The 57,671-nt window shown below is 53.9% G+C and carries 51 protein-coding genes and 1 other RNA gene (1 of these 52 only partly in view); 34 read left to right on the top strand and 18 right to left on the bottom strand.

The features are described 5' to 3' along the window. The first annotated feature begins 62 nt into the window (after positions 1 to 62). A complete protein-coding gene (locus NTE_RS06330; protein ID WP_148700249.1) occupies positions 63 to 1,868 on the top strand; it encodes a thiamine pyrophosphate-dependent enzyme in 1,806 nt (601 codons plus the stop codon). Positions 1,869 to 1,927: 59 nt separating this feature from the next. Next, complete coding sequence (locus NTE_RS06335) at positions 1,928 to 2,674, top strand: VIT1/CCC1 transporter family protein (protein ID WP_148700250.1); 747 nt, start codon at positions 1,928 to 1,930, stop codon at positions 2,672 to 2,674. A 41-nt stretch (positions 2,675 to 2,715) separates the two neighbouring features. Here the strand turns inward: NTE_RS06335 and NTE_RS06340 are convergent, their stop codons facing one another. After that, positions 2,716 to 4,386: a helix-turn-helix domain-containing protein gene (locus tag NTE_RS06340; RefSeq protein WP_148700251.1), complete on the bottom strand. Its 1,671-nt coding sequence runs from the start codon at positions 4,384 to 4,386 to the stop codon at positions 2,716 to 2,718. Between the two features lie 169 nt (positions 4,387 to 4,555). Here NTE_RS06340 and NTE_RS06345 point away from each other — a divergent pair, with 169 nt between their 5' ends. Beyond that, positions 4,556 to 5,242: a matrixin family metalloprotease gene (locus NTE_RS06345; RefSeq protein WP_226987257.1), complete on the top strand. Its 687-nt coding sequence runs from the start codon at positions 4,556 to 4,558 to the stop codon at positions 5,240 to 5,242. A 9-nt stretch (positions 5,243 to 5,251) separates the two neighbouring features. On the opposite strand, the gene NTE_RS06350 is transcribed toward NTE_RS06345, so the two are convergent. The 5 genes from NTE_RS06350 to NTE_RS06370 form a co-directional block, all read right to left on the bottom strand. Further along, positions 5,252 to 6,367: a DUF11 domain-containing protein gene (locus NTE_RS06350; RefSeq protein ID WP_148700253.1), complete on the bottom strand. Its 1,116-nt coding sequence runs from the start codon at positions 6,365 to 6,367 to the stop codon at positions 5,252 to 5,254. Positions 6,368 to 6,411: 44 nt separating this feature from the next. After that, the gene (locus NTE_RS06355; RefSeq protein ID WP_148700254.1) at positions 6,412 to 7,212 is read right to left on the bottom strand and encodes a V4R domain-containing protein; all 801 of its coding nucleotides are present in this window, start codon (positions 7,210 to 7,212) and stop codon (positions 6,412 to 6,414) included. 105 nt (positions 7,213 to 7,317) lie between these two features. Next, positions 7,318 to 7,524, bottom strand: coding sequence for a hypothetical protein (locus NTE_RS06360; protein WP_148700255.1), 207 nt, complete (start codon positions 7,522 to 7,524; stop codon positions 7,318 to 7,320). Between the two features lie 104 nt (positions 7,525 to 7,628). Then, positions 7,629 to 8,195 carry a hypothetical protein gene (locus NTE_RS06365; protein WP_148700256.1) on the bottom strand — a complete coding sequence of 189 codons (567 nt, stop codon included), beginning with the start codon at positions 8,193 to 8,195 and terminating at the stop codon, positions 7,629 to 7,631. A gap of 116 nt (positions 8,196 to 8,311) precedes the next feature. Beyond that, the gene (locus NTE_RS06370; RefSeq protein WP_148700257.1) at positions 8,312 to 8,761 is read right to left on the bottom strand and encodes a hypothetical protein; all 450 of its coding nucleotides are present in this window, start codon (positions 8,759 to 8,761) and stop codon (positions 8,312 to 8,314) included. A gap of 108 nt (positions 8,762 to 8,869) precedes the next feature. On the opposite strand from NTE_RS06370, the gene NTE_RS06375 reads away from it, so the two are divergent. The 9 genes from NTE_RS06375 (at position 8,870) to NTE_RS06415 (ending at position 30,704) form a co-directional block, all read left to right on the top strand. Next, positions 8,870 to 9,460 carry a hypothetical protein gene (locus tag NTE_RS06375; protein ID WP_148700258.1) on the top strand — a complete coding sequence of 197 codons (591 nt, stop codon included), beginning with the start codon at positions 8,870 to 8,872 and terminating at the stop codon, positions 9,458 to 9,460. Between the two features lie 271 nt (positions 9,461 to 9,731). Then, a complete protein-coding gene (locus tag NTE_RS06380) occupies positions 9,732 to 13,448 on the top strand; it encodes a PKD domain-containing protein (RefSeq protein WP_158385195.1) in 3,717 nt (1,238 codons plus the stop codon). 147 nt (positions 13,449 to 13,595) lie between these two features. After that, entirely contained in the window at positions 13,596 to 15,515 is a 1,920-nt protein-coding gene (locus NTE_RS06385) for a PKD domain-containing protein (protein ID WP_158385197.1), read from the top strand. 185 nt (positions 15,516 to 15,700) lie between these two features. Then, the gene (locus NTE_RS06390) at positions 15,701 to 25,366 is read left to right on the top strand and encodes a hypothetical protein (RefSeq protein ID WP_148700261.1); all 9,666 of its coding nucleotides are present in this window, start codon (positions 15,701 to 15,703) and stop codon (positions 25,364 to 25,366) included. Between the two features lie 146 nt (positions 25,367 to 25,512). Beyond that, positions 25,513 to 26,034 carry a hypothetical protein gene (locus tag NTE_RS06395; RefSeq protein ID WP_158385199.1) on the top strand — a complete coding sequence of 174 codons (522 nt, stop codon included), beginning with the start codon at positions 25,513 to 25,515 and terminating at the stop codon, positions 26,032 to 26,034. Between the two features lie 51 nt (positions 26,035 to 26,085). After that, positions 26,086 to 27,855: a sensor histidine kinase gene (locus NTE_RS06400; protein ID WP_148700263.1), complete on the top strand. Its 1,770-nt coding sequence runs from the start codon at positions 26,086 to 26,088 to the stop codon at positions 27,853 to 27,855. Positions 27,856 to 28,097: 242 nt separating this feature from the next. Then, positions 28,098 to 28,394: a NitrOD5 domain-containing protein gene (locus tag NTE_RS06405; RefSeq protein WP_148700264.1), complete on the top strand. Its 297-nt coding sequence runs from the start codon at positions 28,098 to 28,100 to the stop codon at positions 28,392 to 28,394. After that, positions 28,391 to 29,374 (top strand): TackOD1 domain-containing metal-binding protein, encoded by a 984-nt coding sequence (locus NTE_RS06410; RefSeq protein ID WP_148700265.1) that lies wholly within the window; start codon positions 28,391 to 28,393, stop codon positions 29,372 to 29,374. Before NTE_RS06405 ends, NTE_RS06410 begins: the two co-directional genes overlap by 4 nt. A 25-nt stretch (positions 29,375 to 29,399) precedes the next feature. Then, entirely contained in the window at positions 29,400 to 30,704 is a 1,305-nt protein-coding gene (locus NTE_RS06415) for a glycosyltransferase (RefSeq protein WP_148700266.1), read from the top strand. Between the two features lie 114 nt (positions 30,705 to 30,818). Here the strand turns inward: NTE_RS06415 and NTE_RS06420 are convergent, their stop codons facing one another. After that, positions 30,819 to 31,514 (bottom strand): response regulator, encoded by a 696-nt coding sequence (locus tag NTE_RS06420; protein ID WP_158385201.1) that lies wholly within the window; start codon positions 31,512 to 31,514, stop codon positions 30,819 to 30,821. A gap of 224 nt (positions 31,515 to 31,738) precedes the next feature. Here NTE_RS06420 and NTE_RS06425 point away from each other — a divergent pair, with 224 nt between their 5' ends. The 3 genes from NTE_RS06425 to NTE_RS06435 all read left to right on the top strand — a co-directional run bounded on the left by NTE_RS06425 (position 31,739) and on the right by NTE_RS06435 (position 34,963). Continuing rightward, positions 31,739 to 33,397, top strand: a complete 1,659-nt coding sequence (locus NTE_RS06425) for an FAD-dependent thymidylate synthase (protein ID WP_148700268.1) — start codon at positions 31,739 to 31,741, stop codon at positions 33,395 to 33,397. 89 nt (positions 33,398 to 33,486) lie between these two features. Continuing rightward, positions 33,487 to 33,951: a hypothetical protein gene (locus NTE_RS06430; protein WP_148700269.1), complete on the top strand. Its 465-nt coding sequence runs from the start codon at positions 33,487 to 33,489 to the stop codon at positions 33,949 to 33,951. A 178-nt stretch (positions 33,952 to 34,129) separates the two neighbouring features. After that, on the top strand, positions 34,130 to 34,963 hold the full coding sequence (locus NTE_RS06435; protein ID WP_148700270.1) for a CdvA-like protein: 834 nt from the start codon (positions 34,130 to 34,132) through the stop codon (positions 34,961 to 34,963). A gap of 95 nt (positions 34,964 to 35,058) precedes the next feature. On the opposite strand, the gene NTE_RS06440 is transcribed toward NTE_RS06435, so the two are convergent. Next, the gene (locus NTE_RS06440) at positions 35,059 to 36,588 is read right to left on the bottom strand and encodes a cytochrome c oxidase subunit I (protein WP_148700271.1); all 1,530 of its coding nucleotides are present in this window, start codon (positions 36,586 to 36,588) and stop codon (positions 35,059 to 35,061) included. Positions 36,589 to 36,904: 316 nt separating this feature from the next. Here NTE_RS06440 and NTE_RS06445 point away from each other — a divergent pair, with 316 nt between their 5' ends. Further along, entirely contained in the window at positions 36,905 to 37,426 is a 522-nt protein-coding gene (locus NTE_RS06445; RefSeq protein ID WP_148700272.1) for a hypothetical protein, read from the top strand. Positions 37,427 to 37,481: 55 nt separating this feature from the next. Continuing rightward, the gene (locus NTE_RS06450; protein ID WP_148700273.1) at positions 37,482 to 38,405 is read left to right on the top strand and encodes a flavin reductase family protein; all 924 of its coding nucleotides are present in this window, start codon (positions 37,482 to 37,484) and stop codon (positions 38,403 to 38,405) included. Here NTE_RS06450 and NTE_RS06455 read toward each other — a convergent pair. After that, positions 38,388 to 39,746, bottom strand: a complete 1,359-nt coding sequence (locus tag NTE_RS06455; RefSeq protein WP_148700274.1) for an aspartate aminotransferase family protein — start codon at positions 39,744 to 39,746, stop codon at positions 38,388 to 38,390. The genes NTE_RS06450 and NTE_RS06455 overlap by 18 nt on opposite strands. A gap of 97 nt (positions 39,747 to 39,843) precedes the next feature. On the opposite strand from NTE_RS06455, the gene NTE_RS16445 reads away from it, so the two are divergent. Next, positions 39,844 to 40,005, top strand: a complete 162-nt coding sequence (locus tag NTE_RS16445; protein WP_158385203.1) for a hypothetical protein — start codon at positions 39,844 to 39,846, stop codon at positions 40,003 to 40,005. On the opposite strand, the gene NTE_RS06460 is transcribed toward NTE_RS16445, so the two are convergent. Beyond that, on the bottom strand, positions 40,002 to 40,223 hold the full coding sequence (locus NTE_RS06460; protein WP_148700275.1) for a hypothetical protein: 222 nt from the start codon (positions 40,221 to 40,223) through the stop codon (positions 40,002 to 40,004). The two genes, NTE_RS16445 and NTE_RS06460, sit on opposite strands and share 4 nt — an antisense overlap. Positions 40,224 to 40,377: 154 nt before the next feature. Between NTE_RS06460 and NTE_RS06465 the strand changes: the two genes are divergently transcribed. Further along, positions 40,378 to 41,046: a hypothetical protein gene (locus tag NTE_RS06465; protein WP_148700276.1), complete on the top strand. Its 669-nt coding sequence runs from the start codon at positions 40,378 to 40,380 to the stop codon at positions 41,044 to 41,046. Here NTE_RS06465 and NTE_RS06470 read toward each other — a convergent pair. Continuing rightward, positions 41,043 to 42,353: a DEAD/DEAH box helicase gene (locus tag NTE_RS06470; RefSeq protein ID WP_226987214.1), complete on the bottom strand. Its 1,311-nt coding sequence runs from the start codon at positions 42,351 to 42,353 to the stop codon at positions 41,043 to 41,045. The genes NTE_RS06465 and NTE_RS06470 overlap by 4 nt on opposite strands. A gap of 64 nt (positions 42,354 to 42,417) precedes the next feature. On the opposite strand from NTE_RS06470, the gene NTE_RS06475 reads away from it, so the two are divergent. From NTE_RS06475 to NTE_RS06500, 7 genes are all read left to right on the top strand, one after another. Continuing rightward, the gene (locus NTE_RS06475) at positions 42,418 to 42,924 is read left to right on the top strand and encodes a DUF367 family protein (RefSeq protein WP_148700278.1); all 507 of its coding nucleotides are present in this window, start codon (positions 42,418 to 42,420) and stop codon (positions 42,922 to 42,924) included. Between the two features lie 21 nt (positions 42,925 to 42,945). Further along, an RNA gene (gene rnpB / locus NTE_RS06480) (RNase P RNA component) lies at positions 42,946 to 43,225 on the top strand. 72 nt (positions 43,226 to 43,297) lie between these two features. Then, positions 43,298 to 43,621 (top strand): hypothetical protein, encoded by a 324-nt coding sequence (locus tag NTE_RS06485; protein ID WP_148700279.1) that lies wholly within the window; start codon positions 43,298 to 43,300, stop codon positions 43,619 to 43,621. Between the two features lie 68 nt (positions 43,622 to 43,689). Next, positions 43,690 to 43,860: a hypothetical protein gene (locus NTE_RS16450; RefSeq protein WP_158385207.1), complete on the top strand. Its 171-nt coding sequence runs from the start codon at positions 43,690 to 43,692 to the stop codon at positions 43,858 to 43,860. Between the two features lie 44 nt (positions 43,861 to 43,904). Continuing rightward, positions 43,905 to 44,285 carry a hypothetical protein gene (locus NTE_RS06490; RefSeq protein WP_148700280.1) on the top strand — a complete coding sequence of 127 codons (381 nt, stop codon included), beginning with the start codon at positions 43,905 to 43,907 and terminating at the stop codon, positions 44,283 to 44,285. A gap of 48 nt (positions 44,286 to 44,333) precedes the next feature. After that, a complete protein-coding gene (locus NTE_RS06495; protein WP_148700281.1) occupies positions 44,334 to 45,296 on the top strand; it encodes an NOL1/NOP2/sun family putative RNA methylase in 963 nt (320 codons plus the stop codon). Positions 45,297 to 45,301: 5 nt separating this feature from the next. Next, positions 45,302 to 45,928: a PUA domain-containing protein gene (locus NTE_RS06500; protein WP_148700282.1), complete on the top strand. Its 627-nt coding sequence runs from the start codon at positions 45,302 to 45,304 to the stop codon at positions 45,926 to 45,928. Here the strand turns inward: NTE_RS06500 and NTE_RS16455 are convergent. Together NTE_RS16455 and NTE_RS06505 are read right to left on the bottom strand one after the other, a co-directional pair. Beyond that, on the bottom strand, positions 45,925 to 46,080 hold the full coding sequence (locus NTE_RS16455) for a hypothetical protein (RefSeq protein WP_158385209.1): 156 nt from the start codon (positions 46,078 to 46,080) through the stop codon (positions 45,925 to 45,927). The genes NTE_RS06500 and NTE_RS16455 overlap by 4 nt on opposite strands. Positions 46,081 to 46,195: 115 nt before the next feature. Continuing rightward, positions 46,196 to 47,281, bottom strand: coding sequence for a hypothetical protein (locus NTE_RS06505; protein ID WP_148700283.1), 1,086 nt, complete (start codon positions 47,279 to 47,281; stop codon positions 46,196 to 46,198). Positions 47,282 to 47,398: 117 nt separating this feature from the next. On the opposite strand from NTE_RS06505, the gene cofD reads away from it, so the two are divergent. Then, the gene (cofD, locus tag NTE_RS06510; protein ID WP_148700284.1) at positions 47,399 to 48,388 is read left to right on the top strand and encodes a 2-phospho-L-lactate transferase; all 990 of its coding nucleotides are present in this window, start codon (positions 47,399 to 47,401) and stop codon (positions 48,386 to 48,388) included. Position 48,389: 1 nt separating this feature from the next. Further along, positions 48,390 to 49,073, top strand: coding sequence for a 2-phospho-L-lactate guanylyltransferase (cofC, locus tag NTE_RS06515; protein ID WP_158385211.1), 684 nt, complete (start codon positions 48,390 to 48,392; stop codon positions 49,071 to 49,073). Here cofC and NTE_RS06520 read toward each other — a convergent pair. Further along, positions 49,065 to 49,400, bottom strand: a complete 336-nt coding sequence (locus tag NTE_RS06520; RefSeq protein WP_148700286.1) for a hypothetical protein — start codon at positions 49,398 to 49,400, stop codon at positions 49,065 to 49,067. The two genes, cofC and NTE_RS06520, sit on opposite strands and share 9 nt — an antisense overlap. Positions 49,401 to 49,489: 89 nt before the next feature. Here NTE_RS06520 and NTE_RS06525 point away from each other — a divergent pair, with 89 nt between their 5' ends. Continuing rightward, positions 49,490 to 50,146 carry a restriction endonuclease gene (locus tag NTE_RS06525; protein WP_148700287.1) on the top strand — a complete coding sequence of 219 codons (657 nt, stop codon included), beginning with the start codon at positions 49,490 to 49,492 and terminating at the stop codon, positions 50,144 to 50,146. Here NTE_RS06525 and NTE_RS06530 read toward each other — a convergent pair. From NTE_RS06530 to NTE_RS06540, 3 genes are read right to left on the bottom strand one after another with little or no spacing between them, the layout of a single operon-like run. Beyond that, a complete protein-coding gene (locus NTE_RS06530) occupies positions 50,121 to 51,917 on the bottom strand; it encodes a DUF2070 family protein (protein WP_148700288.1) in 1,797 nt (598 codons plus the stop codon). The two genes, NTE_RS06525 and NTE_RS06530, sit on opposite strands and share 26 nt — an antisense overlap. 12 nt (positions 51,918 to 51,929) lie before the next feature. After that, positions 51,930 to 52,100, bottom strand: a complete 171-nt coding sequence (locus NTE_RS06535; protein ID WP_148700289.1) for a preprotein translocase subunit Sec61beta — start codon at positions 52,098 to 52,100, stop codon at positions 51,930 to 51,932. A 44-nt stretch (positions 52,101 to 52,144) separates the two neighbouring features. Then, entirely contained in the window at positions 52,145 to 52,528 is a 384-nt protein-coding gene (locus tag NTE_RS06540; protein WP_148700290.1) for an Sjogren's syndrome/scleroderma autoantigen 1 family protein, read from the bottom strand. 325 nt (positions 52,529 to 52,853) lie between these two features. On the opposite strand from NTE_RS06540, the gene yciH reads away from it, so the two are divergent. Genes yciH through NTE_RS06555 form a run of 3 tightly spaced genes read left to right on the top strand, consistent with a single transcriptional unit; the run spans position 52,854 to position 55,592 of the window. Then, positions 52,854 to 53,162 (top strand): translation initiation factor, encoded by a 309-nt coding sequence (yciH, locus tag NTE_RS06545; RefSeq protein WP_075053575.1) that lies wholly within the window; start codon positions 52,854 to 52,856, stop codon positions 53,160 to 53,162. Between the two features lie 53 nt (positions 53,163 to 53,215). Continuing rightward, the gene (locus NTE_RS06550) at positions 53,216 to 55,120 is read left to right on the top strand and encodes a CHASE domain-containing sensor histidine kinase (protein WP_148700291.1); all 1,905 of its coding nucleotides are present in this window, start codon (positions 53,216 to 53,218) and stop codon (positions 55,118 to 55,120) included. 40 nt (positions 55,121 to 55,160) lie between these two features. Then, positions 55,161 to 55,592, top strand: coding sequence for a hypothetical protein (locus NTE_RS06555; RefSeq protein ID WP_148700292.1), 432 nt, complete (start codon positions 55,161 to 55,163; stop codon positions 55,590 to 55,592). Here the strand turns inward: NTE_RS06555 and NTE_RS06560 are convergent. Next, positions 55,582 to 56,478 (bottom strand): transcription initiation factor IIB, encoded by an 897-nt coding sequence (locus NTE_RS06560; protein ID WP_075055910.1) that lies wholly within the window; start codon positions 56,476 to 56,478, stop codon positions 55,582 to 55,584. The two genes, NTE_RS06555 and NTE_RS06560, sit on opposite strands and share 11 nt — an antisense overlap. A 409-nt stretch (positions 56,479 to 56,887) precedes the next feature. On the opposite strand from NTE_RS06560, the gene NTE_RS06565 reads away from it, so the two are divergent. Both NTE_RS06565 and rpiA read left to right on the top strand, forming a co-directional pair. After that, on the top strand, positions 56,888 to 57,217 hold the full coding sequence (locus NTE_RS06565) for a hypothetical protein (RefSeq protein ID WP_148700293.1): 330 nt from the start codon (positions 56,888 to 56,890) through the stop codon (positions 57,215 to 57,217). Positions 57,218 to 57,264: 47 nt separating this feature from the next. Then, positions 57,265 to 57,671 carry the 5' portion of a ribose 5-phosphate isomerase A gene (rpiA, locus tag NTE_RS06570; RefSeq protein ID WP_226987216.1) on the top strand. Its footprint extends 283 nt past the window's final position, so only the first 407 of its 690 coding nucleotides appear in the window; its start codon is at positions 57,265 to 57,267; its stop codon lies beyond the right edge, outside the window.

Raw genomic sequence — 57,671 nt, forward strand, 5'->3', positions numbered from 1 at the left:
ACTGGTTAATACCCAAAGAACGCGACGTGTAACCTTATTGGCTAGAAAAGCAATACAATTCCATGAAGACTGCAGACATTGTCGCTGAAGCGTTGATGGACTGGGGCGTAGATGTCATCTTTGGGCTGCCGGGCGACGGCATTAACGGTTTCATCGAGGCTTTGAGGAGGCGGGCCAGCAAGATCCGGTTCGTCCTTGTCCGGCATGAAGAATCTGCCGCTTTCATGGCCTGCGCATACGCAAAATACACGGGCAAGCTAGGCGCCTGCGTGGCCACTTCTGGCCCGGGGGCGGTGCACCTCCTGACAGGGCTTTACGATGCCAAGGCCGATGGCGCGCCGGTCATCGCAATCACTGGCAGGACATACTCTGACATGATGGGGTCAAACTACCAGCAGGACGTCGACCTGCTTGCGCTTTTTTCAGACGTGTCTGTCTACAACAACATGATAAACAGCCCCGAGCATGCCGAGATGGCAGTCGACATTGCGTGCAGGACCGCACTTGCCAAAAAAGGCGTCAGCCACCTTACCATCCCGATAGACGTGCAGGAAAGGGAGCTGCGCGGCATGTATTCCCGGCACAAGGTGGCCGGCCACACTTCTGACGCGCTTGTGGCCTATGCGATGCCCGATCCAAAGCTTCTAGAAAAAGCGGCAGAGATACTGAACGCCGGCCGCAGGGTCGTCATGCTGGTGGGGCAGGGCGCACTTGACGCCACCGACGAGGTTATAGCCGTGGCAGAAAGGCTGGGCGCACCCATAGTCAAGGCGCTCCTTGGCAAAGCGGTTGTTCCTGACGACCACCCGCTCTGCACCGGCGGCATCGGCCTGCTTGGCACCTCTCCATCGTCTGATGCGATGGCAGAAGCAGACACGCTCCTGATGGTGGGGACCTCGTTTCCGTACATCGACTATTTGCCCAAGCCGGGGCAGGCCCGGGGAGTGCAGATAGACCTATTTGCAGAGAAAATAGGGCTGCGCTATCCCGTCGAAGTTGGACTGGTCGGGGACTCTAGACTTGCGCTGTCGGCCCTGCTCCCGCTCTTGAAGGAAAAGAGCCACGACTTTGCCCGCTCAAAGCAGGCAGCGATGAAAGAGTGGAACAACCTCTTGCGGGAGCGCAGCAGCCGCATAGAGATGCCGATGAAGCCGCAGTTCATCGCCCGGATAATCTCTGAAGAGCTGCAGGACAACGCCATACTTTCTGTCGACAGCGGGACCAACACAATCTGGGCCGCGCAGTACATCGACCTGAGAAAGGGGATGAAGTTCTCGCTTTCCGGCACCCTTGCGACTATGGCGTGCGCGCTCCCGTACGCAATAGCCGCGCAGATAGCGTACCCCGAGCGTCAGTCTGTTGCCTTTGTCGGCGACGGCGGCTTTACGATGCTGATGGGCGAGTTTGCGACAGCGGTGAAATACCAGCTGCCTATCAAGGTGGTGATAATAAAGAACAACTCGCTTGGCATGATCCGGTGGGAGCAGCTGGCCTTCCTTGGAAACCCGGAATTTGGAGTGGAATTTGCGCCAATAGACTTTGCCAAGTTTGCCGAGGCGTGCGGGGCCAAGGGATACTCTATATCCGACCCGCGCGACGCAAGGTCCCTCGTTCAGGAAGCAATGTCGCAGGACGGGCCGGCGATAATCGAAGCGCTGGTGGACCCGTTTGAGCCCCCGATGCCTCCAAAGGTCGACCTTGACTTTGTCAGCAACATGGCCGAGTCGTTTGCAAGAGGCCAGCCGCACGCCCGGAGGATTGGGCTGACGATATTCCGCGACCAGGTGCACGAGGCGCTAAGAAAAGTGCACTCGCATAATGACAACAACAATGATGATGGCGGCAGTAGCAACAAAACACAACAATAGCAGGCTATCTCCGACACGGAGTTAATAGGCTGGTAACGACAATCCGTATACGCGAAAAAATGGCTGAGCGAGTCACTCACGTTGAACCTCACATCAAGGAAAGCAACTACATACGGGACCTCGTGTTTGGGTTTGGCGACGGGGTAAACACGTCGCTGGGCATAGTGGCCGGCGTGGGAGGTGCCATCATATCTGCAGACGTGGTCATCCTTGCCGCGCTGATAGGGATGTTCACCGGCGCAAAGGCAATGGCGGTCCAGAATTACCTCGCCGTAAAATCCCAGCGGGAGATACTAGAGTCAGAGATTAAACGCGAAGAACACGAAATAGAGACCGTGCCTGAACTGGAAAGAGAAGAGGTAGAAGACATTTACCGCGAAAAAGGATTCGAGGGCGAGGAGCTGAACAGGGTTGTCAGCAAGATAACCTCAAACAAGGACGTCTGGCTCAAGACCATGCTTACAGAAGAGCTTGGGCTCAACCTGGAAATCCTGGGCAACCCGCTGAAAGGCGCGCTGGTGATGTTTGGCTCTTTTCTGCTGGGCGGGATTCTCCCGATCCTTCCTTACTTTGCGGTCAAGGCCGGCTTGATGTCCCCGATTGCCGCCATCGTGATAGCCATAGTCATAAGCGTGGCTTCATCGTTCATCGTTGGCGCGCTAAAGGGGCGCATGGCAAAGAAAAGCTGGATAAAAGGCGGCATAGAGATGGCCGGGCTTGGCACTGGCATCGCGCTTGTCGGCTATGGAATTGGAGCGGAACTGGCAAAGGCAGGAATTGTAAGCGTCCCTCCTGCGGGGGGATGATGACGACGGCGGCTGCAACTGCTTAAAGCGCATACGCCATATTAGTAACGCCTTTCTATCTCGTGGAACACAAGTTCTGCCAGCCTGTCAGGGTCGCCTGCCTGGACTATGTGCAGTCCCACTGCCCTTGCAAGTTTTGCCACCGGACCATCGTTCTCTCCTCCCTGATTGCTGGCCTGCAGCATGCCAATCACGAGATCGATGGGCTCGCAGTCAAGGAGCTTTATCTTGGACTCCATGAGCCTTGTGCCCGTGGATTCCGGGTCCGAGTACGCAAGAAACGACACTGCTATCCTGCCGCCTCCTCCTTCTGCCTTTGTGCTTGGCGAAATGATATCGAACTTGTGGAGCACTCCGGATTTTCCCAGTATCTTGTTTCCAAGCACGATCTCGATCCCGTGGTCCTGCATCATCGCCCTGACGGCGCCGGCGCACCTGTTAAGCAATATTGATTGCTGCAGGGTTTCAAGCTCCAGTGTGTATTCGCGCGAGTCAAGCCAGATGTCTGCGACGATGTTGTGCATGAACGACACCATCCCTGCAAGGTTGGTGCGTATGTTTATGTCCGGCCTCTTGCTGCCCTGCGCCCTTGCAGCGTTTGAAAAAAGCATTTCCTTGCCGTCGGCTATCATCACCTGCACGTCTGTCTGAAACGCCGATATGCGAAAGTCTATCGTGCCGTGCAGCTTTCTTACAATGTCTGCCTCTTCAGAGCTTGGCGCAGAAAGGACGCGCACCTTTACTCCCCTGCTTGCAAGCGACTTTAATACTTCAAGCACCGCCGGCGTGCTAAACGTCGGATGGAGGTTAAAGCCGATGTACAGTTCTGACTTGGCCGAGGTCAAAAGCGCCATCATGTTGCTTGTGTATTCCTTTTCGTCCGTGATTATCCTAAACGACTCGGCCGGCTTGCCCGTCTTGAGCGCAGTGGCAATCGCGCCAAGCTCTATTCCAGAGTGGAACTCGTTGGTTGCTATTGACTGCATCGCCGACGCAAACGACTGCGAGTACGTCCACAGCGCCACTTCCTCTTCTGCCCCGCCTGCGGCCACCGTTATGAGTGCCTCCTCTTCGTCCTTGAGCACCATCCTCATCTTGGACTCCGCCCTGTGGCGTACCTCTGCAAACCCATCGTGCTTTGCCACTATGTCAAGCGCCTGAAGGTCTGTCACTTCTGTCAAGATTTCCACTTTGACGCCCCTTGCTGCTGCAGCCGCAATTGCCTCGTACGCGCCAGAATAGTACATCTTGCCTAGGTCGCGCACCGACGTTATCATCGACATTTTCTTGCTTGCGTCCTTGGCAAGCCTTGTTACCGCGCGGTGGATCTCCTCGTTTCCCTGCAGGATGTTGAACTTGGCTCCGATCGCCTCTTCGGAAGGGACATAAAATTTTGTAAACTGCTCCAGTATCGAAGAGTACCTGCCCTCCGCAGCCCTGAGCTCGTCCTTGCGCCTGTCTATGAGCAGTTGCAGCGCCTTTTTTGGCTCAACGGCGATGAAGCTGACTGGCCTGCTCATGGAGGTCTCGACTATCCCTGCCTGCTTTAGCCTCTCTAGTATCCTGTACGTCGTGGTCCTGTTGATCTTTAGTGCAGATGAGAGCGAGCTGGCCCTTGCCTTGCCCAGCCTTGCAAGCCTCACGTACGCCTGGGCTTCCATTTCCTCAAGCCCAAACGCTTTCAGGTCTGCGACAAGAGGGTCTTCAGTCACGGCCGTAAATGGCCTTGGATTAATATAAAGTTGTTCGTACAAGTGAACAATTGACTGTTCGCAAAACTGAACATACTAGACAATATTAGTTTTCTCTTGCTTGACTGTGTTGTTGGCTGTATCATTGTCCTGCGTGCGGCTTTTTGTGGTAATTATCCCACTTTTGGTCATGCTGCCAGCGGCAGCGGCTGCCGCCGTTGTTACCGTGTCAACACCACCAAAAACCTACGAGAGCGTCGAGTTCCTCGAAGGGGTCGCAGAGCGCACAGCCGTGGAAGATGGCGGAGGGAGCCATTACACGATAGACACGAGGGCATTCTGGCTGGACAAGCCAAGCCTTGCGGTAGCTGTCGCCTCTTCTGACGGGGCAAGCGACGCGGCCGTCCAGAGCGTCAAGGATATGATATCCGGCAAAAACATAACAATGTTGTCTGGCCCATACTCGCAGTGGAATGACCTTCTTTCAGTGTTCCAGCAGGCGGCAGTCCCGCGCTTGTCGCTTGCAGATGAGGACGCAAGCGCAAACATCAAAGTGGTGCTGACAGACGCGGCGCAGCAAGACAACAAGCCGGGCAAGACCCGCCTCCTTGCAGACAAGGCCACAGGCGAGATCGTGCAGGCCGAAGTATACGTCTATTCTGCTGACAAGCTCTATGGGCAGGGTATGCTGGAGTACGTGGTAGCGCACGAGCTTGGCCATGCACTTGGATTGTCGCATTCGACGGATCCTAAAAGCATGATGTATCCTCTGATGGAAGTTGAGGATGGCCACGTGGTAAACCAGCTTGGATTGTGCGAGATAGAGGGAATCTCTGCGCTCTATCTTGAATCAAGAATTGGAAGCGAAAACTGTTAGATTTTGCGTCTACCCTGTTGTTGTGCCAGAGTCGCTACTGCTGCCAGAAGATGAGCTTCCTTCTCCACTACTACTATCGCCTGAGCTTGAGTCGCCTGTCGAACCTGAATCGCCCGAAGAGCCACTTCCTGCATCGCTAGAACCTGTGTCACTTGAAGAAGAGCCAGGCGAGCTTGTACTGCTCGAATCGCTTGAACCCGAGTCAGAGCCGGCAGTAGAATTGTTGTCACTTGAAGAAGGATTGCTACTGTCGCCCGAACTGCCGCTTGCTCCTTCACTTCCAGAGTTTTGTTGCTCACTGCCGGGCTGCGAGGTCTGTTCGCCAGGATTCTGCTGCTCTCCGCTGCTACTCTGACCGTTTGGTTGTTGTTCTGCCGCCGGCTGCTCACTCTGGTTTTCTTGTTGCGTGCTTGTCTGATTCTGAACTGGCTGCTGTTGTTGTTCTTGTTGCTCGCCAATGCTTTGCGCCGGCTGCTCAACTGTCGGTTGTTGCTGTTGTTGCGAAGGTGGTATCTCTACTACCTGCGGTGCTGTTACGAATACTGTTTCGGCATGGTTGTTGCCTGGGTTGACGTCCTTTGTTATCGAGGAAGCATCCGCCGTGATTATTGCCTGCTGGCCTATCTGCAAAGTCGTCGCGTCGATGGTTATCCGCGCCTCGCCGCCTGATTCGATTGTGCCAAGATAGCACTCGATTATGCCCCTGGCCTGATCCGTGCACTGGGCACCGTCGATATGGTTCACGCGGAACAACGACATCTGGTAATAGGTCGACAGCTTTACCCCTACTGCGCTGTCGGGCCCTGCGTTCCTTGCCACCAAGCTGATGAGCGTCTGGCCTGGCTGGCCGCCAGAAAGATCTATTGAAAGTGAGGTTTCCGAATTCTTGGTCACTGCTTGGCCTGCTGCCGATGGAGATGCGCCCTCTTGCTGTTGCTGCGTCTTTATGTCGTCGATCTGCGCCTGCAGCGAGTCCGTCTTTGTCTGGAGCTCTCCAATAGCCTCCCAGATCGCCCTGAACGGGTTGGTGGAAGAATCGTCGGCGAAGGCAAACGAGCCCTGTGATATGGTTGCGCCTATGACAAAAGCAAGCACAACAAAAGCTATAGGCTTGTTTACCTTCACGCCTGTACAATAGATTGCTTATTATTTAAATCTATCTTTAAATCTTAAGATGTCTTTGTCCCTACAAACAGGCAATGAGGCGCGCCGGTTGCCCTGCACGATGTCTCTGTGACCCGCCAGCTTCCGCCCATCGAGTGTGCGGCTGCGGCTGCCAGCGCGCCTGCCACAAAGTCGTCTACCGGCGCCTTTTCTGTCCCTCTCATCTCTTCTGCCAGGACAGAGTCGTACCAGGCAACTTCAATCGCGTTTTCATCCATCGCTATTATTTCAAACCTACCCCAGCCTTTTAGCTTCCACAGCAGCAGAAACGATTCGATAAAGTCGCTTTCTGTTTTTTTTGCCACGTCGTCGACCAGCTTGTTGACCTCGTTCGCATAGTCTTTGCCCCACTCGTAAAAGAACGCGTGCACTTCAGTGCCGATCACTGACTTTGTGTATTTGTACAGGTTTGACAGCATGCTGGTCGGCATGACCATGACTCGCTTGCCGTCTGCTTCAAAAAGCCTGTTGTTCTCTTCAAGGAGCGACACCGCATAGTCCTTGAACGTGGCTTCCTCGTCCGCTTCGCCTATCTTGTCTGCAAGTATGCCTGCCCTGTCTGACTGGCTTACAAGCTTCCACAGCTTGGCCACTCCGACCTTGCGGCTGGTTATGATGCCATCGACCTTGAGCATGGACAGGTACTTTGACATGGCGCCCTGCGTAATGCCTACAAGCTCGGCAATCCTGGCCCCTGTTAGCCCTTCTGGGTGGCCGTCAAGGACCTTGGCTACCTCTTCCTTGATGAAACCGTAATCCTGCCATCTCCGCCTGGACTGGGCGTTCTCTGCGTCTGGACTCTGCACAGCTGTCGTATTAAATATAGATTTAAATCCTTTTTAAGAGTTTGCCTTTAAATTTACTCACAAAAGTAGCATTAGTGCCGCCTCAAGCTTGCAAACTGGCATTGTCTATCGTGCATTTCCCTTCAAGCCGAGGTTTTCGTTCAAGTTCAGCGTGAGGTTCTTGCCTGTGCTTGCAGCAGTAGGTGGTGGCGCATTGTTGTTATTATTATTGCCTTGCTGTCCCGGTGCAAAAGCGGCCACGCCTGCAATTGCAACCGCTGCTGTTATTACTATGCCTGCAGCAATCAGCGCGATCATCAAGCCCTTTTGCATGTGCAGAGGCTGTGTGCATCTTGTTATTTAAGAATATGTTGAAATTTTGAAAAAGAAAATAAAATAAGGAAAAAGAGGAGACTCGGGCTTTAACTCGCCAACTTTTACGACAGAGTTATTGTCCAAGTGATTGTCAGTTGGTCGTTGGCTGCCAGGCTCACTGCATTAAATGTGTTCTCGGCCATCATTGTTCCGCCGGATGAAGCAGTAAAGAGGCCTGCTGCCTGAGCGGCTGTCGCTCCTGTTGCAGTGAACGTCTTGCTGACAGTGAAAGTGCTTTGGCCGTTGGTGTGAGCGTATGTTCCCTGTGCTCTTGAAAGGCCATTGTTGGTAATCTCACCTGAAAGGGTGGTGTCACCGGCTACCGGCGTGATTGCCGTGTTTGTCAGCGCTATGTAGTTTGCACCGTTCGAACCTGTGCTGTCTGATCCAATCTGGGCAGAAATAAAGTCCTTGCCTGCATTGGTGATCAGGTTGTGCTGTTCGTTGTGGTAGATTTCCTGACCGTCTCTTGTCACGCTAACAACGACGTAACCGCGAGGAGTCAGGCCATCGGTAGTAACGTTTTGAGCTCCAACAAGAGCAGAGCTAGGGATCACAAAGACCATCAGTGCGGCCAATGCGATGCCAGGTACTGCACCCAGAAGGAGGCTCTTATTTGGCTGTGCCATACCACCCCTTAGAACCTGCTATTATTTAAATCTACTTTTAAATTATAGAATAAAAGACTATGATATCCATATATGGGGACAGATGCTTATAAAGTCCATGTACTCCTCTTCTACTATTACTTTACTTCAAACGTCTTTGTAACACGGGCTTCCTTGTTGTCGACAAGATCCTTGAACTTGATGTCGACGGTATACATGCCAGCTTTTCCCATGACTTTGCTTCCATAGTCAAACGACTGCGTAAAGTTGTACTTGCCGTGCGTGATGGTCATGAACCTGCAATCATCCTCTTTATTGTAGTACGACGCGCGCTCCCCGTTATCATTGTGCGTTGCTTCAACTTCTAGCGAATGGCAGTTGGAGCCATATCCGTTTGCGGTAACTGCAAAGCTTGCATTTTCGCCTGCTGCATATTTTTCCTTCAGACCGTCAACCTGCAACGCGACCGGAGTAAAGTACGGCACGGCAATCGCGTTCGTCTGCGCAAGTGCGACAAATATTGCAAACACTGCGGCAGCCCCTCCTGCAGCAGCTGCTATTGCATATTGTTTTTTTGTCCCCGGCATCTTCTTTTGGCTCCCTGAGCTTAATTTTTCTTCTTATTACGTATCGTCTATAATTAATATATCGAATTTAAATATAGATTTAAATAATACCGACTTGGTTTACAAACTGTGGACCGCAGACTCGTGCCTATTGTAGCAGCTGCTGGTATTTCAATGATTGTGATAGGCTTTACGCTGCCGGCGATTGCAAGCATGATTATTGATGAGGGCAGACAAACAGAGGGCTTGGGCCTCCGGGGCAACGTGGACATGATCCTGTACGACCAGTCTGGAAACGTCAAGGACGAGCGTCACCTCGACAACCTCATCGTAAGCGCCGGGATAGAGGGCGTAGCCTCCAGGATAGCGCCGCATGACGGCTCTGTAAACCCTAGCGCGCCGTACAACTATATCGCGCTCGGCACAAGCAACACTCCTGTCGACGCAAGCCAAACCGTATTGTCTGCAGAGCTCACGACCGGGGCAAACTATGCGCGCATACAGGACACGACTGCGCTATACTCCACTGCGTCAGGCAACAAGCTCATCCTTTCAGTGACGTTTGGGCCTGGGCAGGCCACGGGCACTCTGCGCGAAAGCGGGATCTTTAACTCTGCGACCGGCGGCAACATGCTTGCAAGGCAGACTTTTGCGGACATTCAAAAAGCTGCCGGCGACACGCTGACAGTCACCTGGACTATTACTTTAAGCTCAACCTAGTCCGCAAACGCATTGCTGATGTTTTTTCTTGCGCGAAACTTTCTGATGTGCCAACAATAATGCGAGCGACAATTTTCAGTATTATTTATTGGAGGCCAAGCCAGCATCCGCCAAAAGTAAGCTGGCCTTCTAGTATCTCATTACTGGTGAGTCATCGATGTTTATGTTATAGAATTTTTACACCTTTTTGGGATACCGGTTTTCCTTTATCACTAAATTTAAGCACAGATTTAAACATAGATTTAAATAATGATGCGGCTACAGGATGCTCATGGCCAAGAGCGTGGGCGATGGCAAAAGTTATGCTAGAAACAGGACAGTATCTGTGATAGTATTTGCAATTCTTGCAACTTCTGTATTTACCACTATAATCCCAAGTGCTGCTTTTGCTGTAACCGATCCTACCGCAACAATGAACCTCTGGTCACCACATTCTGATTCAGGCGACGATGGCACTCCTGATGATACTTTCACGTTTTCTGCCGACGCTACTGCAAGCGCAGGCCTGCAAAGCATAGAGTGGGACTTTGACGGCGACGGCAACGTGGACGCGACAACCCCGATTTCGGGCGCACCGGATCATGTCAACGGCATAACTATAACCCATGTCTATGGCGACGACAACGTCTACTGGCCGCAGGTGAGGGCAGTTGACGTGAACAGCTCTGTCTCTGACTGGAGCAGGTATAGCGTTGGTGGGAGCAACACGCCCCTTGACGTGTTCTGGCCTCCGCCTGTCATAACCATGCTTCAGTGGTCGCCCTTTGCGGCAGATGTTAATCTACCGATAACATTTTCCGCCACCGCTTTTAATCCTGTAGGAGTACAGCTATTTGAATGGGACTTTGACGGCGACGGGGAGCCTGACGCGACCTCTCCAGCCACGCCGTTTGGTGCCCCGAATGCTTCAAGTTCCATAGTCCACACGTATACTGGCGCCATTGCATCTTTTCCTAAGGTGAGGGCGCTTGATAATGACGACTTTTTGTCTTACTGGGATGTGTACGATGTCAACGGCCAGCCTGTACAGTTGGTGATAGGCAGTTCGTCCGTACCAACTGCAACCTTGGACCAGTGGAATCCCTACTCTGCCTCTGGCCCTGACGGCCTCCCTGATACCGCGTTTACGTTCTCGGCCTCGGGTACTGCCGACGCGGGCATTGCGCACCTTGAGTGGGACTTTGACGGCGACGGCAACGTGGACGCGACAACTTCGGTAAGCGGAGCTCCGACTTCTGTCAGCAGCGTCACCACTACGCATACCTACAACGCCGCTGGAATGTGGACGCCCAAGGTAAGAGTAGTTGATGTTAACGGTCTTCCATCCTCGTGGGCCGCTTTCATGACAGGCGGATCGCCCGTCAAGTTGGACACAGCGGCACCGCAAATGGGACCTACGCTAAACTTCTCTCCGCGCGCTCCTTCTGACATTGGATTTGACGGCAGCACTGCAACTGCCTTTACGTTCACTGTTACCTATTTCCAACACCCCGTGAGCTTCAAGTGGGACTTTAACGGAAACGGCGTAATTGATGAAATAACGACCCAGCCTACCACAACTCACACCTACCCTGTCTATGGCTCGTATCTTCCGACCGTGACTGTGGTGGACGAATGGGGAACTTCCGAGCTGGCATTTCCAGTCAACTCTTCAAATGCTCAGGAAGATGTCGACGTGTCACCGGCAGCTCCAACTGCCACTTTGAACCAGTGGAACCCGTACAGTGCATCCGGAGCCGACGGCAATGAGAACACCACTTTCACCTTCTCCGCCGACGCGTCGGCCCCTGCAGGCATTGCACGCCTGGAATGGGACTTTGACGGGAACGGCACGGTCGACATGACAACACCAATTTCTGGCGCCCCGACTTTAGTCTCTGCAATCACTGCGACGCATGTCTATGGCTCTGACGGCAACTATACTCCAAAAGTCAAGGCAGTCGACGTTGACGGCAGGGCTTCCGCATGGGACGCATTCAACTCTGGCTCTACCGTTCCAACTCTTGACGTTGCAAGCCCGCCGGCAAACAGCACGCCCGTTGCAAACGCGGGCCCTGACCAGATAGTGATCGTTGGAAGTACTGTGACGCTTGACGGCACTGGAAGCAGCGACGCCGATCCCGGCACCACACTGACGTACATGTGGGCGCAGAATACCGGCCCGGTAACGCTTGTGATAAACGCTTCAACAAACCCTGCCAAGCCGACGTTTGTGGCATCAACCGCAGGCACCTATACAATCGAACTTCGCGTAAAAGATCAGCTCGGGGCGACGAGCACGCCTGACACCGTGGTAATAACGGTGGTCAACGCGCCCATTGCCACGATGAACCAGTGGAACCCATACTCTTCGTCGGGTCCTGATGGCACCCCTACCACGGTGTTTACCTTCTCTGCCGACGCGTCGGCCCCTGCAGGCATTGTACGCCTGGAATGGGACTTTGACGGAAACGGCAGCGTCGACGCAACTACTATAGTAACTGGCTCGCCGACTTCTGTAACCGGCGTGACAAAGACTTTCACCTATGGCGCTGACGGCATATACACGCCGAAGGTCCGCGTGGTGGATGCTGGCAACAACGTATCTGCATGGGACACTTTCAATTCGGGAACCACGATAATCCAGCTTGACGTGGTAACACCCCAGACAAGCGATCTGTACTGCGACGGCAAGACAATCGACCAGCTGATCGCGTCGCACCAGTACAACGTGATTGACAAGAGGAACACGAGTGTCGTTAACATTTACGGGACAAGCGGCAACGACCTGATACTTGGCAACAACCTCTCCAACTACATTGATGGCAGGGGAGGTGACGACTGCATAATCGCCTTTGGTGGCGACGACACAGTTTACGACTATAACGGCGACAGCAGCGCAGGCGGCACAGACTGGCTCTATGGAGGCGATGGCAACGACAAGCTGTATGCCCTTAATGGAGACGATTACGTCTATGGCGGAAACGGCAACGACTACATACAGGGCTCGTACGGCAACGACAAGCTGTATGGCGAAGCCGGCGACGACACTATTGAAGATGTAAACGGAAATGACCTGTCTGACGGTGGCGCCGGCATCGACAAGTGCACCGACAGCCAGGGCACCAACGACACGATAATCAACTGCGAACTGGGCCAGCCACCTGTCGCAACCTTGAACCAGTGGAATCCATATAGCGCCTCCGGAGCTGACGGCACTCCGACCACTGCATTTGCGTTCTCTGCAAGCGCCACTTCCGCTACAAACGCAGGAATTGCCAAGTTCGAGTGGGACTTTAACGGGGACGGCAATGTAGACGCCACTACTCCCATAACGGGCTCGCCGATGTCTGCAACTGCGACAGCATCCTACACATACAATGCGGCAGGCACGTGGACTCCAAAAGTGAGAGCAGTCGACATCTACAACCAAGTTTCTGCCTGGGATGCGTTCAATTCCGGAAGCACGATAATCAAGCTCGACACGTCTTTGCCATCGTCAGGTGATCTTTACTGCGACGGCAAGACAATCAAGCAATTGATAGCAAGCGGCCAGTACCACGTGATAGACAACAGGAACGGCCAGAGAAAGACCCTCAACGGCTCCAACGGCAACGACCTGATACTCGCAAGCAAGTACGGCGACGTAATAAACGCCAAGAAGGGCAACGACTGTGTCATCGGCGGCGCAGGCGACGACATCATCCACGGCCACCAGGGCGACGACCAGATCTACGGCAACGGCGGCAACGACAGGATCTTTGGCGACGACGGCGCTGACAAGCTCTATGGCGGCTCTGGAAACGACGTCATCTATGGCGACAACGGCAACGATGTCATAGTTGGCGGCGCGGGAAACGACGATATTAGCGGCGGAAATGGCAGTAACACAATCGACGGCAGCGACGGAAACGATGGATGCGACGATGACCGCGGCCGCAGCAACATGCGCAACATAGAAAGGAACTATCGCAACGACCACCGCGACGACGACCACGACGATGACTAGAATGCGGCAGAATGACACTGGCAGAATGGGCCCAAGCCCCTTCCCTTTTTGCGCATGATTTTCTTGAACTATTCAGGCGTGCGCAAATGCCTGTTCTATAACCTGCATAAAGTATTTTTTTATGTAATGTCTAACTATAATCCACGGTTGAAACGACGGGGCTCTTATCGGCGTGAAACATCGGCAGCGCCGGGCATCGCAACCGCCCTTGTTCTCCTCCTTTCTGTTATTGCCATTCCGTCTCTGGTGCTGGCTGCTTCAGGCCCTGCCGTGACAATGAGAGTCTGGTCTCCGGGCCCCGGCGTGATAAGCATGGGCACCCCTGTCACATTCCGGGCAACCGGCACAGACGACGACCTTGCCGTGCAGGGGTTTGAATGGGACTTTGACGGCAACGGCGAGCCGGATGCCTATTCTGCTGCAGACTCGCCGGGCAAGTCTTCCTCCGGGTCAATAGTGCGCACGTTTTCTGCGCCTGCGACTGCCTATCCTGCGGTGAGGGCAGTCAACAGCGAAGGGTTTGTCTCTGCATGGGACGTTTATGACGTAAACGGCTTGCCTATCCAACTTGTGATAGGAAGCTCTGCGCCTCCAAAGGTGACGATGAACCGGTGGAGCCCGTATTCCGCGGCGGGGCCTGACGGCTCGCCGGCCACCTCATTTACGTTCTCTGCAAGCGCGTCGTCGGACGAAGGTCTTGCAAGAGTAGAGTGGGACTTTGACGGCGACGGCAATGTTGACGCAACGTCGCAGGTCTCTGGCAAGTCCTCTATCTCTGCCACGGTTGATCACGTGTACGGCTCGCCGGGCTCGTGGGTCCCAAAAGTAAGGGCAGTCGACGTAAACGACCTGCCATCGCTCTGGGCCGCATATGCGGTCAACGGAGCGACAGCAAAACAAGAAACAACAATAACGCTGGACGTGGCTATTCCCGAGCTTGCAGCCACGCTGACATTCTCGCAGGAGGGCCCAACGACAAGCACTGGCGCAAACGGCTCGCCTTCTGCAACGTACGCTTTTAGCGTGACTTCAAGCGCAAACCTGACAGGTTATGAATGGGACTTTGACGGCGATGGGACGGTGGATGCGACTACAAGCACTCCGGCGACGCAGCACACCTACCGAAAATACGGGCTGTTTCTGCCGACAGTCACGGTAAATGACGCGTTTGGCACGCGCGCACTTGTACTGCCTGTTGGCTTGAATGGCAGGCCGGCGTACATCGGCGTGCTCGGTGAAGCGCCAGTTGCAAGCATGGACCAATGGTCTCCTTTCTCTGCAAAAGGCGCTGACGGCAGAACTGGAATGGCGTTTACATTTTCTGCAGGTGCATCGGCACAGGGCGGCGTACAAAAGTTCGAGTGGGACTTTGATGGCGATGGCGGGATTGACCTGATCACCGCCGTCGAGGGCGCGCCGGCATCTGCAACCGCGACAGCATCCTACACTTTTGACAGGGAGGGAAACTTTACGCCACAGGTGAGGGCAGTTGACGCGACAAACCAGACATCGCCCTGGGCTTTTTACGGCAGCAGTAATGCAGTCCATCTTGACGTTGCAGCATCGTACAGCCAGTCGGCGCAGCCCACGGCAGAAAAACCACTGACAGAAGAGAAGTACTGCGGCGGCATGACTATTGAGGAGCTGATAGCAAGCGGCAAGTACAACGTTGTCGACAAGAGGGACTCCGGCCAGAAGATGATATTTGGGACACGCGGCGCGGACCTGATAATCGGCTCTGGCGCACAAAACGTGATACTTGGAAGGGCAGGGAATGACTGCATTATCACCGGTGGCGGAGACGACTATGCGTTTGGCAATGAAGGCGACGATATTATCTTTGGAAGTGAGGGCCGCGACACTATCAACGGCGGGCCCGGAGACGATTTGATTTATGGCATGGCTGGCAACGACAGCATCAAGGCCAGTTCCGGGGACGACAAGGCAAACGGCGGCCTTGGCAACGATACTATCAACGGCGGCGCAGGAAACGACTGGTGCTATGGCGGAGGCGGAAATGATGCTGACAAGGCTATCAGCTGCGAAACTTCAGCGCCATTTGACTAGACTTGCAAACAAGCTTTTTTATGCAACTGTTTCCATGATGACCTGTCCATCAGCATTTTCTGTTCCCTTTTTCGGACACTGTATACCTAGAGCAAAGGCTTCAAACAAGATTTAAACATAAATTTAAATAATAAGGCAGTCTAACCCTATAACGTGTCGGAGAGAGCCTTGGAGGCTACTATACTATGCTAACCCCTAGATCTCTCTCCGGCATGATGCGGGACAGGTCGTTACTACTTCTCTTTGGCTTAGCAGCTGCTGCAGCGCTGTTTCTGCTCGTGGCAAACCCTGGTCAGGCTTTTGCAGAGCTCTCTCCAACACACTCGCAAAACGCAGCCGCAAATACTGCTGCCGACCAATCAACAACTTCGCCGCGCGTCTTCTCCAGGAGCATCGGCGACTCTGTCGCGGTGGCAAGCACCTTTGACAATCTTGGCGCAAGGGTTCCGCGTGTGTTTAACGTGGGAATCTCTGACGGCCTCAACATTGCGACCTCGCCGACGCCGCCTCCGCCCAGCAGCGCAGCCACTTCTACTACTTCTCCAAGGCCATCGACAGGATTGCAAGGAGCCGGAAGAGCAGAGGAAAAATTGGGCCCGCGCAACCCTGCTGAAAGCAAGGGCGACCTGACAAACAACAAGGATCAGAAGAACGGTTCAGTGCAGGAGCAGCCGCAAAGCTCTATCTCACAAGAACTGGAATCAGTCCTTTCGACCCTGATGCAGGACCTGCTGGGATCTGACGATTCCGAGCCGGACGATAGTAATAGTAGTCCGCAATCGATCCCCGTGCAGGTCCCTCCGACCATCTATATTGACTCGCTTTATGGAGCGTATGCTATCGCAGTTATTGCAATCTCGGTCGGCAAGTCGCCACGCGTCGTAAGTATGAGGAGGCGGATCGTTGGGCTGTATGCTGTCAAGTCAGAAGACGAATCACGCGATGCAGAAATGCCGATGTACGCAAGGGTTACGATCATCGTCGTAGTGATTGTGACGGCAGTTGCGATGGCATCGGCCGCGGGACCTGTGGTGGGAGAGGCATTTGCCGATCAGGCGGCAGGGATCGCATACAAGAAGGGAACGACAGGCGGAGTAGGATACCGGCAATGGGATCCGGCAACGGCTAGTTGGAGCAGCGAAGTTGCAATGACTACTGGTGTTGTCAGTGATATATACGCGGTCAAGTTCCTCTATAGCCCTGTAAGCCAGCTGAAGGTAATAGGCGTCATTGAATCAAACGGCGAGATAGACATCTACTACTGTGAATTTGCATGCACTACTGCATCTAACTGGACCGGGCCGACGCTTGTAGCAGATGTTACTACAACAACGATTACTGCAGGCTTCAAGTACTTTGACATGGCTTTCGAGTCAACAAGCGGCGACCTGCTCATAGTATATGACAAGGTTACAACAACTGACACAAACGACTTTTTCTACAAGACGTTTAACCCTGCTTCCGGACTTTCAGGTGAAAGTGGTTTTAACTATAATACAGGTGATGGCACGAGCGACAACGACATACGCTACTTCAAGATGGCATCAAAACCGGGAAGTGACGAAATCGCCATGATCCTGTTAGATGCCACAGCCCAGGATGCAATTGCGTTCAGATGGACTGGCAGCGGCTTTACAAGCCAGCAGACGATCAGTTCCGCGCTAGGAACCACGAGTATCACAGGTGAAGCCATCGGCATAGCCTATGAGACTTCAAGCGGGAACATACTGGCAGTCTCGGGCAACGGTGCCAACAGCATGACCTACGGGCGCTACACCGGTACGTGGACCACTGGCACTTTGAACCCTAACACAAGTACAACTTTCGAGGATGTAAAGTGGGTTTCGCTCAAGCCTGATCCTAGCGCCAGTTCCAATAGGATCATGATCTGCGACATAGACGACCAGAGCGACTGGAATTGCGCAGCAACTAACGGATCTACAATTCCTGCTTCGCTGACCCAGCTTGAGAGCAACACTGCAACAAGCACACGAAGGCCCGCGGACTTTGCATGGGATGCTACAGGTAGCACTGGTCTGACGCTATACTATGAAAGCGGATCTGCAGACCTAAAGCGCAGGACCTATACTTCGGGGGCATTCAACGCCGAAAGCGCAGCCATATCAGTAACAAATGCCATAAGATGGGTCGCAGCAGCCACTGACGATGACACCAATGCCAACGCTGTTGACTCGCTCTGGGCAATATATGGTGATGCTACCAATGACGCCATCGGTGATGCTGAATGGGATGGAAGCGCCTTCACACTGAATGGCGAGACGACTATAACAAACAATGCAGGTGGCACCAACACAATCGAAGCGTTTGGACTGGACTTTCGTCATTCGCCAGGCAGCAGATCGATTTCCCAAACTATTACAGTATCTGACAGTATTACTGCAGCCAAGTCAAAGTTACGTACAATATCTGAAACCATTACAATATCGCCTGCAATAATCAAGCAAGTCACGCACCCGCTACCAAACACTCTGACTGTAGTTGATTCCATCGCAAGGTCCGTCACCGTAACGCCTGACAGCAACGTTGCAGGGATGGCGTACAGGTCCGACGACGGCACCAACGGAAGCAGCTCTCCAAAATACAGGGAATGGAACCCGACGACAAAGACATGGAGCTCTCAGGTAGAGCTTGAAAGCGCCGGAAGCCCGATACGCAACGCCTGGATAGAGTTCAGCCCAGTATCGACCAAGCGCGTGATAATAGTCCTGAGCGACGACGGCACGCTTGATTCATACGTGTGCGACTTTGGCTGCACCACGCCCGGCAACTGGGCAGTCACCCATGACATCGTGGACCTGTGGAACGCCGTCACGCCTGCCATACAAAAGCGCCCGTTTGACATCGAGTTTGAAAAGACAAGCGGCGACTTGATGCTGGTCTACGACAAGGAAGACGGCGGCGACTCTACAACGGACTTGTTCTACCGCATAATGCCCGATTCTTCGACCACATTTGGCAGCGAAAACGCCATTGACGACACCGGCTCTGGCGCGCCCGACAACGTGTACAGCTTTGTCCGCCTCGATTCGAGAAAGACCTCTGGCTCTAACGACCTCGGCCTTGTGGCCGCATCAGAGACAAACCACCGCGCAGTTGCCTGGTACTTTAACGGCGCGACGCAGACGTTTGGCAACATAAACACGCTTACGACATCCACCTCGACGGACATTAACTACGAGGGAGTTGGAGTAGCCTTTGAAACAAGCACGGGCGACCTAGTCGCCGTGGCTGCCGATGGCGCAGACGTTGTATACTCGCAATTCAGCGGGGGCTCGTGGAGCAGCATATCAACCGTAGGATCGATGGACCTGGACACCGTAAAATGGGTCCGGCTGGTCCCCAATCCTAACGCAGGCAGGATGGATATGCAACTCGTTGCCAGCGGTCCGCATGGTTCTTTCAACGGACTTAGCAGCGCATACTGGAGTGGAAGCGCATGGACAGTTTATGACAGCGACGGGGCGCCCGTAGGCAGCGACGACAACCTGCACGCCGGCACCACTGCCAGCAACTCTATCGACAGCACGGAGACTCGCGTGTTTGACTTTGCCTGGAACAACGCCGACGACTCGCTAAGAGGGATCTTGGTATGGGGCAAGAGCAACCAGCTCTCCTTCAAGAGGTTTGCAGCAACCTCTTCCTGGACGTCTGCCCTGACCATCACAGACGATGGCTCGACCCACCCGTGGGTTTCGCTCAACGAGCACACAAACCCGACCTCAGCGGACGCAGTCTCGGTGCTTGGAGCCGCTATTGACAGCGATGCCGACATAAGCCAGCTCAGGTGGGACGGAGGCACCACCGCGGTATTTGCATGGACAGACGACGGCGCAAGCACGGTGGGCAACACTTCGCCGGAATCCTTCCACGTTGATTTCAGGAGGTCGCCCGTTCTGAAAAAGTTCCCGTCGATAACGCTCACGGTGGCAGACGCGCTTGCCGCAAAGATGAGGGCCAAGGTGTTCCCAGAGTCCGTGACAATCGTAGTCTCTGTCGTGGCAGAAAAGGGCTCGCCGCTTGACTCGGCAAGGTCGGCCGCGGTCTATCGCTCCGGCACTGGAAGCGCGACCTTTAACTCGCCCAAGTACAGGGAGTGGGATCCTGCCACCCAGACATGGAGCGCAGAGGTAGAGCTTCCAAACACGGGAAGCGCGATAAGGGATGCCATAATACGCTTCAGCTCCGACTCGTCGCTCCGGGTGGTCGTAAGCCACAGCAGCGACGGCACGCTCAACCTGTTCACATGCGACAACAACTGCGCCTCTGCCAGCAGCTGGACATTGGTGGCTGCCGACTTTGCAGACACGGGCTCGCCTGACCCAAGCAAGCCGTACAGGCCGTACGACATGCTGTTTGAGACTACTGGCGAGCGGCTGGTCATAGTGTACGACAAGGAGCTGACCGAGAACGCAGACTTTTACTACAGGACGTTTGACGGAACCACGCTCTCCGCAGAGACAGGCGTCAACCTTGCCGGCGGGTCTGCCGACGCAGAAGAACTGCGCTACCTGCACCTTGCGGCCCACTCGACAACAAACGAGATGACGCTGGCAGTCCTTGATGCCACGAACCTAAAGACGTACGGCGCGGTCTGGAACGGCTCGGCGTGGGGCAACGTCCAGACGGTCTCTTCGTCCCTCAGCCTGGAAAACATCGACGGCGACTCGGTCGACGTGGCGTACGAGGCCCAGTCTGGCGCTTCCCTGGTGCTCTCCGGCAACGGACAAAACAGCGCGGCGTACGCAAGGTGGACCGGAAGCTCGTGGACGACAGGTGCGACAAACCCCAACCCCGGCGTGACGACCGAAGACGTCAAGTTCGTCAGCCTGAAATCCGACCCGCTTTCGTCGTCGAACAAGATAATGGCCTGCCAGTCAGACGATGGAAGCGCCCTTTCCTGCTCGCAGTTTAACGCCGGCACCCCCGGAACGTGGACCGTGGTAACAGGCAACACGGGCACCACCGCCGGCAGGGCATTTGACTTTGCGTACAACCCTGCAGGCACGACCGGTCTGCTTGTATCGTCGTCGGGAGCAAGCGGGACTCTGGACTACAGGGCGTTTAACGGCACCGCCTTTGGAACTGCCGCGACGCTGTCGGCCGCAGGCACGCACAAGTGGGTCCTTGGCGCCTCCGCAATCTCTACCACCGACGTGGTCAACTCGATGTTCCTCAAGTCAAACTCGAACTTTGACACTGGAGCGATAAAATCCAAGGCCGGCAAGACCACGCTTGTAGGCGACGCCTCGCTTACAAGCGAATCTGGCAACGACACGTACGAAAGTATGCACATCGATTTCCAAAAGTCCAAGAAGGTCAAGCGTACGTCGGCCGACACGATAACCATCGTGCCATCAGTTGCAAGGGGCATCGGCAAGAGCCTTTCAGACACTGTGACAATCGCGCCTGCCGTGTCAAAGGGAGTCAGAAAGCCGCTAAGCGACACGATCAACATATCCGCCGTAGCTGCAAAGAATCCAAAAGTCGCGATACCTATTGCAATATCAGTGTCAGACTCTGTCAGAAAGAAAGTCACGCGCTCACTTCCAAGCACCATAACGATACAGGACTCGATAACAACAATCACAATCGTTAGGCCGTCGGTAACCCTGTCAATCGCCGACTCTGTTGCAGGGCACAAGGGTGCCGCAAGGTCCGTGTCTGATACTGCAACCATCGGAGTCTCTGTCAGCTGGATGTACCATGCGTCGCGCTCTGCATCTGACACTCTGTCAGTGTCCGCTGCCGTATCTACGACCTTGCACCCAACTAGGTCTGTGTCAGTCACGCTTTCTGTAGCTGATGCGATAACAAAGAGCACTACAAAATCCCTTTCTGACGCGGTGACCGTACTGCCTTCAGTCAGCAGGACGTATTCCCCGTCGCGTTCAATGTCTGACGCGGTGACGGTGTCGCCTGCGGTAGCAAAAGTGTACCTTGCATCCCGGTCTGCGGCAGAGGTGGTTTCGGTATCTGACGCGGTGGCAGGGACCAGCGCGTTTGCAAGGGCCATTGCAGACAGCGTTTCTTTGGCAGACGCCGCCGCAAGGCAAAGCGTCGCGGCAAGGTCGGCTGCAGACGCAATCACAGTGTCTGATGCAATCAGCAGCAGGACATTGCTTGCATCAAGGTCCCTGTCAGACACCCTGCCAGCATCAGATTCCATCAACAAGTCAATCTCTCGCTCTGTCTCTGACGCCGTGTCAATCGCGGACGTCATCATCAAGTCAGCCACGCGTTCGCTATCTGAAACACTGTCAGCCACAGACGCAATCTCGCCCACTGCAACGCGCCCGCTATCCAGCACCATAACCATAACCGACGCAATCAGCCACTCAGTCTCCCGCTCCCTCTCTGACTCTGTCGCAGTGGCAGACTCGATAGCAAAGAGGGCGTCTCGCTCACTTTCAGACACTCTGTCAGCTGCAGACTCTGTTTCAAGAAGGGCGTCTACGTCGGCTGCAGAGACGGTGTCGATAGCCGATGCCATAGCCACGACCGCAAGGCGCTCACTTGCAGACTCTGTCACGATGACAGACTCGACAAGCTATGTTGCTTCCCGCTCACTTTCAGACTCGATCTCGACAACGGATGCCGTATCAATTACTGTATCACGCTCACTGTCTGACTCGGTGTCAATTACACCTGCGATCAACAGCACGACAAGCAGATCCATGTCAGACTCTGTGCCAATAACCGATGCCATAACCACCGCGGTCTCGCGCTCACTGTCAGACAGTGTCGCGCTTGCAGACAGCGTGTCCACCTCTGTCAGCCGCTCCATTGCAGACACAGTATCTGTTACGGACGCGATTGCCAGGGCGGCTGCTGATTCAAGGTCGACATCTGACAGCATCAATGTAACAGATGCCCTGGCCACAACAACATCGCGCTCCCTTGCAGATTCGATAGCAATAACCGATGCAATCACCGGCAAGACAAGCAGGTCAACATCGGACACCTTGTCGGCCACTGACGCCATATCGACCTCTGTCAGCCACTCGCTCTCCGATGCCGTATCAATGACAGACTCTGTCACTAGCGCCGCCTCGCGCACAATGCAGGAGACGCTGTCGGTTACAGACACGGCTGCAACAAACGCGCCGAGGTCGCCATCCGACCTGATGACAGTCGAAGATGCGATTGCCACGTCAACCTCACGCTCGCTATCTGACGCAGTCGGCGTGACAGACGCCGCCTCTTCCTCCACCTCGGTACTGGCCTCTGTTTCAGACTCGCTTGCAGTGGCCGACTCTATATCGACCAACAACATCAACCGCGTGGCAGTTTCTGACTCTGTGGCCGCGGCAGACTCTGTTACAGGGGCGCTTGCAGCATCGAGGCTTGTGGCCGACGCGCTCGTGATAGAGGATGCAACGGGCGCGCCTACCTCCTTTGCAAGGGAAATCTCTGATTCGCTGGTTATCGCCGACGGCGTCTCTGGTGGAAGCTCCATCAGCGTGCCGGTCTCTGACTCGCTTGCATTGTCCGACGCGATAGCAAGGACAGGCTCCGGGCCGTTCAGCGATGCCGTGGCCGTCGCCGACTCTGTGTCTATAGGCATCAGCCGCTTCCTTGCTGACGCGATGCCGATGGCCGACTCGGTGGCGCTTCCAATCCCGCGCACCATAAACGACGCGCTTGTACTAGCCGACCAGGTGTCTGCAAAGGCCGGTACTGCCGTATCCGTCGTCGACTCGCTTGGCGTCAACTCGCAGATAACCGACGTGTCGGTGCACTGGAACAGGGTGTTTGAAGAGGGAGTAGACCTGGCTGACTGCACGCCGTTTTCGTGCAACCAGTCGCTGCACTTTGACGAAGGCCTGAACCTGGCAGACGGCGACTTCTTTACCTCGCCGCCTGGACGCATACTGCCTACCACCCTCGCCGTGACAGACAGCATAGCAGTCAATAGGCCGCAGACATTCATAACACTGGGCGACTCGGCAGCAGTGTCTGTGGCAATCAAGCCGCTCCTGCCAATCCTTGTCAACGATCACGCCGACAATCACGGCAGGCCGCCGAACTTGTCCGTTCCGGGCACCTACACCTGGGATGGGACTCCCGCGGACCTGAGGGACGCTATTGAGCTAGATCCGCTCTACTTTAACACGACTGTAATCAGAGACGACCTGCCAAACCAGATAATAACGCTCCGGCTTAGGGACGTGACCATAGTGCCTACTGCAGACCTGCCGGCAAACAACACGCTCATATCTGACCGCGCCGCAAACATCCCGGCAGGCGTGCCTGTGCAGGTGCGCGTCAACTTTATGGACACTCCTGCCCTGTCTGGGCACTCTGGCTTCATCCAGTCGCTGGACGTACAGTTCACCCCTGCCATGCTCACCACCGACTTTGGCCTTATCGTGACGCCTATGGATGTCCCGCCTGCAGGAGCAACCCTGCCGCCGGAGGAGCTAAGGCCGCTGTACATCGACGTCAGGTGGTGGGGCAACGTCCCCGGAGGCTCTGACCCTAGCGTCCAGAGCTACTATCAGCATCCGCCCACTTTCACCTTCACGGTAACCGACGACTGGGCAAGATCAGAATCCGCTGCAAGGGACGCAAACGGGGTGCCACTCATAAAGATCAGGCTGCTCAACGAGGGTACCAACCAGTGGGAGGAGGTAAACACGGTACAGAATCTATCTGCAGGTAACGGGACATACACCTTTACTGCAACCCTGCCGCACTTCTCTGACTATGTGATAACCGCGGTCAAGAGCGCGACTGCGGGCTCTGGCACAGGCACTTCTTCTTCGCATGTGCCACCACCACCTGTGGTGCCAAAGACCTTCGCAGTGAACCTGGCCGACTCGCTGACGCTTGCAACGTCGACAAGCAACAAGGCAGTCGCCGTGATAGAGGAGTTTGTGAACGAAAAGTTCTCTGCAAGGCTCCTTGACTCTGTCAAGATATCCAGCAGGCCAGTGGCGTACAACACGTTTACGATACTCAAGGACGTCGATGTGTCAATAACGGTGGTTGACGTCAAGCAGAAAGACGTGGCGCCTCCTAGCGCGACGGCGGTGCTCCAGACAGACATCACGAACGCCGGCGACCAGGCAGAAAAGTTCACGCTCAACTTTTGGTACAACGACCAGACGGGCAAGCGCGCCTTTGACCTGTCGCAGCAGGTAGAGGTAGAGGCGCACGGGTCCAAGACGCTGCAGGTGACCATACCTTTCACAGAGCCGGGCACATACCGCGTCACAGCTGAGGCAAGATCCGTGCCTGAAAACGACCTGCTCGAGTCTACGCAGCTGACAGTCGTTGTCCCGTGGCTCTCTGTGTATCTGTACGTGCTCATGACGGTGGCGATAGCCATACTTGGAGGCTCGGCAATCGCAATAGCGTTGTACATGGCAAGAAATGGCATGATGATTACAGCAGCAGGCGCAGGGACTGCCGGAGCACTGATACTATTGCTTGGACGCAAACGCAAGCCGCGCGTGAGGGTGGCAGAAAGGAAATTGGCAGACAATGACGATGATGATGACGACAACTATGATCTGCTGGTAAACGTCAAGCTTGCAAACGGCTCTGAAGGCAGGCTAGCACCAGGCGAGCGCATGGCGCTGTTTGACTTTGAGATAATCAACAGGTCAAGAAGAAAGCAAGAGTTTGTACTGGCCTATCACCTGGTGGACATGGCCGGAACTACGATGCCCGAGTCGGCAGCCGAGATAAAGATAGGCAAGCGCAAGATCCAGTTGCGCAAAGCCAAGATCGAGCTCCTTGCAGGAGCCTATGTGCTCCACGTAGAGGCAAGGACCGCAAAGGGCGAAGTCCTTAGCAGCGACCGTGTCAGCGTGAGGACTGCTTGAGCGCCCGTCTTGTTGTTATTGTTATTCTGGCCTGCCGCAGTGCGCTCTGTGAAAGGCATAACTGTGCGATACAACATGGAAAGGGTGCCGCAAATACACCCGCGCTCCTTGCGGCTGCGCTTGTTATTTTCTTTGCAATGACAATAATGACGACGATGATTCTGCTGGTATGTGTCCCTGCCTTTGCCCAGGAAGAAAGCGGGCAAGCCGCCGAGCTGTCGCTAGAGCGCCAAGTGCAATCGCAAGGGCTGTTTCCTGCAGCAGGCGATTATGTCCGCTACGATGTTACTATCAGGAACACAGGACCGTCGGCCATAGAAGGAAGGTCGCTCTGGGTGGACTTTGTGCCCATGCGTGGCGGGCATGAAGGGTCAAGTGCCAAGTTTGAAGTGCCATTGCTTGCACCAGGTGCAAGCGCACAGCTGCACCTTGGGCCATTCAAACTGCATGACGCCGGCGAGTATGCACTCTATGTTGGAATCAATAGAGGAGGCGATGCCACAAGCCCTGATGACCTTGCGCTCAATACCCAGCCTGACGTGCCCCTCGACTCTGTAACCGCCCTTGATCCCATTACAGCCATGGCACTTCCCGCGGGCATGGGAATCGCGGCCGCCGGCGTGGCGCTCCTTGCATGGCTCTTTTATGCGAGGAAGAGACGCGGCTGACGTTCCTACCTGAATATCCTTATATAACAAACAGCAACACAAAAGAGTCAAATGAACAGCTGGGGCAACATTGGACGCCCCCTTGTCATAATAATAACGGTTGCGCTCGCCAGCATGACTGCGGTGTCCTCCTTTCTCGTGTACACGGCGCAGCAGACCGCCGAGTCAAAAATAGCACTGGCGGCGTCGCAGACGCTCAGGAACAACCTGGCAGGGGACGCCCAGGCAGTGTCAAGCAGGGTATCTATCACCCTTGGCAATGCAGAGCGCCTCCTCGCCGCCTCCGCTCTTGCGATTGCAGGCAAGGATGCTGGTAGCGACTCTGTCCGGGATACACTGCTGCTGACAAAATCTGCACTTGGCCCGTACGCAGACAATATTGCCTTGATATCTGTCGAAGGCAAGCTCCTCTATATCGCAAGCCCGAGCACGTCCCTCCCGATAGGCTCGGATCTCTCAAATAGGCGAGTTTACGAGCTGCCACTTGCCACCAACAGCCCGTACGTTAGCCCGCTGCTCTCAGACTTGGGGAGCGTTCCGCGTTTTGCCGTAGCGGTCCCTGTCCCTCAATCTGCCACAAACGGCTCTTTTAATGGAGTACTTGCAGCCCTCGTGCCTATCAGTTCGGCCAAGAACATTTTCCTTGCGCCATACGCGTCTACTGACAAGTCGCTGATGCTGGTTTCAAATGACGGGACAATTCTGGTTCACCCGTCAGACGGGCTGGTGGGCAAGAGCATCACAAACGGCACCCTCCTCGGTCTGGTGTCTGAAGATACAAAGGAGATGGTGCAACAGAGCCTGCAGCTCATGTCGCAGGGCAAATCCGGCGTACTGCAATACAAGGATCGGGACGGAAACGAGACTCTGATGGCGTACGAGCCGGTGCTTGTCAACGGAACATACGTGTTGTCTGTCGCGGTATCAGAGACCACATCCGTGGTGCAAAAGCCCTTTGTGGATGTCTTTGTTGAGAGCCAGAACTTTAACCTCCTTGCCACGGTCCTGATAGCCGCCATTTCCGCGATATTCATAGCGTTCATACTCGTGCTCAACAGGCGCCTCTTTACCACCGTCAGCAAGCAGGACGAAAAGATCTCCAACCAGCTGTCCGAGCTCACGGCTGCCTATGAGCGGCTGAAGGAGCAGGACGTCATTAAAGACGAGTTTATCAACATAGCCGCGCACGAGCTGCGAACCCCCGTGCTCCCCATAGTCCTTAGCGCCGAGAACCTTGCCGACAGTATGCCCGATAACGACAACGTCAGGATAATCCTGCGCAACGCAAACCGCATCACAAAGCTGACAAACGACATCCTTGACGCAAGCAGGATAGAGAGCAACACGTTCAAGCTCCAGAAGCAAAAGACCAGCATCAAAAAGTTGATTGAGGAGGTAATTCAGGACGCGCAGCTAAAGATACCAAAGGGGCAGGATGTCGAGATTGTTTTCGAGGCAAAAGTGCCTTCCGCAATGGAGGACCTCATGATCGACCGGGACAGGATAAGCCAGGTGCTGGTAAACCTGCTGGACAACGCAATCAACTTTACCGAGTCGGGAACAATACACATCGTGCTAGAGCCGGACGGCGAAGCGGGGCGAGTAAAGGTGAGCATTACCGACAATGGCAAAGGAATCGATCCTTCAGTCAAGCCCAAGCTGTTTGGCAAGTTCGTGTCAAAATCCGACAGGGCAAAGGGAACGGGCCTTGGGCTCTACCTGTGCAAGGCAATAGTCGAGTCGCACGGGGGAACGATATCCGGCGAGAACAATGCCGCCGGCACGGGAGCGACCTTTTCGCTCACTCTCCCCATGAATTAATTGAGTGGTTTTATTTTAGGTGGTATTGTAGCGTTTTTGCGTCGGTTGATGGGACTATGAGAGGTGAAACGCTGCCTGAGTGTATGCGGCAGAACTCGAGAAACCGTTTTAGTACATTCTTAAATAATGGTATTACCTACAAGAAACACTAGTTGTACGCGCTAGAGCGCATAGGTCTTGCTTCTTCTCGCCATGTAACGATGATAGTACAGAAAGAAAACGAGGGAGGAGATTTTGATTAATTGTCAGCGTACGATGACAGGAATCAAGTTGTATCCAGGATCCAAGAGAAGTTGCGGGAATTCTTGTTTACCGAAACCGAAGTTTTCTACTACCATCTTGAAAACGTAGGCGTAAGACGTGACGAAATACTAGACAAGCCAGAGGAATTCGTTGATGCACTCCATGACATTTTTGGCAACGGGGCCGCCCTTATAGAGAGCGCCATCATATCAGAAATAAAAGCCTCGAATTCAGACACCGCTGCGAAACAGGGCCTTGTGGATGTGCTAAAGTCCATCGAGAGGAGGGCTAAATGAGCGGCATGGAACTTGATAATAATAATAATAATAGTAGAAGCATAATAGATCTCAAGGATGACAGCACGCTTGCGTTTCTGGCATCTTATGCAAAGAAGCACAGGGAGGACATCCCGCCCCAGTTCAGACACGGCATAGGCATAATCTACGAAATAGAGAACGCTGACCTTTCCTTTGAAAGGATAAGGAACTATGAACAAGAAAAATTGCTGTCTGTGACAGGTTCCAAGTCCTACTCTGCATGTCCCAGATGCAAGAGTCTGCTTCTGTCGCTGAGGCTCTCTTGCCCCGACTGCAAGAGGCCCTCTCTCGCAAGATCAGAGATAATGATACACTATAGCTGCGAATACTCCGGGCCTGTGGAAGAGTTTGTCTCTCAAAAGGACAGCGAGTACGTATGCCCCAAGTGTTCAAAGCAGATGAAACGCGTAGGAATAGAGTACGGCAAGCCCGGCATAGGATTCAAGTGCCGTGACTGTGGAAGGGTTTTCCAGTACCCTCTTGTGATCGCAGTGTGTCACAACGGCCACGAGCTGAAGGTAGACGAAATCGACCTCCAGCATTTTCCTATATACAGGATCAATGACGAAATACGAAACTTTGCAGAGGTGACAGAGTACTTCACCTCGGTTCAACAGGCGCTCACGGGCAGGGGCCTCGAAGCCCAGGTCCTCTGCAAGATAAGGGGAGGTAGCGGCGTCACCCACATAATACCGCTTGTAGTAAGGACGGCAAAGGCTCCTGTCATCGTGGATTTTATTTTGGATGAATCCGGGTTTGATGCCAAGATACTGCAAAAGATACTGAGGGGGGCGGATCTCAGCAAGTACGTCATGCTCTTGTTCGTGCCGGAAGGCTTGGTCAGCAGGCTTGCGCCAATCGTCAACCCGGAGAAGATAAAACTCGTGCCTCTTTCTTCCGGCAGCAAGAGAGAGGATCCGGCCGAGGTCGCTGAAGAGGTAATCAAAGCTGCAGGCTAGGCGCGTTGCCATCTTTATCGCGTGCATGGCCGCGCTAGCAGCTTTTGCCGCGCTAGCGCCGTCGGCGTTTCTGTTTTCGCTGGCCGTGGGAATTACTGCGATCTATACTGCGTGGGGCGTCTACCATCTCGTAGTTGCGATGTCGGGCATAAAGCCTCCCATGAGCTTCGACACGAGGCTTGAAGCATACCCAAAGATCTCCGTAATAATCCCGGCAAGAAACGAGCCGATACTTGGGAGGACTATCGAGTCCTGCCTTTACCATGTAGACTACCCCTTAGACAAAAAGGAGATAATTGTAGTCGTAGACGACGAGGGAGGCGAGCGCATTGCCTTCTGGTACCAGCAAAAGCATCCAGAGGCGGTCAAGGTACTTGCGCGGCGCCAGTTTTTCCCCACCAAGCCGTCTGCGCTAAACGACGCCATGCTGCTTTGCAGCGGAGAAATCGTGGTGATAATGGACGTGGAGGATATTCCCGACAGGGACGTATTCAAAAAGGCCGCCGCAGCCATACAGGGAGGAGGTAAGCAGGCGGTGCAGGTCATGCTGCGCATAGGCAACACCGAGGACTCGTGGATATCCAAGATATTTGCCATGGAGTACGCAGGATGGTTTCGCATAATGCTCAACGGCAGGTCGAACCTGGGAATGTTTGCACCCCTCGGCGGCACGGGGAACTACTTTAGCAGGGCCGCGTTGCGCTACGTGGGCGGGTACGAGCCGACGAACCTGGCAGAGGACGCTGAACTTGCAATACGGCTCAGGATTGCCAGGTGGAATGTCTCGACACTTGACGCCCGGCACTGGGAGGAGGCGCCAGTCAAGTTTGACGCATGGCTCAAGCAGAGAACCCGGTGGTTCCGCGGATGGATGCAGAGCTTTTGGAAATACTCTGGCATATTGTTGCTCCAGCCGACTGTTGCAAAGAGGATGGGTTTTCTAGGGATATTTTCGACGCTTGTGATGCTGGTCAGCCCGCTCATAGTGGTGCTCAACTTGGTCGCGTACGCGATCACCGCGTTATGGCTGCTTGGAGGGTCGGGATTGGTCCCGCGGCTGATTACCGCGGATACCGTCCCTTTCTGGACTATAATACCGCTTGGATTCAACGGCCTTTACTACTACATCTGGATAAAGGGGGCCAGGCTGGAAGGCATAGAAGTGAAGACCCTCAAGTATCTGCCGCACATGTTCTTTTACATGAATGTCATGATGCCCATTGCATCTTTGCGGGCTTTTTATCAGGAGCTTTTCAAGTCCGTCTTTTGGGAAAAGACGACCCATCACGGAAGGGGCGTAAGGTCGACCGCGGTAGAAAAGCACCAGTAAAGTGTGCTATACCTGCGGATACTGTCAAATATTATCGCCGGATCATATGTTTTGTCTTTCAAAATTCACATCCGACGAACTGGCGATATCAAACAAGTCGTCTTCTGGATATAGTTATTCTTTTGGAGTCGGGTTTGTCTCGTCGGTGATGAGCTGCAGTAAGTCGGCCCTCGTAAACGGCTTTCTTAGAACCTTCACGTTGTTGTTCTGCACCTTTTTGGCTATCTCTTCCTGCGTGTACTCAAACGCCGTGATGAATATGACCTTGGTATTAGGCGAGATCGGGTGGATTTTCTTGTAGGCTTCAAAGCCGTCCATCCCAGGCATCCTGATGTCCATGATTGCCATTCCGTACTCGGCGCCGTTGCTTGTGGCGTTCTCTATGGCCTTGACGCACGCAGGGCCGCTTTCAGCAGTCTCGACGTCAAACCCGCGTTTTTTGAGCACCTCTCGTATGGAGCTGCGTATGTCTTCTTCGTCGTCTACAATTATGGCCTTTTTCAGTTTAGTCGGAAAATGCCTTCCAACCGACGAATAGATGTCGGCAATTGCGCCGGGATCGACTATGCCTATTGCAATCAGCGTGAGGTCGTTTTCCAGCGGGTACATGATGATGTCCATCGCGTTGTACTGCACGTGGATGTTTGACGTTATCCCTGTCGTCGGGCTGTTGACGTTAAAGGCGCCCTTGGCAATGTTTGTGCGGAGCGCCGTCTTGACAATGTCTTCAGGCGAGAGCTGGCGGATGGAACTCTGCGGCAGCTGGCGCGCGGCCTTGGCCATGATGTTTGCATACTTATCCGTGACCATAACAAGGTCTAGCTGCTTGTTTTCTGCAAGAATGGTCTTGCAGCGGCTAGTATAATCAGTTTCTATGTTTGGCGTACTGAATGAATTCCCCTTTGATTTTAAAAACATTATGCTACCCGAGTGGCAATCACAGCAAAAGTGGCTGGTACTTGAGATATGGCACACGTTGGTTTTTAATAATGGGCCTGACCTTGGCTTGATGAGTGAGAAGATGGTGATGTGGCGTGGCGGCTGATGACCATGGTGCGTTTTTAGACTCTTTTACTGATGAAGAAAAAGCAGTGCTTGCGGGCCACTTTTCAAACGCCGACAGGGCGGTGTTTGCGGTAACTACCCCAAGGCAGGTGGACAGGGGCGCGCTGATGTCCCGGTATTCCCGGACTGACAAGAGTATGCGCCGGGTCTTTCTTGACGAGTTTGCCAAGAACCCAAACCGGGGCGAAGAGTTTTACCGCAAGGTCTTGCTTGAATACGGCGACGACTCGGTCGCCGAGCTTGGCGAGGCGCAAGTGGCCCTTGAAGGCATATCAAACATTGCCGCAAAAAAGATAGAGGACCGCAGGATCGGGCTTTCGTACCTGGAAAAATCGTCTCGCTATGTCCCGTTTGACAAAAAGGTCGCCGGCGGCATGTATCGCTATCTGCGGGAAGGCCGCATAATGTCGTCAAGACATGCGGACCACTACCTTGCGGCATGCGACCTTGCCTTCGATACTTATAGCAAGAGCCTGCTAGCCATGACAAATTTCCTCGAAGAGCAAGAGCCGATAGACAAGTTCTCGTTCTTTGATTCTTCGTTGCAAAAGGAAAGGCAGTTTGGCGGCCTACGGGAGCAAAAGGACATCGACGCCGCGCAGCGCATATACCGGGCTACGATAAGGGCCAAGGCGCTTGACCTTTTGCGCGGCCTCCTGCCTGCCTCCACCCTGACAAACGTCGGCATAACCGGCAACGGCAGGGCGTTTGAATACCTTCTCACGATAATGCACGGCTCGCGCCTTTCAGAGCTGCGCTCACTTGGCGAGCAGCTGTTCTCTGAACTTAACGGCGTAATACCATCGTTTGTCCGGCGCGCAAACGACAAGTACGGCCAGGCCATGCAGGCTTATTTTGCAAAGACGGAGAACGCGGTGCGGGACCTTGCAAAAAAGCACCTGTCCGGAATGAACTCAGAGTCAAGCCCTGAAAAGGTCCGGCTGCTAGAGCCGGAGGACAACTTTGCCGCCGAAGTCAAGGTGGCCTCTGCCATCCTGTACGAGCAGGCTGACGGCAGGCCCCTTGAAAAAGTAATGAGGTACGTCAAGTCCATGCCGTCGCAGGACAGGCACGGCATAATCCGCGCATATACTCGATACCGAGAGAATCGCCGGCAGAGGCCCGGCCGGGCCTTTGAGATGGTTGACTGTATCTTTGAACTGTTCACCAACTTTGGCATGTTCCGCGACCTGCACCGCCACCGTGTGCTCACGCTTGAGCGGCAATTGCTGTCTACGAGGCACGGCTATGACATGCCCGGGGAAATCAAAGAAGCCGGCCTTGGCAAAGAGTTTCAAGAGTGCATGTCTGCGTCAAAAGATGCCTACGAGGCGATTGCAAAAGAGATGCCGGAGGAGGCGCAGTACGTCGTCAATTTCGCGTACCGCTATCCCTACTTTATGAAGATGAACCTGCGCGAGGCCTGCCACATGGTCGAGCTTCGTACAGTGCCGCAGGGCCACCCTGACTATCGACAGGTCTGCCAGGAAATGTACAGGCAGCTGCAAAAAGCCCACCCCGTCCTTGCGGAGGGGATCAAGTTTGCAGACATGAATTCATACCAGCTGGAGCGCTTTGACGCCGAAAAGCGCACCGAGAAAAAGAGGCAGGAATCTGAAAGACAGTGAATGGCTTTGTATGGTAATATATGCCAATAACTACCATTGCTGACCAATCTTTATATATTACCATGTAATACCATTATACGGTAATCGAAATGGTCGATACAAGCAAGTCATCCAAGGAAGACGCAACAACGGCGACAAGCAGAGCAGAAGTGATAGAAGCAGTAAAGGACAACTATATACGCACAGTAGACGAGATCGCAAAGGTTCAGCCGCAGTATTTACAATCAATCTCTAACCTCCAGCTGGACTACATCCAGACAACCAAGAACGTGATTCAGACAGCATTCTCTGTACAAAAGCAGGTGGCAAGCAACGTGAATATCCCGGCAACTCCGTATGCAGACCTCTTTGTGAAGCAGGCAAACGAGATAACCAATAACACGATCAGGGCGGTAGGCATCAACAACCAGCTGACCATCAACGCGCTGGACGCCGCAAGGGAGAACCTAAAGATCTACAACAGGTCAATAGACGCAGTCACCGACTTTGGCACCAACGTAGCCAAGGCGTGGACCGCATTCTACACACAGTCACAGCAGCAGTTCACACGCTAAGTACGTCGCATACTCCAGAAAGGCCTTTTGGCCTTCTCTCCTTTTTCTCCTTTTTCTCCTTTTTTGTATAATGTCAAATTCAAGCGCAATTCCGTAAAGTCCGGTAAAACGCCTGCTGACAAAATAATGCAACAATTTTGACACCGTCATCATTATACCTACTTACAAACAATTGCGCATGAGCGAAGAAAAGCTCGCATTCGTAGGCAAGCAAGTCAAGGACATCTATGGGACATTCATCGGAAAAGTAGTAGGCATAATCACAGAAATCGACGGCGAGATCGAAAGCGTCGGCGTGGACTGCGGCTCTGCAGGCATCAAGCAGCTCCCGTACGAGCAGCTGGTGGTCCAGGGCGATTTCGTGTTCTTTATTCCAAAGTGGAGGCTTGAAGCGCAGAAACTCATCAGGCAAAAGTCGCTCACGCTCAAGAGGATAAAGGCACTTCATGAGATTGTCGCAGAAAACGACGGCATGAAGGAGGATGCAGAGCTTGTGTCGATAAAATACGAGAAAAAGCTGAACGAGCTCAATGAGGCCGAAAAGGCAGTCGGCGACAAGCTGGCGGCGCGTCTTGCAGAGCTTGACGCAGAGGCCAAGCAGGTCAAGGCAGTGCTCTTTGACGCCAAGCTCCAGTTCAGGAGCAACGAGATGAAGGAAGAGACGTACCAGCAGGTCAAGATAAACACCGACGAGCTGGTCGAGCACATCAACAACGAAAGGACCGAGATTGGAAACGTGAGGGCCAAGCTGTCAGGGCTGACAATCGACAACATAACGACCGATTCAGCGGCAACAACAACACCGACAGCTCCTACAGTGGATTCGGTGCCAGCCACCGCCACGACTGCCGAGCCAGCTTCGCACTCTAGTACCACGGCAGACTCTCACGGAGAGCCAGTAACCGCTACGCCTGCAGAAGAAAAGCCGATAACGGTCACTGCAAGCAGCAACAACAACAACGAAGAAGGCCACGACGCGGCCTGGCTGAATCAGGTAATCCAGCAGCAGTAAAATAAACACATCCCACGCCGGTTTTTCCGGCGCGCTTTTCTTCGTTTTCTATTTTCCCTCTGGTGCCTTGGTTTTTTTGCTTTTACAACTTGCTATTAGTGCTCAATGTGCGGCTCTTTTCTTTTATAGTCGTAATATACTTCTCCAAGCTGGAATGGATCGTTCATGTCCGCGTACCTGCCTTTCATTGCGCTGTGTATCAGGTTTGCGATAAACAGCACCATCGAAGTGCCGATTGTCCACGCGCCTATCGTCGAGATCTGGTTCATCAAGATGAGCGGCTCCGTCGGCACGTAGTCAAACACGCGCCTTGGCTGCCCGTACAGGCCCATGAGGTGTTGCGTTATAAAAGTAAGCGACACCCCGACAAACAGGAGCCAGAACTGTATCATTGCCGCCTTTTCGTTATACATCCTGCCGGTCATCATGGGGAACAGGTAGTAGATGAACGCAATGAAGGCAAAAGTGATGATCCCCATCAAAAAGAGGTGCATGTGCCCAACTACCCAGTAGGTGTCGTGCGTGATAAAGTCAAGCGGCATGGCGGTGTTTACAACGCCTCCGGCTCCGGCCAAGTAGAACGTTACTATCCCGCCGACCACGTATGCCATCGGGGATTTGAAACTTACCCTGCCTCCCCACATCGTAGCTATCCAGTTGAACACGTGCATGGCAGACGCAGGAACCGCTGCAAGCGTTCCTACCATGAACACGGTCTTTTCGGTAAAGCTCTCGCCTGTCGAGAACATGTGGTGCCCCCACGATGCAAAGCTTACAATGGCCAGCAGTACAAATGCGGTTACTCCCGACTGGTAGCTGAATATGGGCTTTCTTGAAAATCTGGGAATGATCTCATACATCATGCCTATGGCGGGTATCACAAAGACGTACACTTCAGGGTGGAACGTGAACCAGAACAGGTGCTGGTACGCTATCGGGTCTCCGCCCCTTGTCGGGTCAAAAAAGCCCGTTACCCCAAGCCTGTCCGTGTACAGCATGATGAGCGCTGTGGTGAACGTCGGGAGCGAGACCAGTAATATCAAAGATGCAGTAAAGATGGACCAGACAAACAGCGATGTCTTCATCAACGGCAGGTCCGGGTGCTTCATCTTTAGTATCGTGACTATGAAATTTATCGAGCCGAGGATTGACGAAAGCCCAAGTATCTTTAGTCCAAATATCAACATGTCTGCAGCTGGTGCTGGCGCTTTGGTCGTAGAATAAGGCGGGTAGAGATTCCACGTAGTGTCTGCAAACCCGAGCCATATCAGGCCCGCCGCCACCGGTATCATCCAGAACGCGATTGCATTGAGCTTTGGCCATGCCATGTCTTTGTACCTGACCATGATTGGTACCAGGTAGTTCCCCACCCCTGCTCCAAAAGGCAGTACCCACAAAAAGAGCATCGTTATTCCGTGCGTGGTAAACACCCTGTGGAAGGTAGTCGAATCTGGAAAGACCTGCTGGCCTGGCAGGAACAGCTCGGTGCGTATGCCCATAGCAAGCGCCCCTCCGATCATAACAGCAGTGATGGAGAAAACTATGTAGAGAAGCCCAATGTCAGTGTGATGAGTAGAAAAGAGAATTTCCCACATGGGGCGAGGTTGTTTTGCTTCTAGGACCATTGGACATGCCTCTTCAGCAAATCTCCCCACTTGAAGAGAGTTCGCTATAATGCTGCCCCATTCATAATTTAAAACAGTTGACGATGTGACAGTTTTATTTTCTCTGAATTTGTTTTAGCGTCAGTTAATTGCTGCATATGTTAAATTCTTCTAGCGCCAAAATGTTTTTTTGCACCAGCAATGAATCGCCCTTTGTAAGTCATGTCTTATTCTATGTATTATATTTGCAGGCAGCCATAATGCCAAGTAACTTTACTGAACAAAGATGAGCAAGACACATAAATAAAATGAGTCTTGAAACACACACAAGTACGGAATGCTGCAGATAGCTGCTAAAAAGAAACTGCCTTTGTACGTGCTGCTGGGCTCGATCGCAGCAATCGCGTTTTTGGTGGCTTATGTAGCGGCAAACGGCACCGGCGAAGGGCCGGTTGGCGAAGCATTTGTAAACGAGGAGCTCCCGCCTCCTGGAACGTTTCCGTACTTTCTAAAGCCGATTACCTGGCTGATGATAGTGGTTTTTGCCGGCTGGTTCTCTTTTATGGAACTGATGAAAAACCAGATCAAGCTCCTCGATGACAACTGGCGCTATTTTTACGCAATGGTCCTGTTCATAATAGTGGCTATTTCTTTTTACGAAATCCTCTACAACTTTATGTACTGGGGCGCTATTCTGTCCAAGCAGCCCGAGGCCGCGCTCGACCCTGACAACGTGGCAAACGGCTTTCCCTCGCAGCTCTATCAGGTAAACATCGTGTTTGCCACCAAGGTGGGCGTCACCATCTTTGCCTGCGCGGTGTACGCACTGGCCTTGCTAAAGTTTTCCGGCAGCAGATGAAGTCTTTCTTTAAAGGATTAATTATGTCGCCCAGATCCAATGCAATAATACTGGGATGCCTGACATACAGGATAATGCACATCGCTACTTTGCAACCTCAGTCGCCCTCGTGACCACCGACGGCAAGTCGGGCAAGAATGTGATGGCGGCAGAGTGGGCCATGCAGGTCTCGTACGAGCCGATGCTTATTGCAATATTTATCCATGACTCTCCGACATTGTGGAACATAAAAGAAAACGGCATGTTTGGGGTCAACATTGCCGCAGACGACCAGGCAGAGATTGTCAACATCGCCGGCGGCTATTCCGGGACAGAAATAGCCAAGCTTGCAATACCGCAGACTTTTCAGACATACGCCGGCAAGGGCGTCCCCATGATAAAGGGGTGCGCGCTTGCTTGCGAGTGCAAGGTTATGTCGGTGCAGGAAATGGGCGACCACGTGATGGTAGTTGGAGAGGCCATTTCTGCAACGTTTGACGAAAAGAAATCCCCTCTGATATACACGCGGGGAAACTACCGCAAGATTGGGGGCAAGCTTGCGTCGGGCAGAAAAACAGTGCGCCTGTCTCCAAAGGCGTTTGCCGAGTTCAAGCGCATGTCCGGCGGGCAGTTTGTGCTAAAGGCGGCAGTTGCAGTTGTCAGAGATGGTAGAAAGACGCTGTTTGTAAGAATGGAAAGCTCTTCGTCATGGATGCTGCCCGCAGTCGTGCCCGAAAGGGGCACGGACTATAAAAAAGCGGTTTCCCTGCACCTGAAGTCAATAGGCGTGCAAGCGCAAATTGAGGGAATCGCTGGAATTGAGCGCATGATGCTAAAGTCCGGCAAGCAGCAGTCGCTGCGGGCAAACTTTGTCGTGTTTTCCTGCACTGCCAACGCAATAAAAGAAGACGACGACAACAACGACAACAAAAAAGGATGGTTCCTGCATCCGCCAAGGAACCTGCTGCTAAAGAGCCTGCTGCTATTTCAAAAGGCCTGAGCTGGCGATTTTCTCTGTCGCTTCCAAGAGCTTCTTTACGTCTGCTTCGTCGTGCGCGTACGAGATGGCTCCCATCTTGGTCGGCAAAAAGAATACGCCGTGCTCTGCCATGAGTGCCGTGTGGTATTTCACCAGCTTGCCCTTGTCAGACGTTGCAACGTCTGTCGCGTTTTCGACGTCTGCTGTCCCCTCCTTTACAAAATGCGTCAGGAAAATTGAATTGGTGCCAGTAACCCTGCACGGGACGCCAGCATCTGCAAATATCTTGGCAAGGCCCTTTCTTGCCATCTCGCCCAGCCTGTCTACCTTGCCATATACCTTGCGCTCGTTTTTCTTCAAGAAATCAAGCGTGGCAAGGCCGGCGGCCATCGTGGCAGGGTTTGCCGAGAACGTTCCCCCGCCGATTGCGCAGCGCGCCTCCTTTTCCCTTATTGAAACAGGGTCGGCAAGCGACATGATGTCCTTGTCTCCGCACACGACCCCGATTGGCATTCCGCCTCCGCAGATCTTGCCCAGCGTGAACAGGTCCGGCTCAAGCCCGTACGTGCCCTGCGCGCCGTGCAGCGAAAGCCTGAATCCAGTCACTATCTCGTCCAGGATGAAAAGTGCGCCGTTTTTCTTGCAAAATTCCTGCAACCCTTCAAGGTAGCCTTTTGCCGGCGGTATGCAGCCTGCTCCTCCAAGGACCGGCTCTATTATGACGCACGCAAGGTCGTCCTTTATAGTCTCCAGAACCTTGAGCGACGCTTCAAGGTCATTAAACGGCACGGACTCGACGTACTGGCCCTCGTCCTGTACGAGCCCCGGTCCCTCTTCTGCTTCAAAGGGAAAGTTGACAGTCTGCATCAGGGTGGTGTTAAAGCCGTGCCAGCCTCCTATCGCCTTGGCGATTACGCGCCTTCCAGTCTTTGCGCGGGCAAGCCTGACTGCGTACATCGTGGCTTCAGAGCCGGTGCTGCTAAAGCGCATCATCTCCGCCCTTGGCATCAGCTTTTGGATGGCCTCTGCCAGCTCCACGGACACGTCGTTTACAACGCCGTACAGGGTGCCGTTTTTTGCCTGCTTTGCAAGCGCAGAGGCAACGGGCGGCGGCGAGTGGCCAAGGATGAGGGCCCAGTGGCCCATCCAATAGTCAGTGTACTTGTTGCCGTCGACGTCAAAGAGGGTCTTGCCCCTTGCCGCGTTCACAAAGAACGGGTACGGCTCGAAATAGCGGATGTTGTGGCTGATGCCTCCCGGAAACAGCTTTTCTGACCTTGAGTAAAGGCGCCTTGACTTGCCTGTCTTTGCCTTGTAGCGCCTTATGTAACTCTCATAATAGTAGTAGTGGTCGTTGTTCATGTGGTGAACGTAACTGCGTGCGGGCTAGATCATGTATAATCTTTTTGCAAGCAGATCGTTTATTTTGCCCGGCCGTGTCCTGACAATGAAGAATAAGATGATGATGAACTGTCTGCAGTGCCACCATACGTACCAGGCCCACGAAAAGAACTCTCCGAGGGCCAGCTCTATACTGCGGGTCGGCAAATGCCTGGTGCCCGGATGCGACTGCACGCAGTACGTGGACAAGATAGAGACTATAGACGAAGATCTGCTCTAGTTGCTATTGAGGTTTCTAAGGGACGGCGGGATTTTTGCGTCTTCCTCCGTAATCTTGGGCAGCGGCTCAAAACCGTACTGCGCTCTCAGGGTTTCCTGCTGCTGGCGCATCACCTCGTCAGAAAACTTGGGACCGATATGGCCAAACCATGCCCACAGGAGAATGACTATTGCAAGAGAAATGCCCATTACAAGTATGCACGCCGCTACCGCTGTCATGTGGTATCCTCCCTCGGGTTTTTCGTGATGAGCGCACATGGCCATCCGTAGTTCAAAACCTCGGCTTTTTAAACCTATTTTCCTGCACCTGCGCGCGCCATGATAGCCACCCGCATAATCTTTAAGGTGCAGCACACCAACTTGCTAGTGAAGGTTGGACCTAGAGAGCTTTGTAGCCGACGTCACGTCCCTTGCAGACAGAATGGCCGCCGGCGAGCCACAAGAAAACATCCAGCGACTCGACTTTGTCAGGAGCAGGCTGATAGGGCTCTATCAGAGAAACCTGGTCAAGATAAACCACTCGGCGATGGAGCTGGTGTGCGCCAAGCACCTTATCCGCGACGGCTACTCTGTGGACGTCGAAAAGCAGCTGACCGACATCCTGGTCTGCGACGTCTATGCGACCAAGGGCGATGGCGTGGCCCTCGTAGAGATAGAGACCGGCTTTATCCCGCCAGAGCACGCGCTTGACCCCTTGTCATATTACGCTGCAAGGATTGCAAGCAAGATTGCACGGTACAGCAAGCACTCAAACAAGTTCGTCCTTGCGACCCCTCCCGTCAGCATACTGCCGATACCAAACCTGTTCAGGCGGCCGCCCCGGGACAGGACTGCCGAGGAGGTAAAGGAGGTCAAGGCGCTGTGCGACAGGTACTATTCAAACCCTCCAATCGGCGAAGAAGAGATCCTTAACGCGCACCTCCACATGGTCTACATCATCAACATCGACGCCGGCCGGGTGGTAGAGATGGACATAGACTTGTACCTGGAAAAAGTGGGCGAGATGCTGGCAAAGGGGATGGCCGGCATATCTAGCAGCTAGAGTATCGTCCTTTGCCCGCGCGCAGGCCTTTTGCCGCTGTCCCGGGGCGTCCTTGCTGACCTGCTCTCTTCACTTAATGATGATTTTTCAATTGCGGCATTTACCATCTTGACAATATTCTTGTCCTTCGTGTCCCTGACGTGCACGACGTAGACAAGCGCATGGTCCTTGCCTTCTGCCTTTCTCACCACCCTGCCTATCCTCTGCGCCACGCGGTTTGCGTTTGCGGCACTTGCAAGGATTATGGCGATGCCGACCTGCGGCACGTCGTAGCCTATCTCAAGCGTGTGCACCGACAAGAGTGGGTAATAGTCCTTGCCCCAGCTGCCAAGGATCTCCTCGCGCTCGTACCTCGGCACGCCGTTGTGTATTGTCCTTGCCGGGATTCCCGACGACTCGAGCATGTCGCGCAGCTGCTGTATCGAGTCGACAGTCTCGCTAAATATCATTATGCGCTCCTTTGGATGCTGCTTGACAATGTCTACCGTGGCGTACAGCTTTTGCTTTGTGGAGCTGAGAAGCTCTTTTCGCTTGCGCACCATCGCAAACCACTGCTTTGCCAAGGACGCCCGGGCTCCTCCGCGCATAAGCACCTTTGTCATCCTTGCCGGGTCGTACACCTGCAGTTTCCTTGAGATTTCCTTTATCGCGCCGGTTGCCTCGTCGTAGATCTTTTGCTCCTCGTCTGTAAATTTCACCTCGACTTCCTTTACGACTGGCCTTGCAAGCCTGCCATCTGACACGGCGTCTTTTATCATGTATTTTTTCACGGGCGGGGCGACCACAAGTATCGTACCGTAGCGCGGGTCGCGCTCGTCTATGGTTGCAGTCAGCCCAAGTATTGCCTTGCCCGGGTCTTCAACGATTACGTCAAATATCCTGTCAAATTCTACAGCAGTCTCGCTAACCAGGTGGACCTCGTCAAGCACCACCATGTCTGCCTGCCTGACAAGGTCAAAGTTGTTGATGACGCTCTGGTAAGTGCTTATCGTTATCTCCCTGCTGGCGTCCTTGCGCTCGCCGTAATAGGTGCCGATCGCGCCCTCGTCGATGCCGTAGCTGAGGAGGCGCCTGACGTTCTGGCTGATGAGCACAATCCTTGGCACGATAAACAAGATGGCATATCTCTTTTTGCCCGACTGGATGGCCGCCTGCCTTGCGCACTCCCACGCAATCTCTGTCTTGCCAGTGCCGGTGCTAAATATCACCGAGCCTCTGCGGCCGTTCTGCATCCACGCCTCTGCCGCCTCTGTCTGGTCTCTCTTGAGCTCAAAGGGGAACTGGAGGCTTGCTATGGCCGGCAACACACTATTGACTTGGTCAAGCCTGCACCACTAAAAACTTTAATGGTGTTGCAGGTCCATGCAGCATGTGAAGCCGCAGGTCTACATGATGCGCCAGGACGACCCGTTCAAGTGCACTGCGGCAAAGCTTGCAAAATTCAAAATTGCCGAGCCCGTGAAATTCATACGCAAGGACGCAATCGTGCTAAACCCGTTTTCCGAGACGCTGCTCACGAAAAACGACGCAGGCATTGCAAGCTCTGTGTGCGCGGTGGATTGCTCGTGGGAGCGGGCCGACGACGTCGCAAAGCACCAGCGAGTGTTTTCTGCCGGCATCGGCCGCAGGCTGCCTGCCATGCTTGCGGCAAACCCTACGAATTATGCAAAACTTGGCAAGCTGTCAAGCGCAGAGGCCCTTGCGGGCGCGCTGTACATCCTTGGCGACAGGCAGACGGCGGCAGAAATAATGAACAAGTTCAAGTGGGGACACACGTTTTTGGAGCTGAATGCCAACTTGCTTGAAGATTATTCAAGCGCCGAGACGCAAGAGCAGATGATGCAGACAGAGCTAGAGTATTTTCCAAACCTAAAATAACAAGCAGTGCCAATATGGTTTGCGAGCCAGCGGGCGGGCGACTCGAAAGAGAGGAAACTCCTCCCTCGCTGCAGGCACCCGAATTGGCGACAATTAGCCGGAGACGGCTGGCGACGGAACAGAAAAGAGATCCGGTCGGGACAATACCATGATGGCGCAAGCCTGAGGTTTCCGATACCGGAATGAAACTGCCGACCCGGGTGGAGCAAGGCCAAACAGAGCTCAAGGGTCCTGCACCTGCTCAGGTTGGCTGCTCAGCGGAATCCCGCCTAGAACAGAAGGAGGGTTACGGCTGGCACGCACACATCTTTTTTTCACAAACAACCATAGACAAGCATTATTACGCACCAGTACGCCAGAACATCAGCAATAAATGGCCGGCGGCCTGCGGATGATAAAAATCGATTTTTACGTGCCTACAAAGACAAAGGACGGCAGAGACATCGACCCAAAAAAGGTGGACGACATAATAAACCAGATCTGGCCTCGATACCGCGGAGCCACAAAACTGACAGGCACTGGATACTACCGGGCCAAGTCGGGCAAGGACGAAGTGACGGAAAGCTACTTGCTGTCAATAATCACGGGATACGACAAGCCGTTCAAAGCCGACCTGAAAAAGTTCAAGGAAAAAATAAGGAACGAACTCTGCCAGGAAACTGTCCTGATAACATGGCATTCTATCAAAGTCCTGTAGGCTGTGGAAGCAGATTCCCTAGTCTTGCCCGTTAAAGTTTATCAATTAGATAGCTCTAACTTATACCAGTGGCGCAAAAAGGCTCCGAGGACGAAAGAACAAGAAAACCTGCCGTCAAGCACCGGCAGTACGATGACAAGACGCTAGAAAACATGATGCGCTACTACAACCTTGGCGAGAACTATGAATCGCTCTTGCGCTACATAAAGCGCCGCGGTCTTGTTGAAGGCGACTCTTAGATAATAATAACAATATATCCTTGCGCATCTTTGCTCTATACACTGTGCGCGTCATTATTGCAGTGGCAGTCGCTGTCGCAATCGGCGTTGCGTTTGCAGGGTATTTCGCATACACCTGGCTGTCAAGGCCGCAGTACGCGCTCGAAGTAGACGCAACGAGGGACACGACTGACATTTCCGGCACGCTGTACCGCATCAGGGTGGCAAACGTGGGTCTTGCGCGCCTGACAAACGTCTCGGCGGAGATGGGAGCCGGCGATGTCCAGACCAAGGACTTTTTGGACCCGGGCCAGACCTACTACTTCTACCCAAACCCTGACACGCTTGCGCCGACCATCAAGGTCACGTCTGACGAGGGAATCAAGGTCGTGACCGACTACCGTACGCCTACAAAGGTGCTTGGATTGCCGGGCGGCGGACGCTAATGTGGAGAGATATAGTATAAATGGACACGAGCGCCCATTTTCTGGCGTTTGACGCTCCTCTTTGACCGGTCTGCCCGGTCGACTGCGCTTGCGGACAAGTACGGCTATGGCGAATGGCTCGTGGGGCGGTTTTTGCAGCACGTGCCCGAAGTCGAGCGCTTTATGGAAAAGATGGAGCAGCCTCCATCGCAGTACATACGCGTCAACACGCTCAAGACTACCCGGGACGACCTTGAAAGCAGGCTTGCCGCAAAGGGGTTTGAGCTTGAACCGACCGCCCTCTCAGAAGTGCTCAAGGTAACCAAGGCGCCTATGGCGACAGGCGCCACCAACGAATACCTCCTTGGCCACTATTACATACAGGACCTGAGCTCCTGCATGGCAGTAGAGGCGCTGGACGCGCAGAAAAGCCAGTCGGCGCTGGACATGGCGGCCGCGCCAGGCGGCAAGACGACGCACATTGCGCAGAGGATGCAAAACACCGGCTCTATAGTTGCGCTGGAACCGAACACAAAGAGGGCAAGGTCAATGTCGTTTAACCTGGACCGCCTTGGCGTGGCAAACACGTGCATACTCTGTGCAGACGCTCTTTGCGCCACGGCGGGCCTTGGCAAGGAAAAGTTTGACAGGGTGCTCCTTGACGCGCCCTGCAGTTGCGAAGGCGTTATAGCAAAGGACAAGACAAGAAAGACAAGCCACAGCCCGCAAGACGTGGACTATTGCGCAGGCCGGCAGGAAAAGATGCTTGAGGCTGCAGTCGGCGCCTGCAAGCGCGGAGGCATTATAGTTTATTCGACATGCTCTTTTGCGCCGGAGGAAAATGAAGTAATAGTTGACAGGATGGTGCGCAAGTTTGGAGTGTCAGTCGAGCCCATGCTGCATGGAAGCGAGGGGCTTGCCCACTTTGGAAACATGGAATTTGACAAAAGCGTCAGAAACGCAAGGCGCTTTTATCCTCACATACATGACACCACCGGCTTTTTCGTGGCAAGGATGAGGGTGGTGCCCTAAGAAAGATGGCGTTTAGAGAGTTGACGCGGCAAGAGCAGACGCTTGTCAACAGGGCGCTTGACCGGTGGGGCGTATTTGAAGCGCTTGAAGGGCAAACGTTTCTCATGCATGACGAGAGTGGCAAGGTCTGCTTGGTGTCAAGCGAGCTTGCAAACATGGTAAAGATTGTACAGCCGGACACGGCCGGCCTTGTCGTTGGCAGCATCGGCAAAAAGAAGAAGCAGTTTACGCCCGCCCTTGCCGGGGCAAGCCTTTTTGCGCGCCTGTGTGACAGGGAGAAGAAAAAATACTATGTCAGGGTGGGGGATAATGCGGAAAAGCTGGTGCTGTACGGCCGGGACGTGATGGGAGATTCTGTTATCGAAGCGTCGCCCGAGCTTGACGAGAACGATCTTGTGATAATACTGAATGCCGGAGGCGAGGCAATAGGGATTGGCCGGACGCGCTTTTCCGGCAAGTCTATCCTGCAAAAGGGGAGGGTAACCATAACTACCCTTGCCGACGCGGGAAGTTATTTGCGCGACGAAGACGGCAGCAATGACGAAGAAGAGCGACAGGCAAAGATGACGAAGACGACGGCTGCGTCGTCCCGCCGGCAACCGCCAAAAAGGGCTTTTACCAGCTATATCTAGCCCGTCTCTACGGACACATTCTGGAGGACAGATGCGATATAATCCGCCGTGGTGCCTAGCTCCTCCGTTATGGACTGGATCGACATCCCGCTGTCGTACAGCTCAAAGATGCGCTCGTCGAGGTCGTACTTGGCCTCTTCTTCTGTTCTCATATATAGCTACCAAGCTGGGAATCGGCCGTTTGAATAATACGGGTATTGATCTATAAACTATGTACAAGCTTGTAAAATAAATTAAAGCGGTGGGGAGGCGCAGCTCTTTTGTGCGCTACTTTCTGGCCTTGAACAGGATGAACACTGCTATTGCGCCCATCATTCCGCCGAGCACGAGGAGCACCTGTATTGGGAAGTTGCCAGTTGCCTGCTGTGCACCTGCCGGTGCTTCCGCTGTAACAACCGCAAAGTTGCCACCTGCAGCCTGGTCAAGACTGGAAAATCCTGAAATCTGGATCTGTCCGCTTGGGGCTGGCACCTGTGAGTGGGCCTGTACCTGGGCTCCGCCGATTGTGGCCGTTGCGTCCTCCTCCTCTGGCTGGAAGGTTCCTTCTCTAAAGCTGCTCTCGCCAAGTGAGTAGATCGACACGACCTTTGCGCCGCTCGACTCTTTGAAGAATGACGACGACTCGACCAGGCTTCCTGATGGGTCGAAGAGGAAGTGCCATGTGCTCATCGGTTGCTTGAACCTGTCAAAGTTCAAGATGGAAGTATTGAACATGCTCGAAAGCTGCGAATCGAATATCTGCTTGGCAAGGTCTTTATGCGTCTTGTCAAGGAAGTTGATTGGCTTGGTAATCTCTATCTCGCCCACGTCTGGTGCCTTGAGTAGTATCGGGTCTGTGACAGTTATTCTTCTCCATTCAAGGTCGACTGCCTGGCTTGCAGATGATGACGCGGATTGGTTTCCACCACCACTACCATTACCGCCGCCGCTTATCACGATTTTTTCCATCTGGGGTACTGCCTCGATCTTGAGAGTTATGGCAGCGTTGTCCGGGGCGCCTTTCAGTACTCCTGTATAGGTGATCGTCATATTGGTGACCACCGCCGGGCTCCGGGCCTGCAGCAACGCCTTGTTAAATGCTGCAATGGCATTTGCTACGCCGTTGTCTGTGCTGCTTGTATTGCCTTTCACCGTGAATTGGATGCGGTCCTGCTTGCCGTTAAGCTCCTGCGAAATCGGGCTGCCTGACGGGTAGCGGAGCGTGATGTTCTTGACGGCGACATAATGTCCTTCTGCCTTGTCAGTCTGTGGGACCAAAACCGCGTTCATGTCATTAGCAAAAGCGGCTGGGGCAACACTGAACGCCAAAAGCGTGGCAAACAACATCGCAACAACTACGGATAACGACTTCACGAGAGAAAAGTTCCTTTGGCTGTTTTATAATCTTTGTTGTACTGTACGATGGGATGTTGCGAATTTCGTTGCGCCCGGCAGATATAATAAAACGGATTTTGCATATTCTGTCCGCGTTTGATTGCAGTAATTGCAGGCGGCACCGGCTCTGTCAAGCTGGTAAGAGGTCTTGCCCTGCTGCTGGAGGGGAAAAGACCAAAGGAAGAAGGCATGAGCGTAATCGCAAACGTGGGCGACAATATCTGGCTCTATGGGCTGTACATCTGTCCTGATATCGATACACTAGTCTACGGGCTTGCCGGAATACTTGATGAAAAACGCGGCTGGGGCATCAGGGGCGACACGTTTTCCTTCCTTGACCAGATGAAAAGGTCCGGCGTGGATGCGTGGTTTGGGCTTGGAGACCGGGACCTTGCCACACACGTCTTGCGTACAGAGATGATGAAGAGGGGTGGAAAGAGCCTGACTGAAGTCACAGCCTATTTTGCCGAAAAATTCAGAGTGGCAGCAGACAGCAAGGTGTTACCTGCAACCGACAGCGAAGTGGAGACAATGATAATGACCTATGACGATAATGATGGTGATGCTGCTGTTGCTGCTGGCGAAATGCACCTGCAGGAATTCTGGGTTAAAAACGCCGGCAGGCCAAAAGTGCGGGGTGTGCGCTATCGGGGAATCGAACAAGCGCAAGCCACAAAACAAGCACTTGCCGCCATAAAGAATGCGGACAGGATAATCATTGCGCCTGGAAATCCCGTGTCCAGCATCGGGCCCACGTTGGCCCTCAAAGACATCAAAGCGGCGCTTGCAAAAAGGCGCGCAGACGTGGTTGCAGTGTCGCCGATGATAGGCAACGCCGCAGTGTCCGGGCCGGCGGCCAAGTACCTGAGTGCCGTAGGCGTACAAGCCTCCGCAGCAGGCGTCGCAGAATTTTACAAAGAAGTCGCCGGCTCTATAGTCATAGACGGCAGGGACCGGGAAGTGGCAAGCAAGACAATAAAGCGGCTTGACATGGACGTATACGAAACAAACATAACCATGCAAGGAAGACAAGACGAAGTCCGGCTCGGCAGGTATCTGCTGCTACTGCTGCGGAAGTCTCGATGAATTGACAACAACAAAAACAAAAACAACAATAATTGCCATAATCCCTGTCAAAAAGTTTGAAAACTCAAAGAGTCGCCTGTCGGCCGTCTTGAGCGTCCAAGATCGTGTGCGGCTTGCCGGGCTCATGCTGCAAGACACGCTTGCCACGCTTGACAGGTGCAAGTTGCTTGCAGAAATTGTGGTAGTGTCATCAGACGAAAGGGCAGGTGAGATAGCCAGGAAATACGGCGCAACCGTTCTTTTCCAGGCGCAGGATGCCGGGGTCAACTCTGCAGTGGCAGTTGCAGACAGGTACGCGGTGCAAAAAAAGAACGCTGGCGCAACCATCGTCATCCCGCAGGATCTGCCGCTACTTGGCGCGGGCGACGTTGACGGCATCTGCTCAGCCGCCGCCGGGCGCTGCATAGTTATCTGCCCGTCGCTTCGCTACGACGGCACAAACCTGCTCTTGCGCATGCCGGCCGATGTCATTTCCACGTCGTACGACAACAACAGCTACGAATCGCACATCGTGTCTGCAAGGGCGCAGCATGCGGCTGTTCGCGTTATCGAGCAGGAGCACCTTATGTTTGACATCGACACCCAAGAGGATGCAAGGCAGCTTGCGCAGATGGATCCGCGCCTGGTTGTGGCCAAGAACGTGGCCTTATTTCTGAAGGAAAAAGCGCTGCTGTCATCATTTTGACGACAAGATGCGCACAGTGGGGCTGTACGACGAAATGAGCATCTCTACCCTTGACCCTATCTGGAGGTCCTTTGCGTCGCGCTCTGACACGGGGTACTTTACCACGGTGCCGCGCTTTATGTCAAAGACCCTGTCATCGTCCTCTATCAGGACAGAAATGGTGTTTGTGAGGTTCCTCTTTTCTCCGAACCTGAGCACGCCAATGCCCTTTTCAACAATCTGGCCCTTTACTATCGCGGAGCTCTGTGCCGAGGTTGCAAGTGCAACTGCGCCAAGCACGATGAGGCCGGCGCACAACACGACGGTCAAGTCCTTCCAGTCCGGCACAGGTGCGAGGATATTTTTGCCCGGCTTATGTCTGTTCTTCTTCTTATAAATAACGGAGACGGTGGAATAACGCAGGTAACAGTATTACGATGCACCCCGAGCTCCTGGTGAAGGCGCTTGCCGCCATGTCGCAGGACACGACGACGCTTGACCAGTTCTGCCATAAAGCCGGCATTGCAAGCAGGTCTGTGGCAAGGAGCCTTGCGGAGGGTCTTCTTGCCCGGGGCATCGGCAGGGGTTCTGCAAGCGCCATCATGTCTTTTTCCCCTGGCGACAGGCTGGCTACGGCCGCACTTGCGCTGGATGCGGGGTGCGATCCAGAGCGCGTGTCGCAGCATCTGACCTGGAAGGACTTTGAGCAGCTTGCCGCCGGCGTGCTTGCCTCGCTTGGCTACAGGACAAGGACCAACGTGCGCTTTACAAAGCCGCGCATGGAACTTGACGTTGTGGGCACAAGCGCCGCCGGCCTTGCGCTTGCTGTTGACTGCAAGCACTGGAAGAAGGGCGGCCTATCGTCAATATCGCAGCATTGCGCCAAGCAGGCGAAAAGGACGGAAGAACTGCTAAGAAGGGAAAGCGAAATATCAATGGCCGTGCCCGTCGTCATGACCCTGCATGCGGCAAATGTGCGCCTTGTGGGCGGGATGCCCGTAGTCCCTGTGGCAAAATTCCACTCGTTTGCAATGGACGTGAGCGGGTTTCTCGACGAGGTCTTGGTATTTACGCGAGAACCTGCATCGCGATAAAGACTGCAACCGTGGTTCCGACAAACACCTTTGTTATGTTCATGGCCCGGTCCAGCGCCCCGGAATAGTCCTGAAACTGCTTTTCGCCCATCACCTTGACCTCGGACCGGGCGGATGCAACCTCGTACGTACAGGGGCCTGCTCTTTCCTGCGCTATATTGCACATCTCTGCGTAGGCGTCCGCTATCGCGTCCTGGCTGCTTGCGCCTCCAAGGGGGAAATAGCCCTCGCTTGTTCTCTTGCCTGAAGTAGAATGGGTGTCAGACGAGCACACCTCAAGCATAATGGTGGTGCCCTCCTTTGCCCTTGCCACCACCTTGTCCCGAAGGGCATTGTCCATGTTGTTCGAGTCGGCCCATCCTATGGCGTACGTCATGCCCTGTGTGGAAATTGCCATGACTGCAAGGCCTGACTGCCCGAGGTCGTGTGCGCCTTGAAGGCTGTTGCCGTGGTGGTGCCTTGCGTCTGCAAGGCTTGCAAAGCCCACTGAAAACTCGGCCTGCGCGCTCTTGCCTGCTTCGTCGAGGCATTTTTTTGCCGCAGATATGATGTCGGAGGTGTCCTGCCCGTCGAGCTGCGCTCCCATTGCGTTGTGGCAGTCTACAAGCAGCAGGTGGTCCATGCCGAGCCCTGCCGCGTACGATTCAAGCTCTTTTCTCACGCTCTGGGGCACGTCTTCCATTCCCTTTGGCGCAAGCGAGAGCATGACAAGCGCGCTCCTGCCAAACGCAATCGCAGTGACAGTCGCATTTCCCTGGCGGTGCTGCACCGGGAGCGAGCAAGTTTTGCCTCTGCTTTCGATGACTGCTCTTGAAAGGCTGCCGACGTATCTTTCGACCTCTGCCTTTGAGGGGATGTTGAGCGAGTGGTCTGACACGCTGTGCATGACAAGCGCGCTCCTGCCAAACCTCTCGTAAAGCACGTACGGAAGGTTGCTTCCGCCCACGCTTCCAAACGGCCCTGGATGGATATCAGGAAGGATTATCGACGATGGCGACCTACTACCCGCCGGTCCTCCTTGGGAAATAAAGCTGATGACCTTTGTTGACACTGACTCGTCGTGCGCCCTTGACTCAAAGTATTCTTCCAGGCCTCCCGGCTTGTTTTCTGTCCACGCAGAAAGGAACGCCTGCAGGACGCGAAAAGTGCTAGAGATTTCCGGCCTTCCTGCCCTGTCGACTATGGTGGCCCACGAGATTGCAAGCGCCACAAATACCGCCCCAAACCCAAGGCCGACCGGATCGTAAATGATGTCATAGGACTGCGCCGGCACAAACGCCAGAAAGAATACGAGCGGCTGGACGAGGCATATTGCGACTGCCCTGCCCATGCCTGCGCCAAACACCGACACAAAGATCCCGATGCGCAGGCCGGCGGCAAGGAGCATCCCTGCCACGATATAGCCAGTAGTCTCTGGAGGTTTTGCAAAAACCGCGCTTGCCAAAACGCCTACGATGACGGTGATCGCCCAAAGCAGGTTCGCAAACGACGCAACGTGCACCACCTTGGACATCTTGTTGACCGGCGTCCCCTTGAGCATGATAAAGTCGAGGTACGTGAGCCCGACAAGCACTGCGAGTCCAAGTGGCAGGTGCACTGCAAGGGCAAGCAGGTCTGTCTGGAGGTGGAAAATGTGCGATACTATGATGACCACTGCGGCGCAGGCGAGCATCATCGCATACGACGACCGGAGCGAGCCGGGCGTTATCCTTGTAAAAGACCATCGTCTATGGATGTTGGAAACATCGTCGTCCTGCTTTGCCGCAAGCATTTCCCACTGCGCTCATCCGGCTGGGAAAATGATTCTGATAGCGACCGAGATTCCAATCATTGCGCCAGCGATAGCCATGACTATCTCGGGCTTGACCTTTATCCCCTTCGTTTCGTCTTCAAAGAACCTAAGAAGGCCTGCGCTTGAAGCCGGCAGCGGGGCATTCTTTTTCTTGCTGCTCATTTACGGTTCTAGTCATACTCTCTTCTTTTAAATACATTCCGATGCTACTTTGCAGAAAGCGCCCTCATCTTTTCGAGTATGCGCAGGTATGCTTCCAGCAGCTCGGCCTTTTGTCTCTGGATGGCTGTGTCCTTTTCGTCACGAAGTTCAGAAGCAAGCTCTGCTATCTTGCCCTCGACAATGGCCGCCGAGGGGCCAAGGCCTGTTGTTGCTGCCTGGGCAGAAGGAACGACTGCTACTTTTTGCTGCTCCTCCTGGGGCACGCTCTCATTTCCGCAGTTGATGCAGCTGGTCCTGCCTGCAAGCCTCACCTGCACTCCTCCACACTTTGGGCAGGGCTCGCTTACAAGCGTGCCTCCCTTGAGAAGGGCGGATGCGGCGCTCTTTATTCTTACGCCGCCCGCATCAGCAGTGGCAGAAGAAGACATACGAAAACAGATTGGGGGCACCTGCACAAATATCTTGTCGTCGTCGTTCCTTGCTCCTGTGGAGGCGTAATCAGTCTCTTAATTGAAAAAGCCAAAGTCGTTTAAATATTAGGCTGGCCTAAGGACTTTTACTCGGTGAAGCTGGAGCACTGGGACTACTGGCATCATCAGTCACTAACCATCAATACCACCAGCATGGCCCTGGGTAGCAGCGGGAATGACTTTTCTCTCTCCCCTGCACGCCTTCGGTCCTCTTCTTTTCTGTTGTTTCCTCTCTCACGCATAACAAGGCTTAATAATAGGCATCGTGAAATCGTGTTACTCGATGGCGGTTATCTGCAAGAAATGCGGCCTCCCTGATGACCTTTGCGCGTGCGGGGAGCTCGACAAGGAAGATGCACGAATTGTCATCCGCCTAGAGACGCGGCGATGGTCCAAGACTACCACCCTTATAGAGGGCATCAACCCCAAGCTCTCTGACATGCAGAAAATAGTCAAGGATCTAAAGAGCAGCTTTGCCTGCGGGGGAACCGCCAAGGACGGCTTTATCATGCTTCAGGGCGACCACCGCGACGATGTCAAGGGCTACCTCGTAAAGAAGGGCTTTAGCGAGGAAGCAATCGAAGTCCAGTAGCAGCAAATAGAGATAAGTTATTTTACTTGCTTCTGTAATTAGCGTCAAGAGAATTGCAACGGGACGGTCTCTTGATTCCCTTTGCGGCGCTTGCCGTGGCAGTCGCGCTAACCATATTTGCCTGGTACACCGTGACAGTCTTTGTCAATGGCATAGAACAGGCGCGCTTTGAGGATGAAGTCCTTGCAACCGTCTTTTCCATAAACAATCGTATGCAAGAGTACGAGCAGGTGCTATTTGGCGGAAAGGGCCTCTTTGCCTCGTCGCAGCAGGTAGAGCGAGCAGAGTGGAAGGCTTTTGTCGACAACCAGATGATCCAGAACAGGTTCCCCGGAGTGCAGGGCGTTGGCTTTGTCGAGCGCGTCACCGCCGGCGAACTTGCGTCGCACGTAGCAAGCGTGCGCAACGAAGGGTTTGCAGGTTATGTTGTAAGGCCAGATGTCCAAAAAGAAGTGTATTATCCTGTAGTGTTCATCGAGCCGTTTGACGCGAAAAACCGTCAGGCGCTTGGCTTTGACATATCGTCAGAGCAGGTGAGAAACGCGGCAATATCCCGTGCGCTGGAAAGCGGCCAGACGACCATAACGGGCAAGATAACACTTGTCACGGAAACCCAATCCGACATGCAGAGCGGGTTTCTGATGCTGGTTCCCGTGTACGAAAACGGTATGCCTGCCGGCACGCCAGACGAGCGCCGTGAAAACATCAGGGGCTTTGTCTATGCGCCGTTTCGCATGGACGATCTGATGAAAGGCATAACGGGCCTGGCTGCCCGCGACATCACGTTTTCGATACACGACGGCCAGAATCAGACCACGAATGAAAACCTGATGTTTGACCTTTCCTCAGTCGCCGGGACCAGAGGCGGCGACATTGACAGGTCGCTTGAAAAAACCGTCATAATGGACATAGGAGGCAGGCAGTGGACGCTCGAGTTTGCCGCGCTCCGGTCCATACACTCTGGATTTGACATTTTCATACCGTACATCGTGCTTGTCGTCGGCTTTACGCTCAGCGGAGTGCTGTTTTATGTCATGTATTCTGCAAGCAGGCAGCGCGAAGAGACTGCAGAGCTTGTCTGGGCCGCAGAAGAGATAGCAAGGGGCAACCTTGACATCCGGCTCGACGACAATCTTCTTGCGTCGCAGGACAGGATAGGCAACCTTGCACGCGTCTTTGACGAGATGCGAAAAAGCGTCAAGGCCGGAACGGACGACCTGAAAAAGATGAACGAGGATCTGGTGCGCATCGACAAGATGAAGGAGGAGTTCTCGTCGATGGTGAGCCACGAGCTAAAGTCGCCCCTAACCCCGATAAAGTTTGGCGCTGACTCGCTTTTGGACCCAGAAAGCACCGGCAACCTGACAGAGGAGCAGAGGGGATACGCAAGGATGGTCATGCGCAACGCGACCAAGATGGAGAACCTGATAAACGACCTGATGGACTCGTACAAGCTCGACATTGACAAGCTGACGTTTGTCATGACCGAAAACGACATCGGGCAGATGGTCTCCCAGTGCGTCGCAGACCTTGCGCCCTATGCCAAGGACAAGGCGATAAAGCTAGAGGCCGACACAAAGGCGTCCGGCACGATCACGTGCGACAGAAAGCGAATCGACCAGGTGATCGCAAACCTCGTGAAAAACTCTGTTGATTTCGTGCCGGAAAGCGGGGGCAGGATAACGGTCAGGGCGGAGGACACGGGAAACAAGGAAGTTGTATTTTCCGTAGAGGACAACGGGGTGGGCATACGTGCTGACAAGGTGGACAAGCTGTTTGAAAAGTTCTACCAGATAGACACCACTGCAAAAAGAAAGTTTGGCGGAAGCGGCCTTGGCCTGCCTATCTCAAAGGGCATAGTGGAGGCGCACGGGGGCAGGATCTGGGTAGACAGGGAATACAAGGGCGGGGCGGCCATCCGCTTTTCGCTCCCCAGAAAGAGCCTCCAGAGTCGCTGATAATAAGGCATTTAAGCCGGCCGAACAAGTCTTTTCGCCAGTGCACAAGAACAACGTCAGGCGACGAGGCAAGCTTGAAAGCAACCTTGCAGAGACCGTGCGCATAGCATCCATAGTGCAAAAGGGCGTGGAAAGCGGCCGGTCCAGCTACGTCGAGATGAGGGCGCTTGCCAGGCTGACGAGCCAGAACGTCCGGGCAAAGGTGCACAAGATTCAGGCCGGCCTGGGAAAGGATGATGGCCTGAACGCGTTGCTAAAGGACGTTGCAACCGGCATGTCAGAAGGCTATGCCGACGTGCTTACGCCAAACGGCATAATCAGGGACGACAGGCTTGACACGCTGCTGTCGCTTGACTCTGACATTGTCACGTGCCTTGGCATAATTGCCAAAGACCGGCAAAAGGAAGCAGAAGACGTCCTGATGGGGCTTGTTGAAGAAAGGAAAAAGTTTGTGGCCGCCCTCAAAGCTTGAGGTGCGTCTTTAGGCCCTTGTAGCGGTTGCGGATGGTCACTTCTGTCACGCCTGCCGCCTCTGCCACGTCTTTTTGCGTCTTGTTCTCGCCGTTCATGACACACGCCACGTACAGCGCAGCTGCTGCCAGGCCCATCGGGTCCTTGCCTGCAGAGATCTTGCCTTCTTCTGCCTTTTTCAGGATTTCAAGTGCCTTCCTCTTTGTCTTTTCTGAAAGGCCTGCCTTGCTTGCAATCCTGGCAACACATTTCACCGGGTCGACGACTGGCATCTTCAGGTCCAGTTCGCGGATGAGGAGGCGGTAGCACCTTGCAACATCCTTTTTCTTGATGTTGCTTGCGTTTGCGATGTCCTTGAGCGTCCTTGGCGTCTCGGTGTCGCGGCACGCCGCATAAAGCGCCGCTGCGACAAGTGCGGATATGGAGCGCCCGCGTACCAGGCCTTTTTCAAGTGCCTTTCTGTAAACATAGGCAGCTTTTTCGATTACCGCGTCGCCCACTGCAAGCTTGTCCTTCAAGCGGTCAAGCTCAGAGAACGCCTGGCGGAAGTTGCGGTCTACCGGCTCGTGCACTTGGCTTCTGCTGTCCCACGTCCTGAGCCTTTCAATTGTACTCTTCATGGACGCGGAAAGAGGCTTGCCAGAGGCGTCCTTGTCGACTGGGCCGATGATCGTGGCAAGGCCCATGTCGTGCATGGCAAGCGACGTCGGGATGCCTGCCCTGCTCCTGTCCTCGTGCTCTTCTTTGGAAAAGGCGCGCCACTCCGGGCCCATTTCCTCTATCCTTTCGCTTACCACGAAACCGCAGTTACCGCAAAACAGTTCTCCGCTGGAGTTGTCCGTGACCATTGACCCTCTGCCGCAACGGGGGCAGCGGTCGCCAAACATAGAGATATCTTTTACCAATTTCTATTCACCAAAACTCTTTTTTTGTTTCCCTTTTACGGCCTATATTTATATTTTATTCTAATATATAAACATTCTGTAGTCGCGGATACCGCAACAATACGCCTGCAAAAAGCGCCTGCTCAGCTTGCACGTTGCAAGAAAAGCTGCATACAGGCGCAAAGGTTGCAAATTGTGGAAAACTTGCGCGCCTACCTTGGCTTGTGGCGCTTGCGCCTTTCTGCCTTGGCATATTTTTTGCTGCCAGACCTCTGGGCGCTGTAGGCGTGCGTCTTGTTGTTCTCGTGTCTTGCCATGCCTGCACTTGCAACTGACGCGCTATATATTCTATCATTCGTCGTGCGTCATAACAGCAAAAACATAAATGGAATGATGCACGACGGAAAGTCATATGCAAGGCAACCGCGTTCCGAGGTGGCTTGTTGAAAGCGACCCGTCATGGGAAAAATCAATCGACTCTGATCTGGGTATGCTAAAATGGACTAAAAAGGGCACCAACATCCAGGCAGTGTGCCCGCCAACAAGCATGTTCTGCGATGTACTGGGTCAAGATGACGCGCAGGGAGGCCTTGTAGACTTGAGGGCAGGAATAGAGCGCATGAACAGGCAGCAGCAGGCAAACCCTGCCCAAGGCATCTCGAAATACCTGTCGAGCCGCTACCTCAACCCCGGCATAAACGGTCCGGCGCGCTTTGACCTGAGAAGGATGCGCAAGTTCTGACAACCTAACTTTTTATATCCTCTGCACAGTGCACACATACATACAGTTTGTCGTCTTCCATGCTGCAGGATGCAATACAAAAGCTAGCCAAGGACACAGTAAGCAAATTTGTCAAGCCAAACCAGGTGGTGGGCCTCGGCAGCGGGAGCACGGCTGCCTACATTGTCCGGGAGATGGCAAGCCTGAAAGCCAAGGACACGCTCCTTTGCATCCCAACGTCATTGCAGATAAAGGTCGAGGCAGAGAAATCCGGCCTGCGCTTTGCCGACGAAAGCCGCATACCTGACATTGACGTTGTGTTCGACGGCGCCGACCAAATTGACGGCAGGTTTAACATGATAAAAGGCGGAGGCGGCGCGCTGTTGCGCGAAAAGATCCTGATATCGTCTGCCAAGACCGTCGTCATCGTAGCCGACGAGGCCAAGTTTGTCAAGTCGTTTTCAAGGTCCGTGCC

The sequence above is a fragment of the Candidatus Nitrososphaera evergladensis SR1 genome, assembly GCF_000730285.1.
GTDB lineage: Archaea > Thermoproteota > Nitrososphaeria > Nitrososphaerales > Nitrososphaeraceae > Nitrososphaera > Nitrososphaera evergladensis.

Excerpts from the sequence above, each read along its gene's own strand:
- NTE_RS06500 (WP_148700282.1), top strand. The coding sequence starts at position 45,302 with ATGGCGTTTAGAGAGTTGACGCGGCAAGAGCAGACGCTTGTCAACAGG.
- NTE_RS06535 (WP_148700289.1), bottom strand. The coding sequence starts at position 52,100 with ATGAGCAGCAAGAAAAAGAATGCCCCGCTGCCGGCTTCAAGCGCAGGC.
- NTE_RS06440 (WP_148700271.1), bottom strand. The coding sequence starts at position 36,588 with ATGGTCCTAGAAGCAAAACAACCTCGCCCCATGTGGGAAATTCTCTTT.
- NTE_RS06460 (WP_148700275.1), bottom strand. The coding sequence starts at position 40,223 with ATGACAGCGGTAGCGGCGTGCATACTTGTAATGGGCATTTCTCTTGCA.
- NTE_RS06365 (WP_148700256.1), bottom strand. The coding sequence starts at position 8,195 with ATGGCACAGCCAAATAAGAGCCTCCTTCTGGGTGCAGTACCTGGCATC.
- NTE_RS06525 (WP_148700287.1), top strand. The coding sequence starts at position 49,490 with ATGCACCCCGAGCTCCTGGTGAAGGCGCTTGCCGCCATGTCGCAGGAC.
- NTE_RS06345 (WP_226987257.1), top strand. The coding sequence starts at position 4,556 with ATGCTGCCAGCGGCAGCGGCTGCCGCCGTTGTTACCGTGTCAACACCA.
- NTE_RS06330 (WP_148700249.1), top strand. The coding sequence starts at position 63 with ATGAAGACTGCAGACATTGTCGCTGAAGCGTTGATGGACTGGGGCGTA.
- NTE_RS06335 (WP_148700250.1), top strand. The coding sequence starts at position 1,928 with ATGGCTGAGCGAGTCACTCACGTTGAACCTCACATCAAGGAAAGCAAC.
- NTE_RS06430 (WP_148700269.1), top strand. The coding sequence starts at position 33,487 with ATGGTCGATACAAGCAAGTCATCCAAGGAAGACGCAACAACGGCGACA.
- yciH (WP_075053575.1), top strand. The coding sequence starts at position 52,854 with ATGGCGGTTATCTGCAAGAAATGCGGCCTCCCTGATGACCTTTGCGCG.
- NTE_RS06565 (WP_148700293.1), top strand. The coding sequence starts at position 56,888 with ATGCAAGGCAACCGCGTTCCGAGGTGGCTTGTTGAAAGCGACCCGTCA.
- NTE_RS16445 (WP_158385203.1), top strand. The coding sequence starts at position 39,844 with ATGATGATGAACTGTCTGCAGTGCCACCATACGTACCAGGCCCACGAA.
- NTE_RS06400 (WP_148700263.1), top strand. The coding sequence starts at position 26,086 with ATGAACAGCTGGGGCAACATTGGACGCCCCCTTGTCATAATAATAACG.
- NTE_RS06530 (WP_148700288.1), bottom strand. The coding sequence starts at position 51,917 with ATGCTTGCGGCAAAGCAGGACGACGATGTTTCCAACATCCATAGACGA.
- NTE_RS06415 (WP_148700266.1), top strand. The coding sequence starts at position 29,400 with ATGGCCGCGCTAGCAGCTTTTGCCGCGCTAGCGCCGTCGGCGTTTCTG.
- NTE_RS06540 (WP_148700290.1), bottom strand. The coding sequence starts at position 52,528 with ATGTCTTCTTCTGCCACTGCTGATGCGGGCGGCGTAAGAATAAAGAGC.
- NTE_RS06390 (WP_148700261.1), top strand. The coding sequence starts at position 15,701 with ATGCTAACCCCTAGATCTCTCTCCGGCATGATGCGGGACAGGTCGTTA.
- NTE_RS06370 (WP_148700257.1), bottom strand. The coding sequence starts at position 8,761 with ATGCCGGGGACAAAAAAACAATATGCAATAGCAGCTGCTGCAGGAGGG.
- NTE_RS06450 (WP_148700273.1), top strand. The coding sequence starts at position 37,482 with ATGCCTGACATACAGGATAATGCACATCGCTACTTTGCAACCTCAGTC.
- NTE_RS16455 (WP_158385209.1), bottom strand. The coding sequence starts at position 46,080 with ATGAGAACAGAAGAAGAGGCCAAGTACGACCTCGACGAGCGCATCTTT.
- NTE_RS06395 (WP_158385199.1), top strand. The coding sequence starts at position 25,513 with ATGACGACGATGATTCTGCTGGTATGTGTCCCTGCCTTTGCCCAGGAA.
- NTE_RS06410 (WP_148700265.1), top strand. The coding sequence starts at position 28,391 with ATGAGCGGCATGGAACTTGATAATAATAATAATAATAGTAGAAGCATA.
- NTE_RS06360 (WP_148700255.1), bottom strand. The coding sequence starts at position 7,524 with ATGCAAAAGGGCTTGATGATCGCGCTGATTGCTGCAGGCATAGTAATA.
- NTE_RS06420 (WP_158385201.1), bottom strand. The coding sequence starts at position 31,514 with ATGGTCACGGATAAGTATGCAAACATCATGGCCAAGGCCGCGCGCCAG.
- NTE_RS06435 (WP_148700270.1), top strand. The coding sequence starts at position 34,130 with ATGAGCGAAGAAAAGCTCGCATTCGTAGGCAAGCAAGTCAAGGACATC.
- NTE_RS06445 (WP_148700272.1), top strand. The coding sequence starts at position 36,905 with ATGCTGCAGATAGCTGCTAAAAAGAAACTGCCTTTGTACGTGCTGCTG.
- NTE_RS06560 (WP_075055910.1), bottom strand. The coding sequence starts at position 56,478 with ATGTTTGGCGACCGCTGCCCCCGTTGCGGCAGAGGGTCAATGGTCACG.
- NTE_RS06485 (WP_148700279.1), top strand. The coding sequence starts at position 43,298 with ATGGCCGGCGGCCTGCGGATGATAAAAATCGATTTTTACGTGCCTACA.
- NTE_RS06455 (WP_148700274.1), bottom strand. The coding sequence starts at position 39,746 with ATGAACAACGACCACTACTACTATTATGAGAGTTACATAAGGCGCTAC.
- NTE_RS06380 (WP_158385195.1), top strand. The coding sequence starts at position 9,732 with ATGGCCAAGAGCGTGGGCGATGGCAAAAGTTATGCTAGAAACAGGACA.